General features: G+C 59.8%; 40 protein-coding genes (1 of these 40 running past the window's edge). 28 read left to right on the plus strand and 12 right to left on the minus strand.

Features of this window, described 5'->3' with window-relative positions; genetic code table 11:
* From LH464_RS13735 to LH464_RS13745, 3 genes are all read left to right on the plus strand, one after another.
* Positions 1-9, plus strand: partial view of a S41 family peptidase gene (locus tag LH464_RS13735; RefSeq protein WP_226786962.1) — the final stretch only. It extends 1,317 nt beyond the left edge of the window; 9 of the gene's 1,326 nt are visible here — the last part of the coding sequence; the start codon falls outside the window, past its left edge; it ends in the stop codon at positions 7-9.
* Between the two features lie 69 nt (positions 10-78).
* Positions 79-1,272: a divergent polysaccharide deacetylase family protein gene (locus tag LH464_RS13740; protein WP_226786963.1), complete on the plus strand. Its 1,194-nt coding sequence runs from the start codon at positions 79-81 to the stop codon at positions 1,270-1,272.
* Between the two features lie 15 nt (positions 1,273-1,287).
* A complete protein-coding gene (locus LH464_RS13745; RefSeq protein ID WP_226786964.1) occupies positions 1,288-1,818 on the plus strand; it encodes an RNA pyrophosphohydrolase in 531 nt (176 codons plus the stop codon).
* A gap of 9 nt (positions 1,819-1,827) precedes the next feature.
* On the opposite strand, the gene LH464_RS13750 is transcribed toward LH464_RS13745, so the two are convergent.
* Both LH464_RS13750 and LH464_RS13755 read right to left on the minus strand, forming a co-directional pair.
* Entirely contained in the window at positions 1,828-3,027 is a 1,200-nt protein-coding gene (locus LH464_RS13750) for a LysR family transcriptional regulator (RefSeq protein WP_315859657.1), read from the minus strand.
* Positions 3,000-3,887: a DUF1932 domain-containing protein gene (locus tag LH464_RS13755; protein WP_226786966.1), complete on the minus strand. Its 888-nt coding sequence runs from the start codon at positions 3,885-3,887 to the stop codon at positions 3,000-3,002. Before LH464_RS13755 ends, LH464_RS13750 begins: the two co-directional genes overlap by 28 nt.
* Before the next feature lie 153 nt (positions 3,888-4,040).
* On the opposite strand from LH464_RS13755, the gene LH464_RS13760 reads away from it, so the two are divergent.
* From LH464_RS13760 to LH464_RS13775, 4 genes are read left to right on the plus strand one after another with little or no spacing between them, the layout of a single operon-like run.
* On the plus strand, positions 4,041-4,778 hold the full coding sequence (locus LH464_RS13760) for a PIG-L deacetylase family protein (protein ID WP_226786967.1): 738 nt from the start codon (positions 4,041-4,043) through the stop codon (positions 4,776-4,778).
* An 11-nt stretch (positions 4,779-4,789) separates the two neighbouring features.
* Entirely contained in the window at positions 4,790-5,743 is a 954-nt protein-coding gene (locus LH464_RS13765) for a VOC family protein (protein ID WP_226786968.1), read from the plus strand.
* 1 nt (position 5,744) lies between these two features.
* Positions 5,745-6,416 (plus strand): 4-carboxy-4-hydroxy-2-oxoadipate aldolase/oxaloacetate decarboxylase, encoded by a 672-nt coding sequence (locus LH464_RS13770; RefSeq protein ID WP_226786969.1) that lies wholly within the window; start codon positions 5,745-5,747, stop codon positions 6,414-6,416.
* Complete coding sequence (locus LH464_RS13775; RefSeq protein WP_226786970.1) at positions 6,409-7,476, plus strand: 4-oxalomesaconate tautomerase; 1,068 nt, start codon at positions 6,409-6,411, stop codon at positions 7,474-7,476. The genes LH464_RS13770 and LH464_RS13775 overlap by 8 nt, the downstream gene beginning before the upstream one ends.
* A 58-nt stretch (positions 7,477-7,534) precedes the next feature.
* On the opposite strand, the gene LH464_RS13780 is transcribed toward LH464_RS13775, so the two are convergent.
* On the minus strand, positions 7,535-8,575 hold the full coding sequence (locus tag LH464_RS13780; protein WP_226786971.1) for a class I SAM-dependent methyltransferase: 1,041 nt from the start codon (positions 8,573-8,575) through the stop codon (positions 7,535-7,537).
* A 286-nt stretch (positions 8,576-8,861) separates the two neighbouring features.
* On the opposite strand from LH464_RS13780, the gene LH464_RS13785 reads away from it, so the two are divergent.
* On the plus strand, positions 8,862-10,892 hold the full coding sequence (locus LH464_RS13785; RefSeq protein WP_390624978.1) for a putative bifunctional diguanylate cyclase/phosphodiesterase: 2,031 nt from the start codon (positions 8,862-8,864) through the stop codon (positions 10,890-10,892).
* Positions 10,893-10,962: 70 nt separating this feature from the next.
* Here the strand turns inward: LH464_RS13785 and LH464_RS13790 are convergent, their stop codons facing one another.
* Entirely contained in the window at positions 10,963-11,793 is an 831-nt protein-coding gene (locus tag LH464_RS13790) for a phosphatase PAP2 family protein (RefSeq protein ID WP_226786972.1), read from the minus strand.
* A 202-nt stretch (positions 11,794-11,995) separates the two neighbouring features.
* Between LH464_RS13790 and LH464_RS13795 the strand changes: the two genes are divergently transcribed.
* The 11 genes from LH464_RS13795 to LH464_RS13845 all read left to right on the plus strand — a co-directional run bounded on the left by LH464_RS13795 (position 11,996) and on the right by LH464_RS13845 (position 28,096).
* Entirely contained in the window at positions 11,996-13,492 is a 1,497-nt protein-coding gene (locus LH464_RS13795) for an NAD-dependent succinate-semialdehyde dehydrogenase (RefSeq protein ID WP_226786973.1), read from the plus strand.
* A 308-nt stretch (positions 13,493-13,800) separates the two neighbouring features.
* Positions 13,801-14,748: a cellulose biosynthesis protein BcsN gene (gene bcsN / locus LH464_RS13800; RefSeq protein ID WP_226786974.1), complete on the plus strand. Its 948-nt coding sequence runs from the start codon at positions 13,801-13,803 to the stop codon at positions 14,746-14,748.
* A gap of 70 nt (positions 14,749-14,818) precedes the next feature.
* A complete protein-coding gene (gene bcsA, locus LH464_RS13805; protein WP_226786975.1) occupies positions 14,819-16,999 on the plus strand; it encodes a UDP-forming cellulose synthase catalytic subunit in 2,181 nt (726 codons plus the stop codon).
* On the plus strand, positions 16,999-19,467 hold the full coding sequence (locus LH464_RS13810) for a cellulose biosynthesis cyclic di-GMP-binding regulatory protein BcsB (protein ID WP_226786976.1): 2,469 nt from the start codon (positions 16,999-17,001) through the stop codon (positions 19,465-19,467). Before bcsA ends, LH464_RS13810 begins: the two co-directional genes overlap by 1 nt.
* Positions 19,464-20,513: a glycosyl hydrolase family 8 gene (locus tag LH464_RS13815; protein WP_226786977.1), complete on the plus strand. Its 1,050-nt coding sequence runs from the start codon at positions 19,464-19,466 to the stop codon at positions 20,511-20,513. Before LH464_RS13810 ends, LH464_RS13815 begins: the two co-directional genes overlap by 4 nt.
* Positions 20,504-22,744 (plus strand): cellulose synthase, encoded by a 2,241-nt coding sequence (locus LH464_RS13820; protein ID WP_226786978.1) that lies wholly within the window; start codon positions 20,504-20,506, stop codon positions 22,742-22,744. Before LH464_RS13815 ends, LH464_RS13820 begins: the two co-directional genes overlap by 10 nt.
* A 185-nt stretch (positions 22,745-22,929) precedes the next feature.
* Positions 22,930-24,456 carry an ABC transporter substrate-binding protein gene (locus LH464_RS13825; RefSeq protein ID WP_226786979.1) on the plus strand — a complete coding sequence of 509 codons (1,527 nt, stop codon included), beginning with the start codon at positions 22,930-22,932 and terminating at the stop codon, positions 24,454-24,456.
* 86 nt (positions 24,457-24,542) lie between these two features.
* Positions 24,543-25,484, plus strand: coding sequence for an ABC transporter permease (locus tag LH464_RS13830; RefSeq protein ID WP_226786980.1), 942 nt, complete (start codon positions 24,543-24,545; stop codon positions 25,482-25,484).
* Positions 25,484-26,359, plus strand: a complete 876-nt coding sequence (locus LH464_RS13835) for an ABC transporter permease (protein WP_226786981.1) — start codon at positions 25,484-25,486, stop codon at positions 26,357-26,359. Before LH464_RS13830 ends, LH464_RS13835 begins: the two co-directional genes overlap by 1 nt.
* A gap of 1 nt (position 26,360) precedes the next feature.
* Positions 26,361-27,569, plus strand: a complete 1,209-nt coding sequence (locus tag LH464_RS13840; RefSeq protein WP_226786982.1) for an amidohydrolase/deacetylase family metallohydrolase — start codon at positions 26,361-26,363, stop codon at positions 27,567-27,569.
* A 14-nt stretch (positions 27,570-27,583) separates the two neighbouring features.
* On the plus strand, positions 27,584-28,096 hold the full coding sequence (locus LH464_RS13845) for a RidA family protein (protein ID WP_390624980.1): 513 nt from the start codon (positions 27,584-27,586) through the stop codon (positions 28,094-28,096).
* Positions 28,097-28,104: 8 nt separating this feature from the next.
* Here the strand turns inward: LH464_RS13845 and LH464_RS13850 are convergent, their stop codons facing one another.
* Positions 28,105-28,920: an IclR family transcriptional regulator gene (locus LH464_RS13850; protein ID WP_226786984.1), complete on the minus strand. Its 816-nt coding sequence runs from the start codon at positions 28,918-28,920 to the stop codon at positions 28,105-28,107.
* A 96-nt stretch (positions 28,921-29,016) separates the two neighbouring features.
* Between LH464_RS13850 and LH464_RS13855 the strand changes: the two genes are divergently transcribed.
* Entirely contained in the window at positions 29,017-30,213 is a 1,197-nt protein-coding gene (locus LH464_RS13855; RefSeq protein WP_226786985.1) for an aminotransferase class V-fold PLP-dependent enzyme, read from the plus strand.
* Positions 30,214-30,253: 40 nt separating this feature from the next.
* Positions 30,254-32,086: an ABC transporter ATP-binding protein gene (locus LH464_RS13860; RefSeq protein WP_226786986.1), complete on the plus strand. Its 1,833-nt coding sequence runs from the start codon at positions 30,254-30,256 to the stop codon at positions 32,084-32,086.
* A 310-nt stretch (positions 32,087-32,396) separates the two neighbouring features.
* Here LH464_RS13860 and LH464_RS13865 read toward each other — a convergent pair whose 3' ends face one another.
* Complete coding sequence (locus LH464_RS13865; protein ID WP_226786987.1) at positions 32,397-33,389, minus strand: substrate-binding domain-containing protein; 993 nt, start codon at positions 33,387-33,389, stop codon at positions 32,397-32,399.
* 55 nt (positions 33,390-33,444) lie between these two features.
* The gene (locus tag LH464_RS13870) at positions 33,445-34,419 is read right to left on the minus strand and encodes an NAD-dependent epimerase/dehydratase family protein (RefSeq protein WP_226786988.1); all 975 of its coding nucleotides are present in this window, start codon (positions 34,417-34,419) and stop codon (positions 33,445-33,447) included.
* A 143-nt stretch (positions 34,420-34,562) separates the two neighbouring features.
* Here LH464_RS13870 and LH464_RS13875 point away from each other — a divergent pair, with 143 nt between their 5' ends.
* The 3 genes from LH464_RS13875 to LH464_RS13885 are packed head-to-tail and all read left to right on the plus strand — an operon-like array spanning position 34,563 to position 37,189.
* The gene (locus LH464_RS13875) at positions 34,563-35,303 is read left to right on the plus strand and encodes an ATP-binding cassette domain-containing protein (protein ID WP_226786989.1); all 741 of its coding nucleotides are present in this window, start codon (positions 34,563-34,565) and stop codon (positions 35,301-35,303) included.
* Between the two features lie 25 nt (positions 35,304-35,328).
* Positions 35,329-36,408: an ABC transporter permease gene (locus tag LH464_RS13880; protein ID WP_226786990.1), complete on the plus strand. Its 1,080-nt coding sequence runs from the start codon at positions 35,329-35,331 to the stop codon at positions 36,406-36,408.
* A gap of 34 nt (positions 36,409-36,442) precedes the next feature.
* Positions 36,443-37,189, plus strand: coding sequence for a FadR/GntR family transcriptional regulator (locus tag LH464_RS13885; RefSeq protein WP_390624981.1), 747 nt, complete (start codon positions 36,443-36,445; stop codon positions 37,187-37,189).
* Positions 37,190-37,434: 245 nt separating this feature from the next.
* Here LH464_RS13885 and LH464_RS13890 read toward each other — a convergent pair whose 3' ends face one another.
* A complete protein-coding gene (locus tag LH464_RS13890; RefSeq protein WP_226786992.1) occupies positions 37,435-37,668 on the minus strand; it encodes a hypothetical protein in 234 nt (77 codons plus the stop codon).
* Between the two features lie 294 nt (positions 37,669-37,962).
* Between LH464_RS13890 and LH464_RS13895 the strand changes: the two genes are divergently transcribed.
* A complete protein-coding gene (locus LH464_RS13895) occupies positions 37,963-38,184 on the plus strand; it encodes a hypothetical protein (protein WP_226786993.1) in 222 nt (73 codons plus the stop codon).
* 138 nt (positions 38,185-38,322) lie between these two features.
* Here the strand turns inward: LH464_RS13895 and LH464_RS13900 are convergent, their stop codons facing one another.
* On the minus strand, positions 38,323-39,495 hold the full coding sequence (locus LH464_RS13900; RefSeq protein WP_226786994.1) for an acyltransferase family protein: 1,173 nt from the start codon (positions 39,493-39,495) through the stop codon (positions 38,323-38,325).
* Positions 39,496-40,150: 655 nt separating this feature from the next.
* Here LH464_RS13900 and LH464_RS13905 point away from each other — a divergent pair.
* Positions 40,151-41,218 (plus strand): FecCD family ABC transporter permease, encoded by a 1,068-nt coding sequence (locus LH464_RS13905; protein WP_226786995.1) that lies wholly within the window; start codon positions 40,151-40,153, stop codon positions 41,216-41,218.
* Positions 41,212-41,964 (plus strand): ABC transporter ATP-binding protein, encoded by a 753-nt coding sequence (locus LH464_RS13910; RefSeq protein WP_226786996.1) that lies wholly within the window; start codon positions 41,212-41,214, stop codon positions 41,962-41,964. Before LH464_RS13905 ends, LH464_RS13910 begins: the two co-directional genes overlap by 7 nt.
* 18 nt (positions 41,965-41,982) lie before the next feature.
* Here the strand turns inward: LH464_RS13910 and LH464_RS13915 are convergent, their stop codons facing one another.
* The 3 genes from LH464_RS13915 to LH464_RS13925 are packed head-to-tail and all read right to left on the minus strand — an operon-like array spanning position 41,983 to position 46,508.
* Complete coding sequence (locus LH464_RS13915) at positions 41,983-43,065, minus strand: siderophore-interacting protein (RefSeq protein WP_226786997.1); 1,083 nt, start codon at positions 43,063-43,065, stop codon at positions 41,983-41,985.
* An 18-nt stretch (positions 43,066-43,083) separates the two neighbouring features.
* Positions 43,084-44,256 (minus strand): ABC transporter substrate-binding protein, encoded by a 1,173-nt coding sequence (locus LH464_RS13920; RefSeq protein ID WP_226786998.1) that lies wholly within the window; start codon positions 44,254-44,256, stop codon positions 43,084-43,086.
* Positions 44,250-46,508, minus strand: coding sequence for a TonB-dependent siderophore receptor (locus tag LH464_RS13925; protein WP_390624979.1), 2,259 nt, complete (start codon positions 46,506-46,508; stop codon positions 44,250-44,252). Before LH464_RS13925 ends, LH464_RS13920 begins: the two co-directional genes overlap by 7 nt.
* Positions 46,509-46,713: 205 nt before the next feature.
* Here LH464_RS13925 and LH464_RS13930 point away from each other — a divergent pair, with 205 nt between their 5' ends.
* Entirely contained in the window at positions 46,714-47,760 is a 1,047-nt protein-coding gene (locus LH464_RS13930) for an AraC family transcriptional regulator (RefSeq protein WP_226786999.1), read from the plus strand.
* Positions 47,761-47,794: the final 34 nt, after the last annotated feature.

Below are 47,794 nucleotides of genomic sequence, written 5' to 3' on the forward strand. Positions count from 1 at the left end.
AAGCAGTAACATCTAAGGGAGCCGGAATAGATTTCCGGCTCCCTTTCCTTCCGGCATACCACCTGCGGACTAGCCCTCTTGGAACCTGATCTTCATGCCCCGCTCGGACAAAACAAACCGACCGGAAGGCGGCGAGGTGTCCGCATTTCTCCAAAAACGCTTGTCGGCCTGCTGGCGGTCGCGGGTATAGCCAGCCTGTCGTTTTATACGATGCTCGGATCTCCCGAACTTCGGCGGTCAACCGAGGTTACACCCTCCGGGCAAACCGATATTGCTTCACCCCCGCAGCTGTCCTCACGGGAAGCTTCACCACCGACGCAGGGACTGCAAAGAACCGATCCGTCTTCCGGCGCGCAGGTTGAGCGAACACTGACGGACGATGGTACCGTGGTGACGAAATACTCCCCGCGACCTCGCGACGGAAGCGGACCGGTCATTGTCGACGCGCCACGCATCGGTCAGGACCCACGGCTCGCCGGCACGCCGAACGAAGACCTTCTTGAAGACACCCCTTCCGGACGACTGCCAATTATCGGTGGCGACGGGCTGCGACCGATGGACCAGTATGCGCGGCCCTGGTCGGGCGCCAGGGGCACGCGTATCGCAATTGTGGTGAGCGGGCTGGGTCTCAGCCAGACCGGCACGCAAAGAGCGATCCAGGAACTTCCCGGTGAGGTCACGCTCGCATTCGCTGCCAGTGGAAACAGCCTTCAGCGATGGATGCAGGCCTCACGACGAGAAGGCCACGAGGTCCTGATCCAGGTCCCGATGGAACCGTTTGGATATTTGGCGGCAGATTCCGATCCCCTGACACTTCTGACAAGCGCTTCCGTGGCGGATAATCTCGGCAACCTCCACGAAGCCATGGCCAAAATCACGGGGTACACTGGCATCATGAACCATATGGGGGGCCGTTTTTTGTCGGATCCCAATGCCGTCGAGCCCCTGCTTCGTGACGTGGCAGACCGGGGCCTATTGTTCCTCGACGATGGGGCATCCGCCCAATCCGTTAGCGGCACGATCGCCAAGGCACTTGAACTACCCCACGGCTTTGCCGACTTGACGCTTGACGGCCAGTTGGAAAAAAACAGCATCCTTCGGAAACTGGACGAACTCGAGCGGATCGCGTTACGCAAAGGAACAGCTGTCGGCATTGCTTCGGCGTTCGACGAATCCGTCGATGCCATTGCTCAGTGGGCACAGGAAGCCCAAGGCCGCGGCATCGAAATCGTCGGGATTTCCGCTTTGGTCGAAGATCCGGCCAACTTCTGAAACTGGATGCAAGACATGAGCTCCAAATCACAGCTGCACGCCGATGACCTTCCCTATCGCCCGTGCGTCGGGGTGATGGTCCTGAACAGGAAAGGCCTTGTCTGGGCCGGTCGTCGCATCGCCGAGGGCAACTCGGAATATGACGGCTCGCCACAGCTCTGGCAGATGCCTCAAGGTGGCATAGACAAGGGGGAAGATGCCCTTGTTGCTGCCAAACGCGAGCTTTACGAGGAGACCGGTATGCAAACGGTGTCGCTCCTGGCGCAATCGCAAGGCTGGATAAACTACGATCTTCCCCCGCATCTCATTGGCATCGGCCTCAAGGGGAAATACCGCGGCCAGACGCAGCGCTGGTTCGCCTTCCGCTTCGAAGGCCAGGACGATGAGATCCAGATCAATCCCCCACCGGGCGGCCACGATCCGGAGTTCGATGCCTGGGAGTGGAAACCTATGGGCGACCTCCCCGGCCTCATCGTTCCTTTCAAGCGTGCTGTTTACGACAAGGTGATCGCGGAGTTTGCCCATCTGGCAGGCCCACCAGCCTGAACACTCCCGTCAGGGCGCCGGCGCGAGTTCCGCCACCAGTGCCATCATCCGTCTCTGCGGGCGGATCGGCCGCCAGTTATTGCGATACGTGAGACCGATCGGACGAAGCAGCTGATTGGTGTCATACTGCAACTGGACCAGAAGCCCATGGTCGCATTCCGGTTGCGACTGGTAGCGGGAAATGCAGCCGAGGTGGTCGCTCTCCCTCAAGGCGCCACGCATCATGAGCAGCGACCCGCACTCGATGAGCCGCCTTGGCGGTTCCTTTCCCGCCGAGGTGAAGATCGTTTCAAATTGAGTTCGCGTCGGTGTGCCCTGACCCGGCACCACCCATGAGTATGCAAGCAGATCGTCGATCGTGACCGCACCTTTTGCCGCAAGGGGGTGATCGGGCCGTGCCAGGAGAGCGAGCCTGTCATCGAACAGGCGCTCCTGCATCACATCGCCGATCGGCACCGGCAGCCGCAGCGCACCGACAAGAAAGTCAATCGTACCTCGCCGCAACTCACCCAGTAAAACATCGTAGCTTCCATCGATGATCCGCACGGTGAATGTCGGAAACTCCTGGCGAAAGCGGACGAGTGCTCGTGGCAAGAGTGCCGAGCGGGAAAGTGGCATGGCGCCGATCACAACCGAACCCGCCTCGCCACCGTCAAATTCGGCGAACTCCGCATCCGCCTGGTCGAGTTCGTAGATCGCCAGGCGCGCCGCCTGCGCCAGCGCCTGGCAAAGTCGTGTTGGAAGGATGCCGAAAGAGGTTCTCTCGAAGAGGCTGCGTGCGGCTTCCTGCTCAATCTGCGTCACCGCTCGGTGCACGGTGGGCTGCGCCAACCCCATGCGGCGCGCAGCGAGCGTGAAGTTCTCACTTTCGCTGACCGCGATCAGTGCCTGCAGCTGCGCATAGGTGAGCGATATGCGAAGTCTCGGCGAAATGTCCTTGATGATGGGGTCGAGCAGACCAAAGGCGCTTTCCACTCGCCTCAACAATATCTCACCGCGAGAGGTGAGGAATAAGCCACCCCGTGTGCGCTCGAAGAGCGCGCCTCCCGTTTCCCGTTCCAGCTTGTTGATGGCTTGGGTTACGGCAGGCTGCGAGAGATGCCATTTCTCCGACGCCTGCGTCAGGGACTTCAGTTCGGCCACGGCCGTAAACACCCTGAGATGTCGAAGGTTACGCGAGATCATATCTTGTCGAGGACCGCATCGCATCGCCGCGTCAGGTCATCATCCCCAGGCGAGACGCCCAGTCGGGACACAGACCTTTGCCATTCGACGGTCCCCTGGCTCATCCAGTCGGGAAGACCGAAGGCCCGCAAGGTGGCACAGACCTCCTCCACCTCAGCTGCCCGCCTCGCCCCATGCACCATCATCCGTTCAAGGTTATAGGCACTGCGCGATCGCCAGTCGAAACCCGGATCGGATGCCTGAAGAGATGCAAGGACCGCGTCCTCGACACCGGCCCGTCGCGCCGCGAGCATGCACTCAGTCGTAAGCGCTTCCAGCCCCTTGATGATGACGGAACGCAGCATCTTCACGCTCGAAGCGTCGCCAATCTTCGAGCCCGTCACGTTCGGGCGCATTCCGATACGCTCAATCAGGATTGCTGCCTCGGCGGCATGAGGACCTGCCAGCAGGAGAGGTACCTGATGCTGCTTGGGATAGACCGGCGCCATCACCGCTACATCGACGTAGCGGCCGCCGGCCGCGGCAACGAGCTCGGCGGCCTGCTGCTTTGTCTGGGGTGCACAGGAATTGCAGTCCAGCCAGAATGCTCCAGCCGGAAGATGCGGCGCCGCAGCCCGTGCAGCCTCCAATGCCTGATCCGCCGTCACGAGGCTGAAGACAATATCCGATCCGGCGAGCGCCCGCGCCTGATCGGGCACCGGCGTCACGCCTGCCTCCGTGCAACGCTCCAAAACAAGGGCGCCCGCCTGAGGATCAGTCAACTTCAGGTCATAAGTGCGCACACGCTCGCGAGGCAGAGGTCCCCATCCCGAAGCGATCGCATGTCCGGCTTCTCCAAATCCGATAATCGTGATCTTCGGAAAATCTATCGCAACTTCAGACATGCTGTGCCCTCCTCCGGTCCCGGGAACTGTCTCAAATCCCTCCCGATCTTTCCAGTGCCTATAGCGTAAACTTATGCGCTGGCGACATCTTTCCATTTGATCCGCCTCCACAGGAAGGACATGCCTAGTTGAACCAGTTTAAGGGAGATTTTCATGTCGACGGAGAACAAGACCGCCCTGATCATCAGCGCTCATGCCGCTGATTTCGTCTGGCGCTGTGGCGGAGCCATCGCGCTTCATGCGGAACTTGGCTACAAGGTCACGGTCGTATGCCTTTCTTTCGGCGAGCGGGGGGAAAGCGCCAAGCTTTGGAAGCAGGAAGGCATGACGCTCGATCGCGTCAAGGATGCGCGCCGCGCTGAGTCAGAACGTGCAGCCAAGGCACTTGGAGTGCATGACCTGGTGTCCATGGACCTCGGCGACTATCCCCTCGAGTTGACACGGGAAAACAAGAACGAGCTGGTGGATGTCATTCGCAAGGTTCAGCCGCGTTTCATGCTGAGCCACTCGCAATATGACCCGTACAACACCGACCACATGTATGCGACGCAAGTGGCGCTCGAGTGCCGCATGATCGCCCAGGCCTGGGGTCACAATCCCGGGCAAAAGGTTCTCGGCGCGCCGCAACTCTACCTGTTCGAACCTCACCAGACAGAGCAGATGGGTTGGAAGCCCGATACCTTTTTGGACATCACGCCGGTCTGGGAGAAAAAGCGGGCGGCGATCGAATGCATGGAGGGCCAGGAGCACCTCTGGGAGTATTACACCCGCGTCGCAATCAACCGTGCCAACCATTTCACGCGCAATTCCGGTGGACAGTCCGGTGGCCGTGACTGCAAGTATGCCGAGGGCTTCCAGTCGATCTTCCCCCGCACCGTCGACGAGTTGTGAGCGAGGCGCGGATGGAACCCAGTCATGACATAGCCCATCTGGCGCATGTAGAGATCTACACCGACAGATACGAGGAAAGCCTGGACTTCTTCACCCGCGTCTACGGCCTGAAACTGTCCGCCGAGGACGGGCAGTCGGCCTATTTGCGGGCTTGGGACGATTACGAGTTTCACTCCTTGAAGCTCACCCGCCACGCCCATACTGGCATCGGCCACGTTGCATACCGTGCTGCGTCGCCAGTAGCACTCCAGCGGCGCGTCGAGGCGATCAAGGAGGCCGGCTACAAGGTCCATGGCTGGATTGATGGGGACCTTGGCCATGGCCGGGCCTTTCGCTTCGAAGATCCGTTCGGCCACACCTTTGAAATCTATTATGAGACGGTGCGGTACAGTCCAAAGGGCGAAGACGCCCCGGCGCTGAAGAACACGGCCTCCGCCTTTTCAGGTGCGGCGCCCCGCCGCCTTGACCATCTCAACCTGCTTGCCAGTGATGTCTCGGAGTTCCGCCGCTTCATGGAAACCTGCCTCGGCTCCCGAGTGACCGAGATGATCCAGCTCGATAACGGGCGCATCGGCGGCTGCTGGTTTACGGTCAACAACAAGACCTATGACCTGGCCTGCACGGAAGAACACGGCGGCGGCAATGGGCGCCTCCACCACGTCACCTACGCGACAGACCAGCGGGAGGATATCCTGCGCGCAGCCGACATCTTCCTGCAGAACGGCGTTCACATCGAGACCGGCCCGCATAAGCATGCAATCCAGGGCACATTCTTCCTCTATGTCTGGGAGCCTGCGGGAAACCGCGTCGAACTAGCCAATGCGGGTGCCCGTCTCATTCTGGCGCCCGACTGGGAGCCGATCGTATGGACAGAGGCAGACCGCAAAAAAGGGCAAGCCTGGGGCCTGAAGACGATCGAGACGTTCCACACCCATGGCACACCGCCCACCGCGAAGGAGCAATAGCATGGCAATTGTCGTTCAAAACGTGGTGCGGGCGGGCCAATCCGTCATCGACCGTCTGGCAGCCGCAGGCGTAGCAACGGTACACGAGGCGCAGGGTCGCAAAGGGTGCCTCGCTTCATACATGCGGCCGATCTATTCCGGCGCACAAATTGCAGGTTCCGCAGTAACGATCTCGGCCCCTCCCGGTGACAACTGGATGCTTCACGTTGCGATCGAGCAGTTGCAAGACGGTGACATCCTTGTCTTCGCCCCGACTTCGCCCTGCGATAACGGCTACTTCGGAGATCTTCTGGCAACGTCCGCAAAGGCACGAGGCTGCCGCGGCTTGATTATCGATGCCGGTGTTCGTGATGTCCGCGACCTGACGGCGATGGGGTTCCCGGTATGGTCCAAAGCCATCTCGGCGCATGGAACTGTCAAGGAGACGCTTGGATCGGTAAACATCCCCATCGTCTGTGCCGGTGCTGCAATCGAAGCCGGCGATGTGATCGTGGCCGACGATGACGGCGTGGTCGTCGTCAGGCGGGAAGACGCCGAAACCATCGCAGTCGCCGCCGAAAAACGCCTTGAAGCAGAGGAAGCCAAGCGCGAGCGTCTGGCAGCGGGTGAACTTGGTCTCGACCTCTACTCGATGCGCGAGCGCTTGGCCGAAAAGGGACTGAAATATGTCTGATCCCAGCTTGGAGGGCGTTGCCTGCCTCTGGATGCGCGGCGGCACCTCAAAGGCTGCCGTTTTTCTCGCATCGGACCTCCCGAGCGACCCGAAAGAGCGCGATGGGCTGCTTTTGCGGATCATGGGTTCGCCGGATGCACGTCAGATTGACGGCATCGGCGGTGCCGATCCGCTCACCTCGAAAGTAGCAATCCTTTCGCCGGCAAGCCGGTCGGATGCGGATATCGACTATCTCTTTCTGCAGGTCTTCGTGGATCAACCTGTGGTGACGGATGCACAGGCTTGCGGCAACATCCTTGCTGCTGTCGGCCCGGCCGCAATCGAACGTGGTCTTGTCTCGGCCGTGCACGGCACTACGCCCGTTCGGATCCACATGGTCAATACCGGCGAGGTCTCGCTGGCGCAGGTGTCCACGCCTGGCCGCAAGGTCAGCTATGCGGGAAATGCCAGCATCGATGGCGTTCCCGGATGCCACGCTGCCATACCTCTCCTCTTCCAGAACACCGAAGGCTCGATGTGCGGCAAGCTTCTTCCATCCGGGAATGTCCGGGACCTCATCGAGGGCGTGGAATGCACGATGATAGACAATGGCATGCCGATCGTCATTCTGCGCGCATCCGACTTCGGACTTGCGGGTACTGAGGGCTGCGACGAGCTTGAGGCGAATATCGAGCTCAAGTCCCGCCTGGAAGCCATCCGCCTGGCCGTCGGCCCGGTGATGAACCTGGGGGACGTGAAAGAAAAATCCGTACCCAAGATGACGCTCGTCTCGCGGCCTGTGAATGGCGGCACGATCAGCACGCGTAGCTTCATCCCCCACCGCTGCCACGCTTCCATCGGCGTCTTTGCCGCAGTGAGCGTGGCCACCGCATGCACCCTGCCCGGCTCGGTGGCCGCCGATGCGGCACAATTGCCCTTAGACGATCGCTTCCTCATCGAACATCCGGGCGGCGCGGCTGAAGTGCTCATTCACCGGGACAGCGAGGGTAGAACCGAAGGCGCCGGGACATTGCGCACTGCGCGTAAGCTGTTCGAGGGGCGCGTCTTTCCCGCCCCCTGAAGAGGGTCTGTGCCAAGACCAGTCTGGAACAGGCGACTAGGCCCATTCACGTTGATCGTCAGATCGCCTTGGTGATCATGCCGTAGACGATATTGCGGTTGGCCCCGAAGGTAACGCTTGCGGTATCGTCGCTCGCTTTTGTCGCCTCAATGATATCCCACATGTCTGCCTTGGATCGCAGCAGCAGCGCCCAGTCCATGAAGGTTTCCATATAACCATCAACGACGATATCCTGTGCGAAGTTCGCAAACAGGAAGCTTCCTCCGGGCTTGAGCATGCTCAGGCAGGCTTCCGTCAATTTGACGGAAACTTTTCGGGAGAGGTAGTCGTAAAGCCCCGCCGCGTAGACGAAGTCGAACTTGCCAAGGCGATCGGGCTTGGCGAGCAGCGTTCTAACCGATCCGTCGATGGCCTCAACGGAGGTGCCGGCAAAATCTCTGGTTATGGAACCGACACTAAGAGGATCCTGGTCAAGCGCAACCCAGCGGCGGAGCGCATTGTTGCGAAGAGCCTGTGACCCGTTCGCTTCTCTCAAGTGCCCGGCCGCAATGGCCAGGATTTCCGTATCGGGCCCGCGTGCCTTGGCGATCTCGTCCACGTGCCACGTCAGGAGGTCGCGCCGTTCTCGCACGGCGACCGAGGACGATGCCTCGCGTGTATAGGCATAGAGCGCCTGTCCTGTCGGCGTTGAATTTGCGACTTCGTCGGCGATGCTCTCATGGCCGTAGATGAAATCGAGCAGTTGCGCGTCCCCGGAGTAGCCGCGCGGCTTGTCATGAGACCAGCGGGTGAAGGGATCTTGAAGCAGATATTTCGAAATCCCATGGCGTTGCGCCATGGGAATGAGTTCCCGCCATATGTCTGGATGGCTTTTCGCTCTCAACTCATGAAGTGACCGTGCGAGCTGATCGATGATCGTCGCCGGGGCGAGGTCTTTGTCGATTTGTTGCCTGGTCAGATCGAGGATGAGCGACAGTTCAGCGAGACTTTGGCTCCTGGGTCGGTCGTCATAGTCTTGCCGCTGGATCGCCAGCTCCTCAAGAAGCGCTTCTGACGTGATGAGGCTTTGCCCGTCGGCAACAAAGGAATACTTTTTCAAAGTGCGATCCCCCGGAATATTCAATAAAACTAAACTGCGAATTGCCGCGCACTTAAGCTTGGCAATACTTTAGCAACTAAGCAGATTGAAGAATGAACCCATATGCCCCGATAACACACAGTTCGCCGTATTTCCTTAGGAAAGAATTAATGCTGTTATCTTATTTTTTGTATGCATACTTCTGCAATTAGGGGACGGGAGATAGGCTGCATGTCTGGATCGCCGGGGATGGCCTCTCGGAGACGTGGCGCTTGCGTCAGAGCCACGCATGTCAACGGATTGGTGCATGATGCCCATTGGGACTGACCCGCTGGAAAACGGGGCAAGGGACAAGCTTACCCTTCCGGCTGCCCCTGAGCTTTGGGCACTCTACAGGGAACACGGCGACAAGGATCGCCGGCAGGGGATCCGACAGGGTCTCTGGATCGCCGTCCTTACCTATCTTCTTTTCAGTGTCACGGATCTCGTGCTCATCCCCGACGTGGCGCTTTACACGATCGCCTGTCGATTTGCGGTCGCGATTGCCGTCCTTTCGATGATGGAGATTGAGGTCCGCATTGGGGCACCTACCTCTCGGCTCGACATCACCTGCGCAGTCGCCCTGGTCCTTGGCTATCTTGGATGGCTTCTGCCATCCCTGATGAGCAATGAGCACGAAAACCTGTCTCATTACCTGATCTACGGCACCATCTTCATGATGGGAGCCAATCTCTTCTTCAGCCTGCGGTTTCGTCTGTCTCTGTTGGCGTCGGGGGTGATGCTGGCCGCCTTCTTCGGCGCATTGTTTCAGTTCGCACCGCTGGATCGCGCCTACCAGATTACGCTTGGGACCTTTTTCGTTTCCTGCTTCGTGTTTACGTCCTATGTGAACTGGAAACTGCAGCAGGAGCGCTTCAAGGTCTTCGTCAACGCGCTTGAGGCGAAGTACCTCCAGAAGGAAGCGGTAGAACGTGGGAAAACGCTCCTGCGGTTATCCAACACCGATTATCTTACCGGCCTTGAGAACCGACGCTCCATCGACAGTCGGCTGCGTGAGCATTGGCGGCAGTGGCAACAGGAAGGGCGCGGCTTTTCCGTTCTCCTGATCGACGTCGATTTCTTCAAACGATACAATGACTTTTACGGCCATCAACGAGGTGACCGCTGCCTTATTCAGGTTGCTGAGGCATTGCATCGGATCATACAGACGCACGAGGGCTCGATCGGACGTTTCGGCGGTGAAGAGTTCATCGTGATTGCAAAGGCGGCTTCTGACGAGAAGGTGCTGCGGCTTGCCGAGGAAATCCGCCAGACGATCGAGCAGATCCAGCTGTCGCATGAGGAGCGCCGTGACGGAGTATCCATCGTTACCGTCAGCGTCGGCGCAGCAGTCGCCAAGGTTCACAGCACCTCCAAACTCGAGAAGATCATCGACCAGGCAGACCGTGCCCTCTACGCGGCGAAGGCCCATGGCCGCAACTGCGCGCGTCTCTACGATCCAAGCGACGCACGTGCTCGCGATCTTACGGAAAACATCGCTGCACTCCTCAAGATTGCCGTTGAGAGAGATCTCGTGTCGCTCGTCTATCAGCCGATACGGAACCTGAAATCCGGTGCTATCGATGCAGTCGAGGCATTGATGCGGCTGCGCATGCTCGATGGTAGCGAAATTCCTCCCAGCCTTTTCATTCCTGTCGCCGAACGAACCGGCAGGATCATCGAACTTGGCAACTGGTCCATCCGCAACGCTTGCCGGGAACTGTTGGTGAAAGACTCTATCGGCCTCATCAGCATCAATGTGTCGCCGATCCAGCTCAAGGCGCCCGGCTTTGCCGCGTCAGTCGCAGCGATCCTCGGCGAGACGGGCGTGAGCGGCAATCGCCTCGCCTTCGAGATCACCGAAGGTCAGGAAATGGAAATGCATTCGGATGTCCTGAGGTGCCTCGTGGACCTGCGGACGCTGGGTATCCAGATCTGGCTTGACGATTTCGGCACAGGCTTTGCCGGCCTCTCGTGGCTTCGGCTCATCGAATTCGATCTGGTCAAGATCGACCGCTCCTTCCTCCATGCATCCGATACGTCGGAAGGCGAGACGATGTTGCAGAACATCGTTCGACTGATCCGCGACAGGGGACCCGATCTCCTGATCGAGGGCGTCGAAACGGATGAGCAACTGGAGATCGTCCAGAAACTCGGCATCTACCGGGCACAGGGATATCACCTCGGTACGCCATCATCTGCAGAGCGGCTGATGGAACTTCTCACCAGCACCAAGAAGGTAGACGTACCTCGTGCCCACTCACGGAAGAAGCTAAAACTCGCGGGCGCGACCTCGTGACTGGCCTTGCTCCCTACCGGCTTGCGAGCGTCGGCGCACGGGCCCGCACGTAAAGGGCAGAGCCCTTCGTTCAAGCCACTTTCGCAACTCCGCGCCCGTGTCGCAGGGCTCCCCACATTCCCTTTATTACGCGCCGACCCGTTTTCCGTCGCAAGCATCCGTCGCCATCGTAGGTGAACATCAGCCTGCGGCAGGCGAACCCATGAGCCAACCAAAGCGTGAAAGCGACGCCGACGGCCCATCCCATGATGGTGTCGCTTGGCCAATGGGCACCGACAAGCTGGCGCGACAGGCAGATCAGGACACCAACCGGGATGAACAGGGAACGCAGGCGAGGAAATACCAGCGCCAGCGACATGGCCATGGCCCCGGCCGTTGCGGAATGTCCGGACGGGAACGCGGCAAAGTCGGAATCGAATGTAAACGGCTCGAAATGGAGATAGCCGTGGGTGTCGAGAAGCTTTGGTCGCGCCCGCCCGATCATATTCTTGACCAGTGACGCCATCAGGCCACCGCCCGCGACCGAAAGGAAGATGAAGGCCGCTGCCGCCGTGATGGCATTGGCGCCGACGACGACGCGCTTTCGCAAGCGCGTCGTCGGGACGAACAGGCTGAGGATCAGCAGCACGCCGGTGACGACCAGAACCTCAAAGCCTTCGCCGAGATCCGTGATCCATTCGGCCGCCGGTTGAAGTTCTTCTGGAAACTGCTTCATCCACAGGCCCAGCGTATAGTCGGGCCCCCACATGAGCAAAAGAGAAAGCAGGAAGAATATCGCCAATATGACAAGCGGCCGCTCGAGGGGCGCACGATGATCCGGAACGGGCAGCAAAGGCGCGGAGAACAACCGCGCGCAACCGGTAAGGATACGTGAACGACTTGCAGGGGGTGTGTTCGCCATGAACCCTCCAACGACATATGGCTGCTGCTGATAGAAAGATACGAACGTTGACGCAATGGCCAAGCGGATTTTGTTTGCGTCCCGCGGAGCACATAAGCGGCTTTACGCTGGCGACAGGTTTCATTCGCTCTGCGCGAGGGCTTCCTTATGCGGGTTTTGAAGACTATCAATTCCGCACGAAGCGATGAAGTGCGGCCCCGCGATGGCCCGGATCGGATCTACATTGTCCCTGTCACAGGCCCTAACCCGACACCTACAGGATCAGGAACTTTTCGGCTCCCTCGACAGCCTGCCCGCCCTGGGGGCCGTGGCCACCGAGCGCACCTTCAAGGTCGTCAATCCGTCTACCGGGGAACTGCTCGCCGAGCTTCCCGATATGGGGATCGAAGAGACGCGGGCTGCAATCGACAGGGCATATGCCGCGCAAGCGGACTGGGCGGCGCTCACCGCGCGCGCGCGCAGCGACATACTCTGGAAATGGCATCAGCTTATCGTACGGCATACCGATGATCTCGCGGCAATCCTCACCGCAGAAATGGGCAAGCCGATCGCCGAGGCTGGCTCGGAAGTCTCCCATGCCGCCGCATATCTCCAATGGTATGCGGAAGAGGCCAATCGCGTCTATGGCGAGACGATCTCGGCGCCCTCTACCGATCGGCGCATGCTGGTCATCAAGCAGCCGATCGGCGTCGTCGGCACCATCACACCGTGGAATTTCCCCGCCTCCATGGTAGCGCGCAAGATCTCACCCGCGTTGGCGGCTGGTTGTACGATCATCCTGAAGCCCGCCGAACAGACCCCGCTCGTTGCCGGAGCGATGTTTGCACTTGCTGAAAAAGCCGGCTTTCCCGAAGGCGTTGTCAACCTCGTTTACGCCGCGGAAGGCGACGCGGTCGGTCGCGAGCTCTGCACGAACCCGAAAGTCCGGAAGATCAGCTTTACCGGCTCGACGGAAGTGGGACGGCTGCTCATGCGCCAATGCTCGGACCAGATCAAAAAAGTCAGCCTCGAACTCGGGGGCAATGCGCCCTTCATCGTCTTCGATGACGCCGATATCGACGCAGCCGTGGACGGGGCTATTCAGGCAAAATTCCGCAATGCCGGCCAAACCTGCGTTTCCGCCAATCGTCTCTACGTCCAGGCGGGCGTCCACGACGAGTTCGTGGAAAAGTTCGTGGAGCGGGTGAAAACGCTTTCCGTCGGCGATGGCTTCGGTTCCGCAGTCTCGATCGGGCCGCTGATCGACACGAGGGCACTGGCCAAGATGGAAGCCCATATAGCTGACGCGATCCGGACGGGCGGCACGATCCGCTGTGGAGGGGACCGCATCGGCAACGGCGGCACCTTCTTCGAGCCTACTGTACTGACAGGCATATCCGGCACCATGCAGGTAGCGCAGGAAGAGACGTTCGGCCCACTTGCCCCAATCATCCGGTTTCAGGATGCCGACCAGGTCGTGCGCGAGGCCAACGATACCATTTACGGACTTGCTGCCTATTTCTACGCCTCCAACCTGAAGCGCGTATGGCGCGTTGCCGAAGCGTTGGAATACGGCATGATCGGCATCAATACCGGGCGCATGTCGTCTGAGGCCGCGCCTTTTGGCGGCATCAAGCAATCGGGTATCGGCCGCGAAGGCTCGCGCCATGGTCTCGATGAATACCTCGAGATGAAGTATCTTTGCCTGGGCGCGATCTGACGTGCACTCCCCACCCGATATTCGTTATCCCTGCACTCGGAGCGGACCCCGATCTCGATCGGCTATCACGAATACCGATACGATCCGCAGCAGACAGAATTCTCTCTGCAGGCGCTTCCCTAGGTTGTATTTTTGCGCGGATTGAGCCGCCAATACAATCGCAGCCTAATATTTGTTCTCCCTCATTTACTATTGGTTAACGATGACTGGGGCTAATCTGATGCTCAGCCGGCCCTCGTATTGATTTGCCGCCTCTTTGCCTATCATTGACAAACAAGGACGGTATCGTTTTGCCTGCGAGAACGCGGATGCTGCAGATCTTTACAGGACTGGCAATTTCGACCGCCGCAGCCGGCTGCGGATCGACTGGCACCGTCACACGCCCTGCATCACCACTACTGGTTGCAAACGAACAGGCTCTTGCCCTTCCTCCTCCGGGTGGCCCTGCGATTGTCGGGGTTGTGGAACGTCAGCGCGGCAACGGCGTCGAGCAGACCATCTCGCTCGCAACCTCCTCCAAGGTTCAGGGCCAGAACTATCTCAGCATCCAGTTTTTCGGCGCCGACGTCTCTTCCGGCCAGTCGACTCCCTTCCGAACCATTCGAGAACGTGACCTGACGAGGGAAATGGCGGCAGCGGTTCCGGGAGTTCGGATGTCGCGCCGCCTGACATTTCTTCAAAACAGCTACGGCCCCTTCGCCTACGCGGCGGGGCGCAGCGCATTCGGCGATACATGCATCTTTGCCTGGCAGCAGATTCGCGCCGGAGCAACATCGAACGGGATCGGCCGGGACTTCGGTATGATCCAGGTGCGGTTGAGGATCTGCGACGCCCACGCGACAGAAGAGCAGCTTCTCAGCGCTGCCTACGGCTATACGATCACCGGCACGTTCGACGGCGTCCAGTGGAACCCGTTCGGCGAACCCTCGCCAGCCGACCCTCGTCTCGGTCGGACGGGCCAGCCGATCTATCCATCCGCTGGCGCATCGGTGAACAGCCTGCCGATGGGATATGCCGGGGGTGTTGATCTCACTCGAACTTCTCCCGTGGTCAGACGTTCTACACCAAAAATTGTTGAGAGATTGCCGGTCGCGCCCACCGCCGAAAAGGCAAATGCGGGTCCGCGTGTACCACTTCCAGGCGGAACGTCCGTGCCTGAAGCGGTGCCTTCCGCGTCTGCTCAACCGAGACAAAACACGACGGCACCCGCTGTTACGGTTCCGTCACCAGAAGGTTTCCTACCGCCCAAGCCATGATGGTGGGTGTCAACAACAGGCGCATTCCCGGCTGACAATCGGCCGGTCCTTTCGCGCCGAAGGGATGTGAATGCACAAGGCCCGCAGTATTCTTGTCTGGGCGATCGTGGCGATCTGCGTGATCGTTTTGATCACACTTCCGGTCAGCCTTCAGGCACAGTTGATTGCCGGTGTCAGCGTCGTCGCGCTGATGGCGATTATCAAGATGCTGAACGCCCAGGGAACATGGAGGCTTGTCTCCCTCGCACTCGGCACGGGCATCGTCCTGCGATATGTCTACTGGCGATCAACCGAAACTCTTCCGCCGATTGACCAGCTGCACAACTTCATTCCGGGAATGGTGCTCTACCTGGCGGAAATGTATAACGTTCTGATGCTGGCGCTCAGCCTGTTCATCGTTGCCATGCCGCTCCCTTCGCGTCCTTCGAGAGCGACGAAAAAAACCAACATCCTCCCGGAAGTCGACGTCTTCATTCCCACCTACAACGAGGACGCCAAGTTGCTGGCCAATACGCTGGCAGCCGCCAAGGCGATGGACTACCCCCCCGAAAAACTCCATGTCTGGCTCCTGGACGACGGCGGAACGCTGCAGAAACGGAATTCCTCCGATGTCGTCGCAGCAGAGGCGGCCATGACCCGCCACCGGGAGCTCTCGGAGCTTTGCAATGTGCTCGGCGTCCATTACCTCACACGGCCCCGAAACGAGCATGCCAAGGCCGGAAACCTGAACAACGGTCTGGCCCATTCCCATGGTGAACTTGTTGCTGTTTTCGACGCAGACCATGCGCCCGCCCGGGGCTTCCTGCGCGAGACGGTCGGATACTTTGGCGAGGATCCCAAGCTTTTCCTCGTCCAGACACCGCACTTCTTCATCAATCCGGATCCGCTGGAGCGCAATCTGCGCACTTTCGAGACCATGCCGAGTGAGAACGAGATGTTCTACGGCATCATCCAGCGCGGTCTGGACAAATGGAATGCAGCCTTCTTCTGTGGTTCGGCGGCCGTTCTAAACCGCCGGGCCTTGGAGGAGACCGGCGGCTTTTCCGGACAAAGCATTACCGAAGACTGCGAGACTGCTCTCGCGCTTCACAGCGCAGGCTGGAACAGCATCTATGTCGACAAGCCGCTGATCGCGGGACTGCAGCCGGCAACCTTCGCGAGCTTTATTGGTCAACGTAGCCGTTGGGCGCAGGGCATGATGCAAATTCTGCGGTTCAGATTTCCGCTGTTCAAGCGGGGCCTCTCGCTACCACAGCGGCTCTGCTACATGTCCTCGACGCTATTTTGGCTCTTCCCGTTCACGCGCGCGACTTTTCTGTTCGCCCCGCTTTTCTATCTTCTGTTCGACCTGCAGATTTTCATCGCTTCCGGCGGTGATTTCCTCGCCTACACGTTGTCATATCTGATCGTGAACCTGATGATGCAGAACTACCTCTACGGCTCGTTCCGCTGGCCGTGGATTTCCGAGCTGTACGAATACGTTCAGACTGTCCATCTGTTGCCGGCTGTCATCTCGGTGATGCTCAATCCGCGCAAACCGACCTTCAAGGTGACCGCGAAAGACGAATCCATTTCGGTTAGCCGGCTTTCGGAAATCAGCAGGCCATTCTTCGTCATCTTTGCAGCGCTCGTGGTCGCGACAGGCTTCGCGGCCTACAGGATCTACACCGAGCCCTACAAGGCCGACATCACCCTAGTCGTGGCAGGCTGGAACGTGCTCAATCTCATCCTGGCAGGCTGCGCTTTGGGAGTTGTTGCTGAGCGTGGGGAGCGCGCATCCTCACGCCGCGTGAAACTGCAGCGGCGATGTGAGATCGGCATCGATGACAACTGGTACACAGCCTCTATCGAGGACGTGTCGGTGGGTGGCGCTCGGATCCTTGTCTATTCGCGGGAGCTTACCGGGCTCGCAAAAGGCAAGGAAGTGCTCGTTCGTTTTCAGCCGCATGGGAGACACGGGCTGGAGTCATTGCCGATCGTCATCCGCAGCATGGATCCTTCTGGAGATATCACGATCGTCGGATGCCAGTATCAGCCGGCTGGACCTCTGGACCACCGGTGGATTGCGGATCTCATTTTCGCCAACTCCTCGCAGTGGTCACAGTTTCAGGAAAGCCGGCGAAAGAACCCGGGGCTCATCAGAGGCAGCATCATATTCCTCGGCGTCGCGCTTTATCAGACGAGCCGTGGCCTTGTTTACTTCTGGCGCGGCGTTGGGGGCCGCAATCCGCAAGGCGGTGGGAGCGCGTGATGAACAGCCTTCGCTTCGACCGCGTACTCCCTACGATACTGGTTGCCCTTTGCATCCAGGGTGACGCTTACGCGCAACCGGCGCCCTTCGATATGTCGCCGGAGCTACCGCCAACCGTGGAAAGCCTGCCGGAACTGCCGCGTCCCAACAGGGTTTCCCCGCAGCCTCCGCCACGCCAGCAGGAGCAGCCTCAGCCGCCGTCTGTCCAGACGCAGCAGCCAAGTGTCTCCCCCGCACCGCCACAGGCCCCACCCCGTGAGGTCAGCGAACCGAAGGCTTCCCAGCAGCCTCCTTCGCCGACACAGCCCCCCGGAGCGGCCGGCTTTCGGCGCCATATCATTCCCGCACAAAGGCTTTCCCTCACCGGTGAGTTCAACCGCAGCGCCTGGTCGGTTTATCTTACAGCGGCACAGGCGGCCCAAGGACAAGCGATCTCCTTGGCCTATCAAAGCGCCATCGTGGTTGCGCCAGAGACATCCAGCTTCACTCTGTTCATCAACAACCGAAGAATCGGTGAGGAGCGCATCAACGCAGCCAACGGCCCTAAGTCCGTACGATGGTTGGTCCCAGCTGGTTTACTGCGTCCCGGAAGCAACGACTTCGAGATCGTTGCGACCCAGAGACACCGGACGGACTGCGACGTCCAGTCCACGTACGATCTATGGACGGAAATCGATTCTGGCGGCACGTTACTCGAGTTTGCCGATGATCTAGCGCCGCCCGCCTCCGTCATGGAGGCCGTGCGGGCGCTCGGCGCAGATCAACAGGGCCGAACCCATTTCGAGATGCTTGTGCCATCGATTGGCCCCATGGAGGGGCTGGCTCCACTCCTCAGGCTCTCGCAAGGTCTCGCGGTTGTCAGCAGCATGCCCAACCCGCAATTCTCGTTTGTACAGGAAATTACGCGGACAGAGGCCTCCTCTGGGCGGCTCGTCGTTGCCGTTGGGACCGCAACAGAACTCCGCACGGTTCTGCCGAGTCTGCCCCCCGGGGCCGACGCTGGTCCAGTCGGTGCGGTCACCACCCTTCAAGACGGTATCGCGCCGCTTGTGATCATTACCGGACCGTCATGGGATGCAATCGGCAGCGCTATCGAGTCTTTCATCGCGCCAATCGTCCGGTCACCGGCTCTCCGCCGGGATTCCATGACCACCGACCGTTGGGAGCGACCGAACGCGCCCTTTGTCTTTGGCGGCGAGACACTGAGCTTTGCACAACTTGGCATCCAGACCGCCGAATTCTCCGGACGGCGTTTCCGAACGGGCTTCAGCGTTGCAGTCCCGTCGGATTTCTACGCCGGTGCATACGGCGAAGCGGAGATCCTCCTCGATGCGGCCTATAGTGCCTCCGTTGCCGGCGGCAGCCATATCGACATCTACGTGAACGGAAATATCGCATCCACAATACCGATCACCCGCAGAGGCGGTGGCATCTTCAGGCAAGAGCCAATTGGCGTCACGATGAGGCACTTCAAGCCCGGCACCAACCGCGTCGAAATCGAGGCTGTGCTGCTGACGGATGCGGATGCGGCGTGCGTCCCGGGTACAGTCAGTTCCCCTGAAGCCCGCTTCGCTCTCTTCGACAGCTCGACCTTCTCCATGCCGCGATATGCCCGGATCGGGCAGACGCCGAACCTTGCCGGCCTTTCCGGAACCGGCTTCCCATATAGTCGCCAACAGGAACCGGCGGCGTTCTTCATGGATCGCGTCGATGCGGACATGCTGTCGGTTGCAGCGAATTTTCTCGGCAAGACCGCACAGGTCTCCGGTGCCCCTATTGACCTCGCACCGGTCTCCGCCGCCAACGCCGTTGGTGGCCGCAACGCCATCTACATCGGCACCGCAGGGCAATTGCCGCCAAACGTATTGTCTCAGCTGAACCTCGATCCAGGACTGGCTGCAAGCTGGCGCCCGACGGATAGTGCACCTCAGGCGGGAGACGATACCGCCGAGGCACTTGAGGCTTGGCGCGGACGATTACAAGGTGGCTTTGTCAGCCAGCAGCTCGCGAATTTCAGTGATTGGGTCCAAGCGAAGCTGGATCTGTCGGAGGGCACGCTACGCCTCTTGCCAGGAACAGAAACGATCTTCCGACCCGATACGCAAGACGACCTGCTCCTTGCGCAAGGACCAGGTTCCAACGGTGCAGGCATCTGGACAGTCCTGACGGGCCCCTCCCCCGAAGCTCTTCGCCTTGCGACTGACGAGTTGGCGACAGAGGACGTCTGGCGAGGTGTCGAAGGCAGGGCCTTCACCTATTCGCGAGAGGAGAACAAGGTATCTATCCAGGAGGCGCGGCGCCTCTCGTTCCTCGCTCCCGTCGATACATCGATCGCCAACTACCGGCTGATCGCCGCCAATTGGCTATCGAGCAACCTGCTTTCCTATGCGCTTCTCATCGTTGCAGCGTCTTGCATTCTCGGCATAACGACGGCAACTCTGCTCCGGTGGATCGGGAGGAGCAAATGAAACTGGGCAGGACCTTGGCCGCGATCGCCATGCTTGGCGTTCTGGCAGTTGCATGGCCGGGTCTTGCGCAACAGGGCTCGCTGCCTTCGTCGCTCTGGCAGGTTTACAAGGAACGTTTCCTGGACGCGAGCGGCAGGATCGTCGACAACGCGAACGGCGGCATAAGTCATAGCGAAGGCCAGGGGTATGGCCTGGCACTGGCCTTCATGGCCGATAGTCCGGCTGATTTCGAGCAGATCTGGTCGTTCACCAAGACGGAATTGATGGTTCGTGATGATGGCCTTGCCGCGTGGAAATGGGATCCATCGGCCACGCCGAAAATAACTGATCTCAACAACGCTTCGGATGGCGATCTTCTCATTGCCTACGCACTGGCGCTGGCAGGATCGGCCTGGGACCGACGAGACTATCTGCAGAGCGCCGCCGAGCTTGCTCGCGCCATTCTCGAACATGCGGTTGTCGAACGTGGTGGCAGGACCATATTGCTGCCCGCCGTCGAAGGTTTCGATACCGGTCAACGCGCCGACGGCCCGGTCATCAACCCCTCCTACTGGATTTTCGAAGCATTCCCCGTGATGGCGCTTCTTGCCCCTTCCGATAAATGGACGAAACTGAGCCGGGATGGCGAGGCATTGCTGGAAAGCCTCAAATTTGGACCACGCGACCTGCCCGCCGAATGGGTAAGCCTTGCGCGCCAGCCTCGGCCCGCGGAAGGTTTCCCTGCCGAATTCGGCTATAACTCGATCCGTATCCCTCTCTACCTGATGCGCTCAAACACCAACAGCAAAGCGCTGATGACGCGCCTCTTGAAAAGCATGACCCTTCCGGAGGGCGACCTTGCTGTGTTCAACCTCGCCGATGGCTCGCCGAAAGAGACACTGGCCGACCCCGGTTATCAATTCATTAACCATATTCTGGCCTGTGTGAATGAGGGAACGAAAATTCCCGAGCATGCCCGCGAGTTGACGTCGGAATTTTACTATCCAGCGACCCTTCATCTGCTTGGGCTCGCCTACGTCGTGGAGAAACATCCGTCTTGTCTGTAAAGCTGCCCCTCCTGTTGGTTTCCGCGGCCATTGCCGCAGGCGTCGTCACGACGGGCCCGAGCCTGGACCGGTTGGACGCCTACCTGAAAGGCACGGCAGGTGCAGCCCCTTCTCAACAGCTCGCCCTCGACGACACGCAAAACGCAGACCTTGACGGCGTAGCCCGCGATATCCGTTCCATGCAGGCGCTGCCACCAAAGACGGATCGGCTCGCCCCAGACGCTTCCATCGCACCCTTTATGCTCTCACAAGCCGATCCGGCGCAACGGCAACAGCCGGCAGAAGATACTGTTGGCGGCACCGCCGAACAGGCGCCCCCGCCCGAGGTCGATGAATCCGCACTGCGCTATTTCGCGGCAAAGGGCGACACCGCACGGCTGGCAGCGGAGATCGCTCGCCTCAAGTCGCTCTATCCCAATTGGACACCCCCTGCCGATCCTCTCGCCGTTCCTCAAAATGCAGACCGGCAACTGGAAGCAATGTGGCAGCTCTATTCGGAAGGCCGCTATCCGGAGGTCCGCCGGGCGATTGTCGAAAGGCAGGCGCAAGAGGCAGGATGGCTGCCTCCCGCCGACCTTGTCGAGCGGTTGCAAGTGGCCGAGGCCCGCTCCCGCCTGGTAAACGCGTCAAACCTGAAGCAATATCGGACTGTTATCGAGGTCGGCGCTGCGAATTCATCGCTTCTCAATTGCAGCGATGTAGATGTACTGTGGCGGGTAGCGGAGGCTTTCGCGCAGACCGAGCGCCCACAGCGCGCGATCGACGCATACAGCTATATTCTCACAAACTGCACAAACACGGCCGAACGGGTTGCCACCATGCAGAAGGCGGCATCGCTTCTGCCATATAACCGTGTTCAACCCCTCCTCGCGCTTGAGAAAACCGCCGACGGCGTTCGAGAATTCGATAGCATTCGCGATGATCTGGCTCGCCGTTTCGTTGCGGAGGCAAATGACGCCCCCACTCTCGACATTGCGGCGGAGTATGTCGAGCGCGTAAAACAACTCGCGCTGGCGGAAGGTCCGGCCTCCGACGCTCTTCTGCTCGGATGGTACTATCTGCGGCGCAACGATGCGGCGGAAGCCGAGAACTGGTTCCGCCGTGCGCGGGAGCGGGAAGACAGCGAACCGGCTTCCCAAGGCTTTGCCCTCACTCTTCTGGAGCACGGGAAGCCTGCCGAGGCGGAAGCGGTGCTCTACCGCTGGCGCGACAGTTCCGACGATGCAACAGCGACCTATCTCGCTGCGACCGCCAACCTCCTGGCGCTCGACCCAGCGCCCGTAATTGCCGATGACGTGCTCACACGCATGGCGCAGACGGTCATCGCAGAACAGTATGCGCCCTCGGCGCAGCAGTTCGGCTGGTACGCCCGCAGTTTCGACCAGCCCCAGACAGCCGAACGCTGGTTCGAGACCGCCCTGCAATGGGCACCGGAGGACGAACCGTCAGCCTATGGCCTGGCGCTTACCCGCCAGCAACTCAACGATCGTGCGGGCTTTGCCCAAGTCCAGCAGCAATGGGCCGAACGCTCGCCGCGGATAGCGGAACTGGCGCAAACCCCCAGGACGACTGGTACCGACAATCCCGCGATCCGGGCATCCGCCTCCCGGGTGGCTGCGGTCCAACCAGGAACGTCCGGCGGTTCTCCCACATCCCCCCGCCTCCCGGAAACGGTCGCTCCACAGGCTCAGGCGACAACCGTGGTCACGGCCCGGCGAACATCCTGCTCCGGCAGGAGCAATCCCGCGCGCCTTTCTCCAGCGGCAGCGCTCGATAATGGCTGGTGCCTGATGGATCTCAACCGCCCACTGGAAGCGGCGGAGAGTTTCGAAGTCGCCATGGGTAGTGGCGACCGCCGCATCGAGGAAGATGCCGCCTACGGCCAGAGCCTTGCCTATTTGCGCATTGGACTGACCGACAGGGCAGCCGTAGCAGCGGCGAAGGCGCCGATGAACTCGTCACGCGCTCGCGAACTGCAGGCTTCGATCCTTGCAGACCGCGCCATTCAGTCCTTTGGTTCCGATCGATACCGGGAAACGCTCCTCTTTCTCGACCAGCGTACGCAGGTACAGCAGGAGACCGTCGATCTCATGGTGCTGCGAGGTTACAGCTACATGAACCTGAAGCGGCCGCGGGACGCCTTGCGCGTCTTCGAAGCCGCCGCTGCCACGGGCAACAGGGATGCTGTTCGAGGCTTAGCAGATGCCAGGGCAGCGGTCGGCCTCAACTGAGGCCGCTTGGCCCACGCCACCCATCAACACGCCATCAATTCCGTTCAGGTTGCCGGCCGCAAACCGGCAGCATTGCGATGCTTGTGCACAGTCAAAGACGGCACCATTGACATCCCTGTCGTTGGCTATATTCTCTTATAAAAGCCTATATAACACAACTATGGAACAACAACTGGGAGCTCTTGATGCGAAAGAAGTTAGCATTCCTCGCCGCAACCGCCTTGATCGTTGTGCCGTCCGTCGGGATGGCACAGGAAAAGGGTGGCGTGATCAACGTTGCCACCATCGGTGAACCGCCGACGCTGGACCCCATGTCCTCCACGGCCGACCTGGTGGGCATCGTCACTCAGCACATCTTCGAGACGCTCTACACCTTCGACAAGAGCTGGCAGCTAACCCCCCTTCTCGCCGAGAGCCTGCCGGAAATCGGCGACGACGGCAAAACCTACACCATCAAGCTCCGCACCGGCATCACCTTCCACGATGGCACCGACATGACGTCCGAGGATGTGCTCGCATCGCTTGATCGCTGGACGAAGCTCGCGTCGCGCGGCAAGCAGGCAGCCGGCTTCATCACATCCATCGAAGCTCCTGACGACACCACGGTCGTCATCAAGCTGAAGGAGCCTTACGCTCCGCTGACGTCGCTGCTTGCCTTCAACAACTCCGCGGCTATCGTTATCCCTGCAGAGAAACAGGCCGAGCCGATGACGGAATTCGTCGGCACCGGCCCCTATGAGCTTAAGGAACGGCGCGCCGACCAGTATATTCAGCTCACTCGCTTTGACGGCTACAAGTCCCTTGAAGGCGAAAGCAATGGCTACGGCGGTGCACGTCACCAGTATCTCGACGAAATCCGCTTTGTGCCCGTGCCTGATCCCAACACGCGCGTCGAGGCTGCTGTCTCTGGTCAGTACGACTATGCCGACGCCATTCCGGTGGAATCCTTCGACAAGCTGAAGGCCTCGTCGGCATCGCAGCCCATGCTCCTGGAGCCGTTCGGCTATCCGGTCTTCGTGTTCAACACCAAGGAAGGGGTTGCCGCAAAGCTCGAAGTCCGAAAGGCGATCACCCAGGCGCTGAACATGGAAGACATGCTGGCTGCGGCATTCGGCAGCCCCGACTTCTATGCCATCGATGGCGCGTTTTATCCCCAGAGCTACAGCTGGCACACCGAAGCGGGCGTTGAAGGAAACTATAACCTTGGTGACCCTGAGGGTGCCGCGGAAGCAGCAGAAGCCGCCGGCTACGACGGTACGCCTATCCGTATTCTGACCAGTCGTCAGTACGAATTCCACTACAAGATGGCGCAGGTAGCCGCAGAATATCTGAAACTCGCCGGTTTCAAGGTCGACATGCAGGTCGTGGACTGGGCAACGCTGACGCAGCGCCGTGCAGATCCGGGTCTTTGGGACGTATATATTACCCACAGCCCTTTCCTGCCGGAACCCGCCTTGATCGGCGCGCTCTCGACCAGCTCTCCGGGCTGGTGGGATACACCGGCGCGCAAGGCTGCAGTCGACCCGTTCACCGCTGAAGCGGACCCTGCCAAACGCGTTGAGCTATGGGCAAACGTCCAGAAGGTCATCTACGACGAACTCCCGCTGATCAAGATCGGTGACTTCAACGCTATTGCCGCAAAGTCCACCAAGCTTGAGGGCGTCGATCCGGCTCCGTGGCCATATTTCTGGAACGCTTCGGTCACGAAGTAAGCACGAGAAACCTGGGGTGCCGACGTCATTTACCTAACGCCGGCGCCCACCTCGATGATGCCCGTAAGGCATAGGAATCCGTCTGTATGATACGTTACATCCTCCAGCGCCTGGCCGGCATGATCATCGTGATGTTCCTCGTCGTCACGATCGTCTTCGTGATCGTACGGGTAACCCCGGGCGACCCTGCAGCGGTCATGCTGGGTCCGGATGCGACGGCGCAGGACATTGCCGATCTGCGCGGCCGGCTCGGTCTCGATCAGGCACTTCCCGTCCAGTACCTGATTTATGTCGGGCAGTTGCTGAAGGGCGACCTTGGCCAGTCGATCTTTCTTAATATCCCCGTGGGGCAGGCACTTCTGGAGCGCGCCGAGCCGACCTTTTTCCTCACCCTTTTTTCTTTGCTGATCGCAGGCGCCATCGCACTGCCGATCGGTATATATGCGGCCTACCGCCGTGGCTCATTCATCGACCAGGCAGCAACCACGATTGCCATGCTTGCCGCCAGCATTCCGAGCTTCTGGCTGGGCCTCATACTGATGCAGTTCTTCTCGGTGAGATTGAACCTCTTTCCAGTTTCCGGTTACGGCGGCCCCGGAGCGAGCTTCATCGACAGGATGTACCACCTGACCCTTCCCGCGGTGGCGCTCGGGCTTGTCTCGTCTGCCCTGATCTTGCGTTTCACCCGCGCCTCGATGCTCGATGTCCTGGGTGACGATTACATTCGAACGGCCCGCGCAAAGGGGCTGATCGAGCGCCGCGTGATCCTGAAGCATGCGCTCAAAAACGCACTGATCCCGATCTTGACCGTGCTGGGGTTAACGGCTGCAGTCCTGATTTCCGGTGCTGTGGTGACGGAGACCGTGTTTGGTCTGCCGGGTATCGGAAACCTCGTGGTCTCCGCCGTTCTGCGTCGTGATTATCCGGTCATCCAGGGAGCGCTTCTGGTGATCGCCGCACTCTACGTGCTGATCAATTTTGCGATCGACATGCTCTACTTGGCTGTCGATCCTAGGGTGCGCTACTGATGGCTGATATCGTGACATCCAAACCTGCCTCGACGAACGAGACCATGAAATTCGTCCGCCGGCTCCTGAAGCGAAAGACTGTCGCAGCAGGCGTAATCGTGCTGGCAATCTTCATTCTGCTGGCCGTATTCGCACCGCTGATTGCGCCCTATTCGCCCTCCAAGCTTTCGATCGTCAACCGGTTGAAGCCACCGAGCGAGATTTACTGGTTCGGCACCGACGAGTTCGGCCGCGACGTCTTTTCGCGGGCCATCTATGCCGGACGGCTTTCGCTGCTCGTTGGCGCGGCCGTGGTTGCGCTTTCTGCGCTCATCGGCATCACGCTGGGATTGCTGGCCGGCTTCTTCAAGAAACTCGACACCCCGATCGCCCGCCTGATCGATGCAATGATGGCCTTCCCCGACATCCTTTTGGCCATCGCCCTGGTGGCGGCTCTCGGCCCATCGCTGACAACGGTCATCATCGCGCTGTCCATTGTCTATGCACCGCGCCTTGCCCGCATCGTGCGCGCATCCACCTTGGTGATCCGCGAACTCCCCTATGTGGAAGCAGCGCAGGCTCTCGGCATCTCGACATTCCACATCATGACGCGCCACGTGCTGCGTAACCTCGTGTCACCCATCCTAGTCCAGGGTACGTTCCTTTTTGCCAGCGCCATGCTTGCCGAGGCTGGCCTATCCTTCCTCGGCCTTGGCGTCAGCCCGGAAATTCCGACCTGGGGAACGATGATCTCGGCTGGCCGCCAGTATATCGGCCAGGCGGACTGGATGACCCTCTTCCCCGGCTTCGCCATCATCCTCGCAGTCCTGTCGCTGCAAATGGTGGGCGACGGCCTGCGGGACATGCTCGATCCTAAACTTCGAAGGGAATTGTAAAATGGCATCCGGAGAACAGGCGCAACCGCTTCTCCTCACCAACGTAAAGCCGATGTCGTTCGGCTCAGGAACGCCGGCAACCGCCGTTGATGTCCTAGTCGGCGCTGACGGCAAGATCAATGCCATCGGCCCGAACCTAGCTTGCCCGGACAACGCGCAACGCGTTGATGGCAAGGGCGCGTTCATGTCGCCCGGGTGGATCGACCTGCATGTTCATATCTGGCATGGCGGCACTGACATCTCTATCCGCCCCTCAGAATGCGGCGCTGAACGCGGCGTGACGACCCTCGTCGATGCAGGCTCCGCTGGCGAAGCCAATTTCCACGGTTTCCGCGAATACATCATCGAGCCCTCAAAGGAGCGCATCAAGGCGTTCCTCAACCTGGGTTCGATCGGCCTCGTCGCCTGTAACCGGGTAGCGGAACTGCGCGACATCCGTGACATAGACCTCGACCGCATTCTCGAATGCTACGCTGAAAACAGCGAGCATATCGTCGGCATCAAGGTCCGCGCCAGCCACGTCATCACCGGCTCCTGGGGCGTCACTCCCGTCAAGCTCGGCAAGAAGATCGCCAAGATTCTCAAAATACCGATGATGGTGCATGTCGGTGAGCCGCCGGCACTCTATGACGAGGTTCTCGAAATCCTCGGCCCCGGTGACGTCGTCACCCATTGCTTCAACGGCAAGGCCGGCTCATCGATCATGGAAGACGAGGATCTTTTCAATCTCGCCGAGCGCTGCGCCTCCGAAGGCGTGCGTCTCGACATCGGCCATGGCGGTGCATCCTTCTCGTTCAAGGTGGCGGAAGCAGCGATCGCTCGTGGACTGCTGCCACATTCGATCTCCACCGACCTGCACGGCCATTCCATGAACTTCCCGGTCTGGGATCTGGCTACCACCATGTCCAAGCTGCTGTCGGTCGGCATGCCGTTCGACAAGGTGGTCAATGCCGTCACCCATGCACCGGCCGAGGTCATCAAGCTCTCCATGGAAAACCGGCTTGCGGTCGGCGAACGGGCGGATTTCACGATCTTCGATCTCGTGGATGCCGATCTCGAAGCAACCGATTCCAACGGCGACGTCTCCCAGCTCAAGCAGCTATTCGAGCCGCGCTATGCGGTTATCGGCTCCGAAGCCGTGACAGCCAGCCGCTACATCCCAAGAGCCCGCCGGCTCGTTCGTCACAGCCACGGTCTTGCCTGGCGCTAGCGCCGGCGCCGAATATACGAGGAATTTGCGTGAAACAGTCTTCCCTTGCCGCCGATCTGAAGCAGGGTACGCCCTACCAGCGGCTGGCGTCTCTCGGGATCGAGCTTCCCCCGTCGCCGCCGCCAATCGCCAATTTCGTGACACATGTCGTGGAGGGCAGCATCCTTTATCTCTCGGGTCAGGGCCCGAGAGAAACCAATGGGCATCTCCACTCCGGCAAAGTCGGCGCAGACGTCAGCATCGACGATGCTTATGCGCATGCCCGGCTGACTGGCATCAATCTGCTGGCCGTCATGCACGAAGCGCTTGGCGACCTGTCACGAGTTAAACGGGTGGTGAAACTGCTTGGCATGGTCAATGCCGTACCGGAATTCGAGGATCACCCGAGCGTCATCAACGGCTGCTCGGACCTCTTCATCGAAGTCTTTGGTGAAGCTGGTCAGCATGCCCGCTCAGCGGTCGGCTTCGGCTCCCTGCCCGGCAACATCACCGTTGAAATCGAGGCGATCGTCGCCTTGCGAGACTGAGGAAACCGTCAGTGGTTGCGCCAACCCATCAACGTCTCGATCCGCTCCGCGGACGCCCGCACGTTGCCAACGTAGCGGCTTTCATCGGCCAAAACCTTCTGCTCCGGCAGAACGATGGATATTGTCGCGACACATTGACCGCCGCGATCAACGACAGGCGAGGCGATGCACGCGACAGCATAATCGGATTCGGCCACCTGGATCGAAAGGCGTTCTTCGAAGGCTTTCCCTGCGGCGCTGGAAAGAGTGGTTGCGTCGATATCGGCCCGGCCCGTCGGCGAGGTCCGGGCGCAGCGCTTGAAGAGCTCGATCCGCTCCCCTTCAGGAAAGTGACCGACAAGCAGACGTCCCGATGCAGTCCAGTTCAGCGGCACCCGGGTACCGACACGCGACGCGACCTGGAAATGATTTGGGCCATCGGCCATGGCGAGAACAAGCATGTAGTCACCGTCGCGGCCGCACACCTGAACGGTTTCGCCGGTAACGCGACAAAGATCATGCATTTCGTGAGTGGCAACGCTCATGAAATCGAGCGACCGGGCATAGGCGAGGCCGTAGTGGTAGAGCCGGGCACCGAGCCAGATCGATCCGTCGCCACTACGCGCCAGCATGTTCTTCTCGACGAGGTCGTCGACAATCACATAGACCGTCGACAAAGGCGCCTTGATGGCTTTGGCGATCGCATAGGCACCCGCCGGAGCACCTGTCTCATAAAGATAGTCGATCACCTGAAGCGCGCGGTCGATACCGCTCACGCGCGAGCGCCGCGTGCCCGCGTCAACAGATCCGGTGGGGACAGCAGGTGACGATGTCTTCGCGTCCAACTCAACGCTCCTGGTTCAAACTTGAGAGCCTATTACATTACTATGGCATAGCTGTCGACGGAAAAGCGCAATGTGCCGATACAGTGGAGAAGCAGAATGACCGATGATATCCGCAGCGCGATCGGCCTCCGGCCGGTAATCAACGTCTCAGGCACCATGACAAGTCTGGGAGCGTCAATCGTCGTTCCGGAAGCCGTCAAGGCCATGGCGGAGATCCTGCCGCACTTCGTCGAAATCAATGCGCTGCAAAAGAAGGCAAGTGCCATCATCTCCAGGCTTACCGGGGGAGAAGCCGGCTTCGTGACGGCCTCCTGCTCTTCCGGTATCAGCCTGGCGGTTGCCGGCGCGATTACCGGCCCGAACCTGCTTGCTGTCGAAAAACTGCCGGATGTCGCGACGGATAAGAGCGAGGTGATCGTCCAGATGGGTCACGTGGTGAGCTATGGCGCGCCGGTCGACCAGGCGATCCGGCTTGCCGGCGGGAAGGTCGTGCTGATTGGCCAGGCCACATCGACACACCGCTATCACATGGAAAACGCCATGACGGAGAAGACGGCAGCTGCCGTCTACGTCGTGTCTCACCATGTCGTCGATTACGGCCTCCTGCATCTCACCGAGTTCGTCGAGATTGCCCATGCCAAGGGCGTTCCCGTCATTGTCGATGCGGCCTCAGAATACGATTTGGAGCTCTTCCTGGCGCAGGGCGCAGATATCGTCCTCTACTCCGGCCACAAATTTCTCGGCGGCCCGACCTCCGGCATTGTTGCCGGAAACAAGGAACTGGTACGTCACGCCTTCCTCCAGAACATGGGCATCGGCCGGGGCATGAAAGTCGGCAAGGAGAGCATTTACGGGGTCATGGCCGCCCTTGAAGCGTGGGAGAAGCGTGACCACGACGGCATTCGCGCCAGAGAGACTTCCTACCTTAACCTGTGGAAACAGACACTCGATGGTCGACCAGGCGTCACCGCGCTCATCGAGCCGGACCCGACCAACAATCCGCTGGACCGCATGCGCGTCATCATCGACCCGCAGGAGGCGCATATCACGGCCTGGGACCTGGCAGCGGCACTGCGCAACGGCAGCGCGCCGATCATCGTCCGCGATCACGAGGTCGAACATCGCTATTTCTATCTCGATCCCTGCAACCTGCATCCCGGGCAAGAGACGATCGTCGCCAACCGGTTGGCGGAGGAACTCGACAAGGCGCGCGCCTCCAACGAGATCATCGCCACGCCGTTCGAGGACCTGAGCCGTCATCGCTTCGATGGCATGTTGCGCTGGCCAGACTGAGCCCAACCAAGCTGCCGAACGAAAAAGGAAGGGAACGATCATGAGTGCCACTTTGGCTAAGACCATCCAAGCCGCCGATCCGGTTCTGTCGGTTCGGAACCTCACCACCTCGTTTCTGGTGGATGGCGAATGGAAGACGGTCGTGCGTGACGTTTCCTTCTCCGTCGCTCCGGGCGAGACGGTCGCGATCGTCGGCGAATCCGGCTCGGGTAAGAGTGTGACCTCGCTTTCGGTCATGCGGCTGCTTCAGCCGGATTCCAGCCGTGTTCAGGGCAAGGTCATGCTTGGCGGTCGCGACCTACTTTCGCTGCCTGAAAGCGAGATGCGCAAGGTGCGCGGCAATGACATTGCAATGATCTTCCAGGAGCCGATGACGAGCCTCAACCCGCTCTTCACAATCGGCGACCAGATTTCAGAGGCGTTGCTGTGCCATTCGCAGATGTCGGCAGCCGACGCGCGGGCCGAAACGATCCGCCTGCTCGAAAAAGTACGGATTCCATCCGCAGCCTCACGTTTCGACGAATATCCGCATCGGTTTTCCGGCGGCATGCGCCAGCGCGTGATGATCGCCATGGCTCTCGCATCGAAGCCCAGGCTTCTGATTGCGGACGAGCCTACCACAGCTCTCGACGTCACAATTCAGGGGCAGATCCTCGATCTCATCAAGACACTTCAGGAGGAAGAAGGCACCTCCGTCCTCTTTATCACCCATGATATGGGCGTTGTGGCAGAGGTGGCCGACCGTACGGTCGTCATGTACCGCGGTGAGCAGGTCGAGACAGGTGCGACCGCTGATATATTTCACCGCGGCAAACATCCTTACACGCGGGCGCTGCTTTCTGCGGTTCCGGTGTTGGGTTCCATGAAGGAGGAAGCCCAACCTCTGCGCTTCCCGATTGTTGACACAACGACCGGAGTATCCAGTGCTCCCGTCGCGTCCAGGGATACGGTGTCGAAGGAAAGGCCCGTTCTCGAGGTCAAGAACCTTACCAAGCGTTTCGACATCCGATCAGGCCTGTTCGGTCGCTTGAGCGGGCGCGTCCACGCGGTCGAGAATGTTTCCTTCGACCTGGCAGCGGGAGAGACACTCTCGCTGGTCGGCGAGTCCGGCTGCGGAAAATCAACCACAGGCCGCGCGATCATGCGCCTAATCGAGCCTGACAGTGGTTCAGTGGTCGCCGACGGGAAAGACGTGCTGGCGCTCGACCGCAAAGACATGCGCGAGATGCGCAAGTCCGTACAAATGATCTTCCAGGATCCGTTTGCCAGCCTCAACCCGCGCATGACGGTGGGGGCCGCGATTGCCGAGCCCTACCTGGAACATGGAATGGGCTCCAGGAAGCAGGCACGGGAGGTCGTGGCAGACATGCTGCATCGTGTCGGCCTCACCCCGGACATGTCTTCACGCTATCCGCACGAGTTTTCAGGGGGCCAGCGGCAGCGGATCTGCATTGCCCGCGCCCTCGTGCTTCAGCCAAAGGTGATCGTGGCGGACGAGAGCGTCTCGGCACTGGACGTCTCCATCAAGGCACAGGTCATCAATCTGATGCTCGACCTGCAGGAGAGCCTGAACCTGGCTTTCCTCTTCATCAGTCATGACATGGCGGTCGTCGAGCGTGTCAGCCACCGGGTGGCGGTTATGTATCTTGGAGAGATCGTCGAGATCGGACCGCGTTCATCGGTCTTCAACAATCCCCAGCACGAATACACCAGAAAGCTTATGGCTGCTGTCCCCGTTCCTGATCCAAATAGGCGTGGCACGAAGCACGCGCTGGCGGTCGAGGAATTGAAGAGCCCGATCCGCCCTGTTGAGTACAAGATCGCACCGCTGGAGTATCGCGAAGTGGGGGCCGGTCATCTGGTGGCCGTCTGAGCCGAAGGTGCAGCCTGCACGATTGCGAAGAACCTCTAGGCTGGCATCCGCATGAGCCCAGAAGGCTTCCAAAGAAGGACGCCTCATATGTCCCATGGGCGCCCCCTTCAATGCTCCGGCAGCCGGAAGCCATTGCGGAGGCGTCCCTCAGGCGCTGCTGCACGGCAGCTGCGGCCTGCTCGCGATATTTGAGTTGCAGGTCGTCGTTTGGCGGTTCGCCCTACGCGCAATGAAGACCGTTCCACGCAGCAAACGCGACATGACGGACCGAGGACACCGCCAGGCAATGAGCCTGGCGGTGTGGCTATAATCAGCCGCCGATACAGGTGGCGGCGGTCTCCTGTGTGCATTCGTCGAGCCCGGTGTAGATCGGATCGTCGACCTTCTCGCCCTTGATCAGCTGGATCAGCACGTCCGGTGCGCGCAGGCCCATCTCGAACGGCCGCTGCCCGACCTGGACGTGGCTGTGACCGGCCTTGAGGGCGTCCATCTGCGGCGGCAGCGTGTCGCCCGCGACGATGACAAGCTCCTTGCTCTTCAGCCGCGGCTCGAGCGCAGTCGTGGTCGCGGAGTAGGCTTCGGGACCGAACTGTGCCCAGCCGCCGACCAGGATGAAGGCATCGAGATCGGCGTGGGCGCCTGTCACGTCGGCCAGCTGCTGGTTGGCCGTCGGGATGTCGTCATTGGTGTAGAGCGGGCAGCCATCGATCTCCGTCCAGCCTCCTTCGCCCTTCAGGCGCTCGATGCCCTTCGTGCCGCTGATCGTGTCGCGCAGACCTGCGGCGCGTTCGTTGATGTTGGCGGCCGCCACGTTGCCGAGTTGCAGGCAGACCGTGCCACCATCAGGCTTCAGCGTCTTCAGGTGCCCGGCCATCTTGACGCCCATGTCGTAGTTGTAGGTGCCTAGATAGGTCTTGCGCAGAGCTGCATCTTCGGGAAGCAGATCGGCGTCGATGGTCATGATCGGAATGCCCGGCGCCTTCTCCTTCAGCATGGAGGCCATGGCCGGTGCGTTGGACGGCGAGATCGCGATGCCGGCGACGTCCGGTCGAGCGATCAGATCGGCTACCAACTGCACTTCGCCGGCTTCGTCCGAGGACAGCGCCGGACCGGTGTAGAGGCAGGTATATTCGGAGGTCGGGTTATTCTCGTTCCACTTGGCACAGCCGTTGCCGAGCACGGTGAAGAACGGGTTGTCCAGGCCCTTCACCACGACGGCCAACGTCTTCTTCTCCTGCGTGATGGCCTGACCAGCGGTCATGGCAAGGACCGCAACAGCGGCCAGAAGCATTGTCTTTCTCATCTGATTCCTCCCTTGGATTGATGAGACTTCACGGGAACAGCCCCGCTTCGCTTCCTCACCCCGGATACCACACCCGCCTCGGCTCATCGGCCGGCCGGACGTAATCCCAGGCTGAATCGATCAGTCGTCGAAGGTCGTACGCCGGACGCCATCCGAGTTCGGCCTTGGCACGGCTATTGTCCATCCAGTTGCTGACGTATGGGGCCCGCACCAGCGTTGCCGGCAGGCCGCGCGTTCGGGCGAGATGTTCGGCTACCGCCCCGTAATCCACCGGCTCATCCATCGAGATGTTGTAGAGACGCTGGCGTGCGGCCGGCGCGGTGAGCGCGAGCACGATCGCCTCGACCAGGTCGTCGACATGAACAAAATTGCGCTTCAGGGGGGTGCCGTCCGCCTCCTGCAGCAACGGTACTGCACCCTCGCGGCGGGACCGTTCGGCGAGGTCCTGCGGCACCATGGTCTTCCAGTCCGGTCCGCCGAAGACATCGTCCCCAAACGACAGGCTGTAGCGAAAATCGTCCGCCTCCATGATCCAGGGCGCCCTGAGGCAGCACCAGTCGATCCCGTACTGGATGCCGTACTGCTCGACCATCACTTCCTCGAGCACCTTGGACAGGGCATAGCAGCCCGGATAGGCCATGTGCGGCGCGTCCTCGGTGATCGGCGCGGGATGGCGATGGAAGAAGTGGCCCACCGCCGCGTCACCGCCTATCAGTACGAAGCGCCTCGCATCCGGGCTCTGGCGGAACTCCTCAAGCAGCCAGAACAGCCCCTTGACCGTCACGTCCATGACCTCGTCGGGCGTCTCCTTGCAGGTCGCCAGATGGACGACATGCGTGGCGCCCCGCATGGCCTCCCGGCAGACCGCGCGGTCTGCGATCGAGCCGACGACGACGGATAGTCCGTCATCTTCAGGCAGCCGCCGATTGTGGCAGAGCGCGCGGATGTCCGGCGCCGTCGTCTCGCGCCTCAGCCGCGAAATAAAGGCGCGCCCCACCTTGCCCGTTGCTCCCGTGACCAGGACCAGCATGCTCTTCCTCCCGCGTACATAAGACGCCGGTCATATGCCATACGTCAATATATTGTCGGATAAATAGGATAAATATTCTTTCATCCTATTGACTGAGACGGGGTGGGGCTTGCTATTAAATTGGCGAAAACGGCAGGTGAGGCATGACAGCGCTCAAACTGACGAACATTTCGAAGCACTTTGGCGCGATCCACGCACTGAGCGGCGTTTCGCTGTCACTGGAGCCTGCGCAAGTTCTGGGCCTCATGGGCGACAACGGCGCGGGCAAGTCGACGCTGGTGAAGATCATTGCCGGCAACTTTCCGCCGACCGGCGGGGCGATCCAGATCGATGACCGCGAAGTGCATTTCGCCCAGCCGATAGATGCGCGTCGCAACGGCGTCGAGATCGTCTATCAGGACCTGGCGCTGTGCAACAATCTGACCGCCGGAGCGAATGTCTTCCTCGGTCGCGAGCTGCAGAAGGGATGGGGACCGTTCAGGATCCTCGACTACAAGAAAATGTATCAGCGCGCGGGCGAGCTCTTCGCCGAGCTCAAGTCGGAGACGCGCCCGCGCGATCTGGTCCGCCAGATGTCCGGGGGGCAGCGCCAGGCGGTGGCAATCGCCCGGACAAGGCTCTCGGAGCCAAGGATCGTGCTGATGGACGAGCCGACAGCGGCAATCAGCGTCCGCCAGGTGGCGGAGGTTCTCAACCTGATCCGCAGGCTGCGCGACCACGGCATCGCCGTCATCCTGATCAGTCACCGCATGCCGGACGTCTTTGCGGTCGCCGACCGGGTCGCCGTGCTCAGGCGCGGCCGCAAGGTCGCCGACAAGCTCATTTCAACCACGTCGCCCGAGGAGGTCACCGGTCTCATCACCGGTGCCATCGAAAATGCTTGACCGTCGCAAGGAGCTCCCTGGGGCCATGGACATCACGCTTCAGGATACGATCGACAGACAGCAGCATGGCGCCGCGGGTCGCCTCATGGCGAGCCAGACCTTTTGGGTCTTCCTCGCCGCGATCATCGCCTTCGCCTACCTCTCAGTGGCGACATCGTCCTTCGACACCTCCCAGAACCTGTTCAATGTCGCCCGGAACTGCGCCTTCGTCGGGATCATCGGGCTCGGCATGACGGCGGTGATCATCACCGGCGGCATCGACCTGTCGGTCGGCTCTGTGCTCTGCCTGGCGGGCATGGTCGCCGGCATGATGATGAGCTGGGACTATCCGATCTGGGTCGCCATTCCCTGCGCCCTGGGGGCCGCGCTTGCATGCGGCTTCATCAATGGCTTCCTGATCGCCTATGTCCACATGCCGCCTTTCGTCGTCACGCTGGCCATGATGTCTTTCGCGCGCAGCGTCGCGATGGTGCTGTCCGGCAACCAGATGGTCTATCAGTTCGGTGTGGACCACGCGAAGATGGTGGCGATCGGCGGGGGCTCGACCCGCGGCTGGTTCAACGCGCTGGCCGCCTCGTCCGGCCCGGACAGCACGCTGTCCGCTGTGTTCACGTGGCTGGGGCAGAGCATTTTCATCCCAAATCCGGCGATCCTGCTGGTGCTGTTCGCCCTCGTGTTCGGCTTTGTCTTCCGCTGGACCCGCTGGGGACGCCACATCTTTGCGATCGGCGGAAACGAGCACGCCGCGACACTGACGGGTGTGCCGGTGAGGCGCATCAAGGTCAGCGTCTACATGCTCTCGGCGCTGATGGCGGGCATTGCCGGGATCTTGCAGGTGGGATGGCTGGGCACGATCACCACGGGCATGGGCACGGGCATGGAACTCGTCGTCATCGCCGCCGTGGTCATCGGCGGCGCAAATCTCGCTGGCGGCGGCGGAACAGCGTTCGGTGCGGTCGTCGGTGCGGTACTCATCGAGATGATCCGCAACTCTTTGACCCTTCTCGGAATCAATCCATTCTGGCAAGGGGTGTTTGTGGGAAGCTTCATCATCACCGCCGTCGCGTTCGATCGGATTCGGGCGAGCCGCAATCCCGAAAGCTGACGCGGTGATGTCGAAATCGGAATATTGAATGGCAATGAAACAGCCTGCCATCGGACGGAAAAGCACCCGTCTCGGGGGAACTTTGGTGAATTTCTCGGTCGCAAACGAGATCGGTCAGCGTATCGTGCGGGGGGATTATCCTCCGGGCACGATCCTGCCCAACGAGGCGGAATGGTCGCAGATGTTCGGCGTCGGTCGTTCCGTCGTGCGGGAGGCAATCAAGATGCTGGCCGCCAAGAACCTTCTCGCTTCGCGAACAAAAATCGGAAGCTGGGTGGAACCACGGGAACGATGGAACCTGCTCGATCGCGACGTGCTCGCCTGGTACGCAGCGTCACCGGAGCGGCGGAGCTTTCTCAAGACCGTGCAGGAGTTTCGTTACATCATCGAGCCGGAAGCCGCTGCGCTAGCGGCCGTGCGGCGGGACGTTTCCCAGATGGAAGCGATCACCAAAGCCTGTCAGGAGATGGGCACCGCGCCGACGCTGGCCGAGCGAACCGCCGCCGATACGCGCTTTCACCTGGCGATCCTGCAGGCCGCGGGCAACGAGTTGCTGCTTCCGCTGGGGGCACTGATCGATTCTGTGCTGGAGGGCCTGTTCGTTTTCGTGACCCGCGAAATCAATGATCTGCGTCACGCGCAGGGGCTTCATGAGGAGATCGAGCGGTGCATCCGCTTGCAGCGCCCTGACGCCGCGCGCAAGGCCGTCCGCACTCTGCTCGCGAACACCGACGAATTTATCGCCAGCCACGGAGATGGCGGAATGCTCGGACCGGTCTGAAGATTCTCGCAGAAGTGATGGCCGACCTGCCCGGCTGCATGATTGGGTCGATCTGCTATCAGGAGCGATTTGACATCGACCTCAACCGCGAGGAATTATCATGGCGAAGGTCACGGGCGATCCGGATCGCCTGGTTCGCCAGATCATGGCTTACCGTGCCAATCGCGCCAAGCAACGAAATGTGGGCTTTCGGGCGTACCCGCCCAAAAGCCCACTGGCCGCCTGTTTGACGTCTTAGGAACGCTTCACGACGCCGAGAATTTCACCGCTACGCCGCGCTGCCGAAAGTAGGCCTGCATCAGCTTTCTGCCAGAGCGGTTGTTGTGCGCGAGCCTGGCCGGGTCGAATACGGCCTCTTTCAAACCCGCCCGCGTCAACGCTGCCTTGAGAGTCGCGATATGCACGTCGATGTCGGCATTGTCCGCCTGAAGCGATTCATAAATGCGGGTTGTTGCATCTGCCACGGTCGGTTCGCTCACTAGTACGCTCCTGTTGTTATGTTTCGCTGGCGCTTACCACATTTTTCGACTTGACCCTACTGTGGTGAGAAATGCCCCCATCAAAGGGTGACGATGGATTGGAACGTAGCGTCCACTTTCAGAGATGCGGCACCAGAAGCGGACCACCGGGAACCGACCCAACTAGGACCTGAGCTTGTCGGTGACAATGACCCGCAGCGTGGCGTCCCAGGACCAGCCTTCCACCGACGATGCTGCTCAAGCTTCACACAACGATTGCTGTCATAAGATGGACATCTAATGGAGGATATCCGAATGCAACCAACCGCTGAGCATGCTGCGTTTCCAGAGGATATTCAGATGACGGCCTGGGCGATCGCCGCAAAGCACCTGACGCGCGGGCAAAAGGACGTTACGAAGATGATCGCGGATGCTCTAGTCATTGAGCGAACTCGATGTGTCGAGTTGATGCACGCTGCCCTCGGACCGGACGACCCGCTAGTCGTGTTCTTGGCGAACCCTAGCCATGACTGGTGAACTTATCTGATGCGCTGCTATCCTTGGGTATTCTATGACCCTGCAGGAGGCGGGAAGCTGCGGCCGCGCGCGCCTTGTCCATAGAAGGGTGATGACTCGCGCCAATTTAGCAACAACGTGCCATCGCCGGGCAGGACACTATGGCTTGACGGAAGCTTCCGTCTCAAAAGTTGCTTGTGCGCTGTTTGCCTTATGATCTGCCATCCGCCTAGCCCAACGACGCCCGGGTTCTTCGATGAAGCGATACGTTACGAGTGAAAGCGCGACGGTCAAAAGAAGCATCAGAATTTGCAAGAGGTCACCGAGCCAGGGAGATCCGTACAAGTAGACGATGTTTATTGGTTCATGGGTCGGGGTTAGGGAATACGACATAAACAGTTTTGTGTCGGTCACCCGTTCAAGGGCCATCAGGGCAACCCGTACAATTGCCCTAATGAACGGATGCATCATGTAGATCGAGTATGTCAGGGTGCCAATCAGCAACATGAAACGAACCGTGAGCACACCGCTGACTGCGCCACCCTCACGCGCGAACACCAGCACAACAAAAGCAAAAATCAATGGGGACATGACGGAAAGCAGCAAGCTGTCGCCTGCAACTACAACGTAGACGACAGCCAAGGCCAGACCGACGAATTCAAGCATTGTGTCCGCTGCTCTTGAAAGCCGTTCTTTCAGGAGAGGGAACCGCTCCCGGATGTCAAAGCACAGCACCCCCAGGGAGAAGCCGTACAGGCAACGCACCAGCCCATAATCATAGGTTGTGTCCATTCCGTGTGGGCTCAGAGTGGCTATTATGATCGGACCTGCAACGATCAGCAGCAGCCAAGGCCACAGGATGGCACCAAATCTAGCCACCACGACTGAAAAAATGAGGTAGGCGGCGACCTCTGCGCTGATGCTCCAGCTAACAAAGTTCAGCCAATTCTGCGGATTGACACCAATACCTTGCAGAAGAAACACATTGGTGATGATCGCTTGAAGCAGATTGGAGTCCACTCCATTTTTGACCGCGTCTATGGGGATGAATAGCAGAAGCGTCAGAAGATGAAGAGGATAGATGCGCCCAAGGCGCAAAACCAAGAAACGGTTGACGCTGAAACCCTCAGCGAGGCGCGTACGATAGTTTGCTGCGATAACAAACCCGCTGAGGACGAAGAAGAAATCTACAAATAGATATGAATTTCTGATGATAGGCGAAAAGTATAGATTACTAAAAACATCAAAGTGAAACAATGCGACCATACAAGCGCAAATGCCGCGCCAACTGTCGAGAGCATTGTATCGGGGGGCGTTTCTTACCAAATCCATGTGGCGAGGGGGTAGGAAAAATCCAATGCATGCACAAGCGGCGGTTGAATTTATGCTTAACGTCCTTGCGAGCGCGGAGTCCCGCCATTCACTCGCCGTTACTTACTCCGTCCACCACCTCATGCGAGACGGCCCTCGCACTCTGGAACGATCCCAGTTTGACGGGAAGCAGCAACACATCAGCGGACGCTCTCGCCGAGGAGATGATCCGGACGCTGCGCATCGTTCGAGATAACGAAGCAAAGATCGATATCGGCACCTTGTGTCTCCCGCTGGAGTGGTCTCGCCACGGGTCTTTCATCAGAATTTGGGTGAGAGCCTTGCTCTGGCGGTGTGATCCTGGAACGGCAACCAAACTGGTCGACACAGGGAAGGCCGAGAACGGCGTTTTTGGGCATGGTTGACGTTTGGACAAGCTACCCCAACTGCACCATGCCGGCTTTGGGCCGACCGAAACATTGAGATCGCTTGAACTTGTTATAACACCACTTTTCTTGTCATATCAGCAGCGCCCGCCAGTCAAAACCGCCGAAGTTCTTGACACGCCGTTCCGGCAGTTGAATACCCTCCCAGTCCTGTTGCCTCATTTAGGAATGGCATCTGACCAAACATATCGGTGTGGAAAGGTCACGCCAGCTCGCAAGCAGGAAAACCCATGGCCTCTGCCGTCACACCATCTTCGACAGTTGAAGCGCGCCAGCGCTACCGTGCCCTGACTGCCCGTCGACTGCTCCTCCTCGTTGTCCTCTTCTCATGCCTTCTGTTGTCGGTCGCCGTCGATATGGCGCTTGGACCGGCGCGCTATTCATTGAACGAAGTAATCGCGGCCGTTCTCTCACCCTCATCGGTCAATGGCCAGCTACGCGTGATCATCTGGGAGCTCCGAATGCCAACGGCCTTGATGGCCGTGACGGTTGGGGCATGCTTGTCGCTCGCGGGTGCGGAGATGCAGACAATTCTCGCCAATCCGCTAGCCAGTCCATTTACATTGGGCATTTCCGCCGCCGCCGGCTTCGGCGCCGCGTTGGGCCTCGTCGCGGGTGTGGCGATCTTGCCCGCCGCCATCGAATACATGGTGCCGATCAACGCCTTCCTCATGGCGATGACCGCCTCCCTGTTCATCTACGGCGTTTCCACGATGCGAGGCGTTACCGTTGAGACGATCGTGCTGCTTGGCATTGCCTTGGTTTTCACCTTCAACGCGCTGCTTGCCCTGCTCCAATATCTCGCCACCGAACAGGCGCTCACGGCTGTCGTGTTCTGGACCATGGGGTCCCTGACGAAGGCGACCTGGGGGAAAGTCGCCGTGACGGCGATCATTCTTGTAGCCGTCGTGCCATTTTTCGCCCGCAACGCGTGGGCACTGACCGCACTCCGTCTCGGCGACGATAAGGCCGCCTCCTTCGGGGTGAATGTAAGGCGCCTTCGTTTGCAAACGATGATGCTTGTCAGCGTGCTGGCAGCCATCCCCGTGTCCTTCGTCGGCACAATCGGCTTCATCGGACTGGTTGGGCCTCATATTGCCCGCATGCTCGTGGGAGAAGATCAGCGGTTCTTTCTGCCCGGCGCGGCCGTCTGCGGCGCCTTAATGCTTTCCGCAACATCCGTGGTCTCCAAGATGTTGGTACCAGGCGCCATTCTGCCGATCGGCATCATCACCTCGCTGGTCGGCGTGCCCTTCTTCTTCTCGCTGATCTTCACCAACAGGAAAAAAGCATGGTGAGCCTAAGACTGGAGGCGCTCGGCGCCCGCTATGGACGAACCGACGTTTTCTCCGGCATTTCCACGCGACCAATCGAAGGCGGCAGGCTGACGGCTTTGATCGGGCCGAATGCAGCCGGAAAATCGACGCTGCTCAAGCGCATCGCTGGTCTCCTGAAAGGCGAAGGAGCAGTTCACGTCAGTGGAGCCGACGTCTTGGAACGGTCGATCTGCTACATGCCTCAGGATACCGGCGGCAATGCCGTCCTGACGGTGTACGAGTCTGTCTTGCTTGCTGCCAAGCAGGGCGGCAGTTGGACGGTTTCGGAGGACAATTTGGTCGAGATTGATCAAACCCTCGCCTCACTCGGCATCACGGATCTGGCATTTCGAGACCTCGGAGCGATTTCGGGCGGCCAAAGGCAACTCGTCGCCATAGCTCAGGCACTGGTTCGCAAACCGAAGATCCTGCTGATGGATGAGCCGACCTCGGCGCTCGACCTTTTCCGGCAGATCGAGGTACTGCACTACATGCATGAACTGGCGCGCAAGACCGGGATCGCCGTCATCATTGCATTGCACGACCTGAACCATGTCATGCGCTATTGCGACCAGACGATAATCGTTGCCGGCGGTCGCCTTGTTACAGACGGACCGACGGCTGAGATCATTACTGCGGACATGCTCCGCGACGTCTACCGCGTCAAAGCCCGTGTCGAGACCTGCACGCAAGGCCGTCCGATGATTGTCGTGGACGGCACGGCCTAGACCAAAATCCTCAAAATCTCAGTCAGCTTCCACGCCTCGCCGCCAGTATGACACGACCAGATGCTGGTGCTTCTGCAGACCGCGTTCGCTGCGAAGATATTTGCGAATGGCGCGAAAATCATCGAACTCGCACCCGGCCCAGGCATAGACCCTCTCGTCTTGGCCAGGAAAAACCACGCCCTCCACCGCCGCGGGCAGAAGATTTGCCATCCCGGCAGGCACCCCGTCGCGAAGCAACCATGAGACATCGACACCAGGCGGATGCCGGACGCTCTGGATTTCCATCGAATCCGCCACCTCGATTATCGCAACACCCTTTGCCTGCTCAGGAAGAGCTTCAAGCATTCGAGCGATCGCCGGCAACGCCGTTTCGTCACCGGCAAATAGGTACCAATCGGCTTCCACCAATCCGCCACCGCCCGGCCCTGCAATTCCGACCCGGTCGCCCACCTTTGCAGCTTGCGCCAAGGCCGAGCCAGGCCCCGCATCCGTGTGGACGACAAAATCCAGCTCCATGGTGCGGGCAGCAAGATCGATCGAGCGAACCGTATACTTGCGAAAATGAGGCCGAATGACAGGGTCAGCCCATCGGATAAGGCCGTCGGGGCCAACAGTTGGCCACTGGGGCTCCGGTACATCCGGTCTTTGCACAAGCACGTTTAAATGAAGGGCGTCCAGCGGAACGAAGCGTTCGACATTCTCACCCATAAGCGTCAGTCGGCGCATGTGGGGCGTTACGTCCCGCACCGCTGCAATTTCCATAATCTCGAAGTTCGGAGGACGGGAAATCGCCTCTCCAGCTCCTTTCCAGGCAATATGGGGACGCTCACCGTCGGCGAACTCGACGATATGGGATGCGATTGCCAGGCGGGTGAAGTAAATCCCTTCGAGATCTGCCGCCTCGACATCCACGAGCACCGCGTTGCCTTCGGGAATGAAGCGTGCCGAAGACGTCTTGAAACGCAGCAGTCGGGTCTGACCGTGTTCCTCCAACTCCGCGTCGTGCTCCGTCATGTGGCAACAGACAGCGGCAATAACGGCGTGGGGGTCGGCAAGCTCAATACGCGCCTGAGACAGGAAAGCTGCCACTTTGATCTCCATTTTATTCTTCACCGCCGATCAGGGCATCGTGGATGCCGGATCGGCCGCCACGCAAAAGGTCCCCTCCAGCGGGACCGCCAGGAAATGTTCGTTGAGTTCGTCCAACGTCTTCGCCGGATCGAGATCGCCCATCGCCTCCGGATGGGACCACTTGGCCAAGCACTCGAAAACCACAAGGTTGAGGGATGAGATCGCAAGCTGATGCGATACCGCGTAGGCACGACCATTCTTCACCGCGGAGAGGTTTGCCAGCAAATTGCGGCTCGTCACATCGGCAAGTGAGTGGCGCGCGGCAGCCTCGTCGATGCCACCACCGATCGCCAAGCCGCCCTGCGGGCCGAGATGCGGACTGCCGGTGCCAATATAGATGTCGGGGTTCGCGCTTAGCACGTATTCAGGATTGAGTTGGCCATCGTAGCCGGAGGCCATATCGGCTCCGATATTATGACCACCGGCCAGCTCCAGATAATGTGAAATACGGTTATCCGAGCCTGGCGTATAACAACAGATCGCTCCCGCGTGGACATCAATCACGACCTTTGGGCGCGTGGAAATGCCGGATAGGCGATCACCCACCTGCCGATACTTCTCCCGGACAAAGGCAGCAAACTTACGGGCCTGGCCTTCCCGCCCGATTGCTTGTCCCAAGAGTTCGACGGAGAAGGCCGTTGCCTCTGCCGGGTCGCGCTTCACGCCTTCCGGACGATCGAGGAAGATCACCGGGACACCGGCCCGCTCCAGCTGCGTGGCAATATCCTGCCACTCCTGTTGCCAGAGGCTAACGATAAAAAGATCTGGGCTTACTGCGAGAATTGCTTCGACGGATACATTTTCCGGCACGACGCTGCCAACCTCGGCAATTGCGTCGATGTCTGGAAACTTCTTTTGAAACGCCTTGTACACGCCGCCATCGATGCGTCCGGGCCTTGCCCACCCGGCAATCTTTGCCACTGGGTCTGGGTCGATCAGTGCCAAAGAGTAAAGCAGCATGCTTTCATTGGTCACAATCCGTCGCGCCGGAGCGACCAGACGAACTTCCCGTCCTATGGCATCCTGAAGAAGGATTTCAGCATAGGCCGGACGCGCCAATGAAAGCACCGCGGCCAGGATCGCCAAGCTCATCAGCGAGCAGTAGAAGGCCGGCAATCCACCGGCCCATCTGGAAACGACTGCTGCCAAAGGCATTACCATGTGTACTTCAGGCTCGCGGTAATCGTCCTTCCTGCCCCGTAGTTGCAGCTCCCGCCCGTCAGATTGAGGCAATGGGAGACATACTTCTCGTCGAAGAGATTGCTGACGTTCAACTGGACCCGAGTACCTTCGAAGGATGGATCGATGGCACCCAGATCATAGGCGGCACCGACATCGACCAGAGTGCGCGAAGGGATGCGCAGTTGATCCAGGTAGGTCACATCGGTCTGATAGGACGACATATACCGAACGCCTGCGCTCAACGAGAGACCCTCGACTGCCGCCGGGCGATAGTTCATCCAGAGGCTCGCCTGATGTTCCGGTAGCCGCAAGACCTCATTGCCAACCGCCGCAGCGTTCGTCGAACGAACCACCTCGGAATTCGAGTAGGCATAAGCGGCAAGCAGGTCGATCTCGGGCGTCAGTTCATACTTGCCCTCGATCTCTATGCCACGAATGCGCTGCTTGCCATCCTGAAGATAGCCGATCGGGTTTGCGGGTCGCGGACCTACAGGTGTCAGAGCATTTTCGTGAACGAGATTGAAGAAGGACAGGCTGATCATCCCTCGCCCCTCGACCGGTTCGTATTTCAGGCCGACCTCGAACTGTTCCGCGGTCTGAGCTTCGAAAGCTTCGCCGTTGATATCCGTTCCCATCAGCGGAAGGAATGCGGTCGAGTAGCTCGCGTATGGAGCAAACCCGTTGTCGAAGAGGTGAGTTAGGCCTGCCCGCCATGTGACCGCGTTATCCTTGGTGGCGATATTACGGTCACTGATCCTGTTTTCCGACTCAAAATCAGACATGTCGTAGCGGAGGCCAAAAGTGCCGAGCCACCCGCCATAGCGAACCTGATCCTGCAGGTAGAATCCGATCTGGTCCTGGGTCTGTCGCGTCGAAGCCGTGACCGGCGCAACCGGATAGTCCAGCCCATACCGGGGATCGAGATAATCGATGCCAGTTACAGGTACGCTTGGGGGCGTGTTGCCGAAGTTGGTGTCTGAAACACCGTGAACATAGTCGATGCCGAGCAAGGCGGTGTGATCCAATGCACCGGTGTCGAACTTCGCTTCCAGCTGGGTGTCGACCGCAAAGGCCGATGTCCAGTCATCGGATATCGCGGTGACACGACCGAGTTCGCTCGATGGAATCGGGCCTGCGAAGGTAAAGGCGGGATTGACTAGCACCAGGTCCATATTCTGGTCAGACCGGCCATAGCGCAGGTTTTGCCGGACCGTCCACGTTTCATCGAAGGCGTGCTCGAACTCATATCCGAGATGATAATAGTCGCGCTGGAAGCCGCCCCAGTCCGGATCGCCAAGGAAGACATCGCGCGGTATCTGGCCTGACGGGTTAGGCAGAAGCGTGCCATAGGCGGGATAGAAGCGAGGATTGAAGACCGGTTTGTCGTGCTGGTGATACCCGTAGAGGGTGAGCGACGTATCGGCGCCGGGCGACCAGGTGAGGCTTGGCGCAATCATGATCTGCCTGTCGCGTTCGTGGTCGACCTGCGTATGCATGTTCCTGCCCTGCCCGAGCAGGCGGTAGCTCCACTCGCCGTCTTGTGTGATTGGCCCTGTTACGTCCAATGAACCCTGGATGCCACCGAATGCGGAGGTTCCGATGCTCACTTCGCGCTGGGGCGCCGTCTGTGGGCGCTTGCTGACCTGATTGACAAGCCCACCGGGGATCGCTCGGCCGTAGAGAACAGACGCCGGCCCTTTGATCACCTCGACCCGTTCGAGCGAATAGGGGTTAATACTCGGGGTGGCATAATTACTAGGATCACCGGGGACGACCAAGCCGTCTAGCCACATCGTGCCATAGGCATTGAAGCCTCGGACATAGAGCCAATCGTAGCGAATGTCGTATCCGTTCGGATCCGGATGGACGCCGGGGGTGTAGCGCAAGGCCTCGGACACGGTATTTGCCCCTTGAGCTTCCATCTGGTCGCGGGTCACCACGCTGACGGCTTGGGGGGTTTCGAGAATTGAAGTATCTGTCTTCGAGGCTATCCTGCTTCGCTTTGCGACAATCCCCTGATCAGGACCCGTCGGCCCCTCACTTTGGACGACGATAGTTCCCAGGACGGTCTCATTGCCGTTACCCGGAATTTGCTGTTCCTGAGCCGCAACCGAAACATACGTGCTGCAAAGCAGCGTGCTCCCAAGCAGGGCTCCACGCAGGCGGCTATTTGCCTTATTCGTCAGCGTTGCTTTCCAAAAATCCGGTTGCCGTCCCTGCCTGCTCGTCACGATCTGCTACCCCACTTAACGCCAAAGTTAACTTGACCAGTTTCTTCAAGTTAACTACCTACTAGGGGATGAATAAGCGCGGGGGAACGGCCCGATGTTTGCAATGCGACAAGAAACCTTTGCCGGACACGCAAACTGAAAAATTATTCACCAGCGCGCCGGGTGATGCCTTATCGCGGTAGCTACCCGTAGAGCGTTGAGGGAAATGACCAACAAGCCGCCGCCTTCCAGCCAGTCCGATGCGCATAAAACCTGTGATCGCGCGACGCGCTTTCGGGTGAGCGACTTCCTGCGTAAGGATGGGGTAGACATCGCCAGTCCTGACGACGGGCTTTCGATGGACGACACCCTTCTTCACGGAAATTTCCTGCATGCGGAACTGCGGCCCGGCCTCTTCCTGCACTTGAGTGATGTCACGGAGGAGCGCCCCTTCACGGCAACCTCGGTCTTGCCCGGAGGTTTATCCTGCATCTTCTTTCTCGACGGAATGGTGGATTTGACGATCGGGGATCGGGGATTTCACTTCGCTGGTCCGCAGACGAGGGCAGTAACCGGAACGACGATCATGAGCACGCGTTCGGAACGCTTCCAGCGATCTTCGCGACGCCGTCAGCATTTGAGCCATCTGGTCGTATCAGCATCGCCGGAGTGGTTGGATCTCGACGGACTGACGAATTTCCAGGACGCCTCCCACGGGACCCGCCTCCTCAACAATCACCTGGGCGAACATCAGTGGGTACTGACACCCCGGGCACTCGAGGTCGTCCGACAGATCCTGCAGCCGTCCCCTTTTGTCCCTCAACTCCACAATCTCTTCCTCGAAGGCCGCGCGGTAGAAATTGTCGCCGAGAGCCTTGCTGCATCCATGCGGACCGAACCCGAGATCGACCAGTCAACCATTCTGACCCGGCAGGATCGCATCAAGTTGCAACGAGCCGTCGATCTCATCAGCGAGAACATGGACGCCTCCCTCAGCGTCGATAGGATTGCTCGAGAGGCCGGCGTCAGCGCCAGCGGACTTCAGCGGCTCTTCCGGCTGTCAGCGGGGCAAAGCGTATTCGACTACGTACGAGGCCAGCGGCTGGAGCGCGCCCATGCACTTCTGAAGGCGAACGAAGTCACGATCCCGCAAGCAAGTACCATTGCTGGCTATTCGAACCCCGCAAATTTTGCGACTGCGTTTCGCAAACGTTTCGGGATCACCCCGCGCGAAGTCGCCGCGCGCAGAGCAATCTCGCAGTCTGATGCATAGCAAGCTCCGGCGTTGGTGATGTCATGTCTGGATG

Origin of the sequence: Pseudorhizobium xiangyangii, assembly GCF_020531965.1 — a bacterium.
GTDB classification, from domain to species: domain Bacteria; phylum Pseudomonadota; class Alphaproteobacteria; order Rhizobiales; family Rhizobiaceae; genus Neorhizobium; species Neorhizobium xiangyangii.

Bases quoted from the DNA above. Each gene is read 5' to 3' on its own strand.
- LH464_RS13745 (WP_226786964.1), top strand. From the start codon at position 1,288: ATGAGCTCCAAATCACAGCTGCACGCCGATGACCTTCCCTATCGCCCG.
- LH464_RS13750 (WP_315859657.1), bottom strand. From the start codon at position 3,027: ATGCGATGCGGTCCTCGACAAGATATGATCTCGCGTAACCTTCGACAT.
- LH464_RS13755 (WP_226786966.1), bottom strand. From the start codon at position 3,887: ATGTCTGAAGTTGCGATAGATTTTCCGAAGATCACGATTATCGGATTT.
- LH464_RS13760 (WP_226786967.1), top strand. From the start codon at position 4,041: ATGTCGACGGAGAACAAGACCGCCCTGATCATCAGCGCTCATGCCGCT.
- LH464_RS13765 (WP_226786968.1), top strand. From the start codon at position 4,790: ATGGAACCCAGTCATGACATAGCCCATCTGGCGCATGTAGAGATCTAC.
- LH464_RS13770 (WP_226786969.1), top strand. From the start codon at position 5,745: ATGGCAATTGTCGTTCAAAACGTGGTGCGGGCGGGCCAATCCGTCATC.
- LH464_RS13775 (WP_226786970.1), top strand. From the start codon at position 6,409: ATGTCTGATCCCAGCTTGGAGGGCGTTGCCTGCCTCTGGATGCGCGGC.
- LH464_RS13785 (WP_390624978.1), top strand. From the start codon at position 8,862: ATGATGCCCATTGGGACTGACCCGCTGGAAAACGGGGCAAGGGACAAG.
- LH464_RS13790 (WP_226786972.1), bottom strand. From the start codon at position 11,793: ATGGCGAACACACCCCCTGCAAGTCGTTCACGTATCCTTACCGGTTGC.
- LH464_RS13795 (WP_226786973.1), top strand. From the start codon at position 11,996: ATGGCCCGGATCGGATCTACATTGTCCCTGTCACAGGCCCTAACCCGA.
- bcsN (WP_226786974.1), top strand. From the start codon at position 13,801: ATGCTGCAGATCTTTACAGGACTGGCAATTTCGACCGCCGCAGCCGGC.
- bcsA (WP_226786975.1), top strand. From the start codon at position 14,819: ATGCACAAGGCCCGCAGTATTCTTGTCTGGGCGATCGTGGCGATCTGC.
- LH464_RS13810 (WP_226786976.1), top strand. From the start codon at position 16,999: ATGAACAGCCTTCGCTTCGACCGCGTACTCCCTACGATACTGGTTGCC.
- LH464_RS13815 (WP_226786977.1), top strand. From the start codon at position 19,464: ATGAAACTGGGCAGGACCTTGGCCGCGATCGCCATGCTTGGCGTTCTG.
- LH464_RS13825 (WP_226786979.1), top strand. From the start codon at position 22,930: ATGCGAAAGAAGTTAGCATTCCTCGCCGCAACCGCCTTGATCGTTGTG.
- LH464_RS13830 (WP_226786980.1), top strand. From the start codon at position 24,543: ATGATACGTTACATCCTCCAGCGCCTGGCCGGCATGATCATCGTGATG.
- LH464_RS13835 (WP_226786981.1), top strand. From the start codon at position 25,484: ATGGCTGATATCGTGACATCCAAACCTGCCTCGACGAACGAGACCATG.
- LH464_RS13840 (WP_226786982.1), top strand. From the start codon at position 26,361: ATGGCATCCGGAGAACAGGCGCAACCGCTTCTCCTCACCAACGTAAAG.
- LH464_RS13855 (WP_226786985.1), top strand. From the start codon at position 29,017: ATGACCGATGATATCCGCAGCGCGATCGGCCTCCGGCCGGTAATCAAC.
- LH464_RS13860 (WP_226786986.1), top strand. From the start codon at position 30,254: ATGAGTGCCACTTTGGCTAAGACCATCCAAGCCGCCGATCCGGTTCTG.
- LH464_RS13865 (WP_226786987.1), bottom strand. From the start codon at position 33,389: ATGAGAAAGACAATGCTTCTGGCCGCTGTTGCGGTCCTTGCCATGACC.
- LH464_RS13870 (WP_226786988.1), bottom strand. From the start codon at position 34,419: ATGCTGGTCCTGGTCACGGGAGCAACGGGCAAGGTGGGGCGCGCCTTT.
- LH464_RS13875 (WP_226786989.1), top strand. From the start codon at position 34,563: ATGACAGCGCTCAAACTGACGAACATTTCGAAGCACTTTGGCGCGATC.
- LH464_RS13880 (WP_226786990.1), top strand. From the start codon at position 35,329: ATGGACATCACGCTTCAGGATACGATCGACAGACAGCAGCATGGCGCC.
- LH464_RS13885 (WP_390624981.1), top strand. From the start codon at position 36,443: ATGAAACAGCCTGCCATCGGACGGAAAAGCACCCGTCTCGGGGGAACT.
- LH464_RS13895 (WP_226786993.1), top strand. From the start codon at position 37,963: ATGCAACCAACCGCTGAGCATGCTGCGTTTCCAGAGGATATTCAGATG.
- LH464_RS13900 (WP_226786994.1), bottom strand. From the start codon at position 39,495: ATGGATTTGGTAAGAAACGCCCCCCGATACAATGCTCTCGACAGTTGG.
- LH464_RS13905 (WP_226786995.1), top strand. From the start codon at position 40,151: ATGGCCTCTGCCGTCACACCATCTTCGACAGTTGAAGCGCGCCAGCGC.
- LH464_RS13910 (WP_226786996.1), top strand. From the start codon at position 41,212: ATGGTGAGCCTAAGACTGGAGGCGCTCGGCGCCCGCTATGGACGAACC.
- LH464_RS13915 (WP_226786997.1), bottom strand. From the start codon at position 43,065: ATGGAGATCAAAGTGGCAGCTTTCCTGTCTCAGGCGCGTATTGAGCTT.
- LH464_RS13920 (WP_226786998.1), bottom strand. From the start codon at position 44,256: ATGGTAATGCCTTTGGCAGCAGTCGTTTCCAGATGGGCCGGTGGATTG.
- LH464_RS13930 (WP_226786999.1), top strand. From the start codon at position 46,714: ATGACCAACAAGCCGCCGCCTTCCAGCCAGTCCGATGCGCATAAAACC.